Genomic DNA, 49,893 nt, shown 5'->3' on the forward strand with positions numbered 1-49,893 from the left:
AACACAACTAGCCAAAGTTTTGGCTACAGAAATGTTTGATTCTGAAGATGCTTTGATTCGTATTGACATGAGCGAATACATGGAAAAATTTGCCATCTCTAGATTGGTAGGTGCACCTCCAGGATATGTTGGATACGAAGAAGGAGGGCAGTTAACAGAAAAAGTAAGAAGAAAACCTTACTCTATAGTACTACTTGATGAGATTGAAAAAGCACATCCTGATGTATTTAACATGTTACTGCAAATCTTAGATGATGGATATGTTACCGATAGTTTGGGTCGTAAAATTGATTTTAGAAATACCATCATCATCATGACATCGAATATTGGAGCTAGACAGGTAAAGGATTTTGGATCTGGCGTAGGTTTTGGTACTGCATCTAGAAAAGCACAAGAGCACGAACATGTTAAGAGCATTATAGAAACTGCTCTAAAAAAATCGTTTGCACCCGAATTCTTAAACCGTATTGATGATGTAATTCTTTTTAACGCATTGAGCCGAGAAGATATTCATAAAATCATTGATATCGAATTATCAAAATTATACAAAAGAATTGCTGGTTTAGGTTATACCCTAACATTAAGCGATGCGGCAAAAGATTTTATAGCAAACAAGGGATTTGATGAAAAATACGGTGCAAGACCTCTAAAAAGAGCTATTCAGAAGTATATAGAAGATGCTTTAGCCGAAGAAATTGTGAATTCCAACCTTGCTGAAGGTGATGCAATTAAACTTGAATTAGACAACGACAAACAAGAAATAGTTGTTGAGATTGAACACCAAGAAAATTCTGAAATTTAATTTTAACATTTTTAAAACAAAAAGCCGTCTGATAGTTATCAGACGGCTTTTTTTAATATAAACAAATTGCCTTAACACATAAGTGCACACTATAAAATTTAGTTTCTTGTATCTTTCTTATAAATTTTAAAATCATCGTAATATACCGTAAAATCAAAATCAGATGTAGGCACAGGTTGCATTCTTACTTTTTTGTTAAAAAGGTCTGTATCTGGAGTAAATTCAGACATTACTTCTACCCAAGTATCTACCACTGGTGCTACTCCTGGAGTTTCGTACCATCTTGGTGTTACCGCAGTAGCTCCACTAGAAGAGTCAAACCAAAACTTATCTCCAGGCTGTTTGGCTTCTGTGTTAGCATCCAAAGTAACATTAGACCCAACAATATATCGTTTGTAAGTAAACACGTAAGTTGCACCATTGTCGTAAGTCAGATTAGCTCCCGACTCTAAACGTGGTTTGTCATTGGTCATTTTTACACTTTGACTTCCTGTAGCTGCTTGCTCTGTTGAAAATGCTACCGTTGCACCTGTTCCACTAGCTCCTTCTACCCAATAGGTACCCAAAGCACCTTCAAAGCTATCATTCAGTACGTACTCAAAATAAGGTTGGATGGTAGTTGCAGCAAAATCAGACAAACTTCCACCTCCTAAAGATTTTATTTCTCCTGCAGTATGAGTATATGCTACTGTAATCACATCATCTTGATACAACTTATCAACCATTTCTAATTTTAATATTTTAGGATTGGCCACATCAACAGAAACATTTTGGATTGCAAAACTATTTCCGTTTAACGTAACACTAAATCCGTCTGCAGCGTTGCTTGCACTTGTTACTGTAGCAGCATCAATCCCTTCATCAAACTCAATTAAAATAAAATCATCGCTTGATTCTGTAATTTCTCCTACTTGATTGATTGGTGTTGGCACATATACCTCTATTGGCTCGTCTGTAAAAGCTTGCAACATTCTTTCGTCTAACGAAATCAATCCTCCTGTTCCATCGTAAGATAATGTAACCGTTTTGGCAGCATCAGCGGGCTCTAAAGGTGTATCTAAAACTACTGTTAATAAGGTTTGATTTGCAGCAAGCTCTACTCGACTTATAGTTTGTGAAACACCATCAACTTTTACATCAAAACTGGTAGCCGGTATATTCTCTACTGTTTGAAGCTTAGAGGTTACAGAAAACTGAATCTCATCGGTAGCGGTTTCTTTTGCTTGATTTTTTAACGACAATTCTTCTTCCAAAGGCTCTACCTTAATAACAATAGGAGAAACATAAGTTGCAGTCTGCCCTCTTAGGGTTTCCGTTCTTTCCCTCTGAGAAACAATTTCTACATTAAAAAATCCGATAGATTTATTAAAAGTAACTGTATCTGTGTTATTCGCCTCAAAATCTTCGGGTAAATAGGTCTTTTTACTATTAAAAGCATTCACTACATCTTCTTCATTCTCTTCAATTGTTTTTACTCTAAATGTGGTAGATGTAGGCCTTGCGTTATTGTCGGGAATAATCCCTGTTAAATCTTTAATAATCAATTCGTCTTCAAACTTTACAACTAAAGTATCGTTGGCAGGTGTCAATACATTTTCTGCCATATCAATCAACTGCAAGTCTGGGGCTAAAGTATCGTAAACATCCAAAACAACCGGATAAGATGCCACCCATTTTCCATCAATATTTTCCGTCCTAATAGTATCGTTAATAATTTCTTTTAGATCTACATCCCAATAAGAGGGAATAACAAACCATGTTGAATCTGCAAATTCATTGTACAGCTCTATTACCGTATTAGAATCTCCTTTTTTAAACAATACATGCACTGTTTTATCTGTAGAAACAGTATCTCCTGGGTTGATAATAAATGCATCGTGATTGTCTAAATTGTTAGGAATAGGTCCTTTAAGAAAAAATGCAGTTTTAGGAATTCTCCACTCATGATAGGTCGCTCCTGCAGACATATCCATAAAACTAATGTATCTATTTACCTCACCTTCTCTTAAGGTAGAAGATCCAAAAGTGGTGGTAAAAGCCAAATCTGTAAAAGATGGTGGTGTATCGTATTCGTTGGCATCACAACTTATAACAAGCAGTAGTATTGCCAGTACTTTAAATATTTGTTTGATTGTTTTCATCGGTCTCTAATTTTTTAAACGCTACTTAAATGAATTATTTATCCCAATTTAAGTTGGCATTGATTTCTGTTTGTGGAATTGGAAAATAAGCATGTAGCTCTTCGTTAAAGTTTGATGATCCCAATAGAGCATCTCTTAACTGTGCATCTTTACTTCTTAATCCTCCTAAAGGAAAATAAGGTACTTCTCCCGTTGGCATAATAAAACATCTAAATCTTTTAGGGTGTTTTCCGTTTAAGTTTTTGTTGTAGTGATAAGCATCGTACTCAAAAGAAGCTATGTTTTGCAACTGTTCTTTCCAAACACCCCATCTTCTTAAATCAATCGTTCTCTCTGCTTCTAAAGCCAATTCTAATGGTTTTTCTACAAATCTTAAATGTTGTTTTAGGTTTTCTAAGGTTACCTCTTCTTCTCCATTGGTTGGATCCATGTCAATATCATCCATATAAGTAGTGCTTGCATTGGCAAACTCTACCCCAGCATCCGTAGATTTTCCTAACAAAATTAAATGAGAACGTTTTCTTATTCTGTTGATGTAACGCAAAGCTTCCGATAAGTTTCCTTCTTCAATCATACACTCTGCATACAATAGGTAAATTTCTGCCAAACGGATTACAGGTATATTAATTCCTGATTTCCCTTGTAAATCTGGACTAAATTCTTCTCCTGCTCCTCCATTATTCACATTCCAGTGTGTAAATTTTTTCCAAAGGTTTGGAAAGTTTTTAGAGTGCGCTGGTGCATTTCTATCAATTCCATACTCCCCTGATGTTACTCCGTACATAGTTGTGTTTGGATCATCTATACTAGAAATAGAATTGGCCATTCTTAAACTATATTGTCTAATGGTATCTTTTGTTCCAATAACCTCTCCGTCAGCAGGGTCGTAAACGTTTTGTGTTACAGCATTTTCTGGATCTGCCGGATCTACTTTATCCGCCCTGTACTGCAATGTTAACCAAGAAGAAGGCTGAAGTCTACCTACATGTAACCACTCTGAGATTCTCTGAGACAACAACTTTTCTCCGTCGTTTAAAGAGTTTAAATCTACTGTATAATTAACTTCAAATATAGACTCTGAGTTAAATTCTGCTATTTCTGTAAAACATTGTGCTAAATCATCTACTAAGATATACCCATAATTATTCATTACATTTTCTAAATACACTTTTGCATTGGTAAAATCGTTATCATTCATGTAACTTTTTGCCATTATAGCTTCACATGCTCCTGCTGTAATTCTTCCTAAATTGCTTCCTCCTACATCTTGCCATGCGCTGTAAGTGGCTGGTAAATTTTCTATACCATATTTTAAATCTGCTCTGTAAAAGTCTTGTATTTCTGTTGCCGACGAGAAAGGTTTTTGAAAATCTTCAAAATCTACAGGTACAGTTTCATGCAACGGTAAAGATCCTTTGTTAAACGAACTGTGTAGCACATAATAATAATACCCTCTAATCGCTCTTGCTTGCGCATAAATTCTTTCTGCAAACTCTAGTTCTGTTCCTGAAAAAGTAGGTGATAGCCTTTGAAAAGCATCAATTACTTGATTGGCTCTAAACACCCCTTCGTAACAAGCAGCCCATTTGTCTTGCACATCTCCTGTGGTTAAATCAAAAGTTTGATCGTATACAGGGTCTCCCGTCAATCGGTTCCTGTATGTATTTGGTACTGCAATGTCTGTTCTTTTGTCTTCAAACATAATTCCAGACACATTCTCATCTCTTAAAGATGCATAAACAGCATTTAATCCCGCATTCATATCCGCTGTATTCTTCCAGTAACTTGAAGTAGTTAACGCGTTGGGGTTTATTTGGTCTAACTCATCCGTACACGATTGAAAGATGATCATCAGCAGTAGTAGAGGAGTTATGATTTGTATATATTTTGCTTTCATTATAATCTATTTTTTTGATTGATGAATAAGTTAAATCAACAAGGGTTAGAACTGTAATTGCAACCCTAATTTGTATTGAGAAGACATAGGATATTTTCCTGCATCAATCCCTCGGGTGCTTAAGCTTCCTCCTATCTCTGGATCAAAACCAGTATACTTCGTAAATGTTAATGGATTTTGTGCTTGAATATATACCCTTAGTTTATTAATCCCTATACTTTGCGAAGTCGCTTTGGGCAATGTATACCCTAAGGCAACGTTTCTTAGCCTTACATAGGTTCCGTCTTCTAAAAAGTATGTAGAACCTCCTCTAAACGACCTTGTGTTGTTTCCGTTATACCAAGGAATACTTGCATTTTGATTGTATTGTGTCCAAGAGTAATACAAGTCTTTGTGCACTCCTTCCTGATAAGCATACGCTTTACTACCATTCATTACTTCACCACCAAAGGCTCCATACCATTGCATTGATAAATCGAAATCTTTGTAGCGTGCATTAAAATTAAGTCCTCCTTCAAAGTCTGGAGTTCCGCTTCCGCTATACACTCTATCATCATCTGTAATACGACCGTCTCCTGCATCAGCAATTCCATCACCATCGGTGTCTACTGTTTTTTGATCTACGTACATCAACTCTCCCATTTTTGCACTAGGATCTATCAACTTATAAGCATCTAGCTGTTCTTGTGTTTTAATAATTCCATCCGTTTGACGTAAAAAGAAAGCAGCAGCTTCGTATCCTTCGGTAATTACACTTACCAACTCTCTAGTTCCTGCATCAGAAATAAAACTTCTATCTAAGTAAATAAAAGGATTGTTAGGTGCTGTTTTGGTAACCTCATTTTTGTTTTTTGTAAAGGTTGCAGACACATCCCAACTGAATCCTTTTTTATTGTTATGTCTGTATTTAGCAGCCAACTCAATCCCTCGGTTTTCCATATTCCCTACGTTAAATACCGTATTTCTGTTTCCCCCTGAAACCCCTGTAGAGGGTGGATTTACTACTTGATACAACAAGTCTCTTTTTTCATTTTTATATATATCGGCAGTAATGGTTAATTTGTTTCTAAACAACCCTAAGTCTAGCCCTAAGTTTTGCTCTACATTGGTTTCCCACTGCAACGTTTCATTTGCATAGTCTAACTGTGTAGATCCTAAAGCAACAGATGCTGATGTATTTCCTGTTAACACATTAGATGCATAATTACTTCCAAACACATAGTCTATTCCGTTATAGATTACGGACTGATTGCTGTAAGGTGCAAAACGATCGTTTCCGTTAGTACCAATACTATATCTTAGTTTAAAAGAGTTTGCAATATCTTTTACAGGATCCCAGAAATACTCGTCAGAGATATTCCACCCTACAGAAACTGATGGGAATAACTTCCATCTGTTGTCCGATCTAAATTGTGAAGACCCATCATATCTTCCACTAGCACTTAATAAATATTTCCCAGAATAATTGTATTGCAATCTTACCAAGTTTCCAATTACTACACGTGTATAATCTCTACCTCCTGAGTTAATATCCCAGTTCAACTCGTAATTATCTAACACTTCTATTCCTTGGCTGATTGCATTTCTCTTTTCTACAGAATAGTATTCACTATGTGATTTTTCAAAAGTAGTACCTGCCAATATATTGATATTGTGTTGCCCTATTTTTTTAGTGTAATTTGCAAAAATTTCTGAAGTATATTTGGTATAGTTCGTTGAAGATGTTTGGTTTACAGAAACAGCAGATGGATTAGAAATCAACTCCCCATCTGTATTGTAGATATCAAACACTGGGGTTAAACGAATGTCTTTACGATCTCTAAAAGTAGCACCAAATCTTCCTGTGATTTTTAAGTCTTTTAAAGCATCAAATTCAATTTGTACATTTCCTGTCGTACTATTCTCTCTTCTATTATCATCTCTTTGTAAATTTCTAACAGCTCCTGCCAATCTTCTAGCTTCATTCAATTTCCAATCTTCTGTTGGGTCCGATGTAGATATTTCCGTTAAATTATCCAAAGCATCTGCATCCAAGTCAATAGCAGGTTGATACACTCGGTATCTATAAATCTGATTCATCATTCCGTTAAAAGGGACTTGTTTTTCATCTCTTTTAAACGTAATTCCCGAAGTAATTTTCCATTTCCCTTTGGTAAATTTAGTGTTAGACCTAACGTTTACTCTTTGATAATCTGAATTGTAAAAAATACCTTCTTGACCATAATAGTTTAAATTCATACTATACGTTAAATCTTTTTTACCTCCAGATACATTTAAAGAATGGTTTTGAATAGAAGCTGCATCATTTAACAAAATATCTCTTAAATTGGTATTGTTGGTAAAGTAGCTAGCGTTTCTATGTATGTCATCGTCTACACCTCCTTGTGGTTTGTTTGTGTTAATAGAAGAACGTGTCATACTTAAGTACGTGTACTCTTCTTTGTTCATTAAATGAAACTCTGATTGAATGTCTTGAATTCCATATTCTGAATTTAAACGAATATTCATCTCTCCGGCTTTTCCTTGTTTGGTGGTAATTAAAATAACCCCATTAGAACCACGAACTCCATAAATAGAAGCAGATGCTGCATCTTTTAACACATCAATGGTTTCAATTTCAGAAATACTTAACTGAGGGTCAGAATCAAAAGGAATTCCATCTACCACATATAACGGACTATTGTTTCCATCCATTAAAGATCCAAAACCACGAATAACAATATTTGCTTCTTCTCCAGGAGCTCCTGAACTTGCAGCTACATTTACTCCTGCAACCTGCCCTTGTAAGGCTTGCCCCACGTCTGATGTTGTGGTTTTTTCTAAAACCTCAGCTTTAACCTGAGTAACCGCACCTGTTACTTCTTTCTTTTTCTGAGTTCCGTACCCTACAACTACTACCTCTTCTAAGTCGGTTAAATTGGCTGTCATGACTACGTTTATAACCTTGTTGTCCGCAATAGTTACAGTTTTTGTTGTATACCCCATAGAAGTAAACTGCAATTGCTCTCCTTTTTTTGCTTTGATAGCATACATACCATCAAAATCGGTAAACTTTGCTTTCTTAGTTCCCAAAACGGTTACCGTTACTCCTAGCAAAGGTTCTCCATTTTCATCTTTTACAGAACCTGATATTCTTTCCTGTGCTTGCATAGCTATAGTGCTCATAAATAATAAAAGCATTCCTACAAACCATCGTTTTCTTAGCGATTTGCGTTTGCTTTTAACAAGCAATGATTTTAATTCATTTTGCATGAAGGTTTAAGTTTTTAGTTAGTTAATAAGTCCAAAATTGGTTTTTATCTCCTCATTTTGATGAATCATATGTGTAAAACCAAGACAATTATGATTCAATTATACGTATAAAACCGTTTTATCTATTTAAACAAACCCAATAAAACAAAGACATCAGTTAACATTCTTCAATTTACATATCTATTTTATGCAAAAGACCTAAAAAAAACACCACCATTAAACCTTTGCTTTATTATTTTATCAACTACCAAAAAATACGCACAAAAAAAACTGCTGTAAAACATAATGTTTTACAGCAGTTTTTTTTTAGCAGCTAAACCAAATAAAAAATCTTAGTCTACATGATCCGCTACATTTCCTCCAATATCATTTTCTTTGTAACCTTCTAATGAAATTTTGTACGCAATTGCATCATCAGACGGACATACTTTTGGTGCTTGGATTACCAATCCTGTATCATCACGCTTCCACACTACTTTTTCATCACTTCCTAACAGCTCTATTTTAGTTATTGGTGAATTTAACACTCCTAATTGCTTGCTCATTGTTTTAATAACAGTAGCTACCTCTGGTTTGTCTAATACAATAGCGTAAACAACTTTATCACCTTTTTTAGTAAAACGAATGTCGGTATTTCCGTATTCAATTTTCATTTTCTCTTCTACCTTATGTCCTCCTTCTGGCAAACGTGTTGGACCTTCTCCAAAAACCGTCCAGGGTCTTGTACCATAAATAGCTTCACCGTTAATTTTTAACCAAGCTCCCATATTTAACAACAAGTCTTTCATCTCTTGAGGAATTTTTCCATCAGGATTTGGGGGTACGTTTAATAACATTGCTCCGTTTTTAGATACGATATCTGCCAAAATATCAATCAACTCGTTTGCGGTTTTAAACTTGGCATTGGGTCTATAGAACCATGCTCCTGGTGATGTATCTGTTAACCAAGCATCTGCTTTGGGTTGATTTGGACGACCTCTTTCGTAATCTCTAATGGCAGTGCTTTCTGGAAAAGTAGTTTCTTTATAACAAACCGCTACCTCTTTTCCCCATTTTTTTCCTTGATTGTAGTAATATGCCAAGAATTTTTGTCTTGTTTTCTCGTCCATTTCTTCCAACCACCAGTCAAACCAAATTAAATCTGGCCGATACACATCTATAAATTCTTTTAATTTTGCCCACCATTCTTTGTAAAAACGCTTGTCTGGTGTGGTGCTATCTAATTCGTGAGGACTGGTATATAAATCGTAATCTTTAGAATCTACACCTCCATATTTATGAGCTGGTGCGTAGTACATCCAAGTAAAAGCATGGTGAAAAGATCCCATAAACTTCATTCCTCTTGCTTCTATTTCTTTTTTTAACGCTGCAGATGGATCTATTCCTCCATAGTTCATAGAATTCCAACGAGTAGATTTTGCATCCCACATAGCAAAATTGTCGTGGTGCATGGCTACAGGCCCAGCGAATTTAGCCCCAGAAGCCTGAAACAATTCTGCCCATTCTTTAGCATCAAACCCTGTAGGTTTAAAATTCTCTATCACAGTTTTGTAACCAAACTCAGCAGGATCTCCATATTTTTCTACGTGATGTAAAAAATTGTTTCCTGGTTTTCCATTTTTGGTAGGCACTTTTTTTCCATCTTCATACATTTTCATTCCGTGCCATCCACGATAACGTCTGTTAGGATTTGCTCCATTAAACGCTTCTGATACGGGTCCCCAGTGTGTATAAATTCCAAATTTTGCATCCTGAAACCAAGCTGGTTCTTTGTTTGCTTTGCTTAAAGACTCCCAGTCTGGTTGAAACTTTTTCTGTGCATGTGCACCGCTAAATGTAACCGAAAAAGCTGATACAACAGCTAGCATTCCTGCTCTCATTTTACTATTTATCATATTTCTAGTGATTATTTATTTAATTATATATGTTTTCCTGTAGGTGTTTTTTGATCTCGGTAATGGTTGTACTTATCAAACAATTCTTTTACTTTTTCTTGATATTTAGGATTATTTACCATATTTCCTGATTCTTTTTCTTGGATGTTTTCTTTTAGATTGAACAAAGCTCTTGGAGTTCTCGTTTTCCAGGTTTTGTCCTTTTTATCAAAATCCACAATCAATTTCCAATCATCTTCTATAATAATCCCTTGTTTTCCTGATCCTCCTTGTACCATTAAAAAGGAATGCACATCATTACTCTTTGGATTTTTTAATACTGGCAACAAATTGTAAGAGTCTACTGCTTGTCCTTTTAGTATTTTAGTATTGGTGATGGCTGCTAATGTTGCCATAATATCCAAACCTAATACAGGTTTGTTTATTTTAGCTGATTGTAATTCTTTAGGCCAAGACACAATAAAAGGAACCCTGTGTCCACCTTCATAAGGTTGATTTTTTGCCCCTCTGTAAATACTACTTACTTTATGTCCTGATTTTGCAGTGTTTTTATCTACCAACAAACCTCCGTTGTCTGATGTGAAAATAAATACCGTATTTTCATAAATACCTTCTTTCTTCAACTGTTTGATAAGCATTCCCATTTGCACGTCTAATTCTTTGATCATGTCCATGTGCTTAGAAGGTGTAGTTCCTGCTATTTTTATCCCATCCAACTCTTTACAAGGTGTGTGTGGTTTGTGCACCGCTTGTGAGCAGTAATACATAAAAAAAGGTTTTTCCTTTTTTGCATTTTTTTTGATGAACTCAATTCCTTTACCAACCAACAAAGGACCAATATGATGAGGATCCCAGTTGGAATCTCCATAGCCTTCATCTTTATCCAATTTCACATTCAGCTTGGCCATTTTTTCATTAGTAATCACATCTATTTTAGAGTCTTTATGCAAAGGCATCCATTTGCTATTTTCATAAACCGCATACGGTACGTCTTGTATTCCTGCAGGCAAAGTAAAGCTGTATTCAAAACCATTATAGTTAGGACCTCCTGCAACAATTTCAGAAATATCTACTCCTAACTCCATCTTTTTTCCTCTTACCTCTTTGTAAATTTTACCCGGATTGTTTTTATCTCTAAAACTCATTCCTAAATGCCATTTACCAAAAAATCCTGTATGATATCCTGCTTGTTGCATCAACTTACCTAAGGTTAATTGATTGGGTTTAAATGCTGATGGAGCATAAGAACTCCACACCCCCCAAGGCAATGGACTTTGATGACATCCGTTTCCTGTCATAATTCCATAACGAGATGTAGCACACAGGGCTGCTGGAGCATGGGCATTGGTAAATAGAACTCCTTTTTTTGCAATTTTATCTAAATTTGGAGTTTCTAAAATAATTTTGTTGGAGTGCAATCTTCTATAAGCAGATACATCTCCAGTACCAATATCATCCGCTAAAACGACAATTACATTGGGTTTTTGTTGTGCATTTATTGAGAAAGCTGTTCCCAATAACAAAACGAATGCGGTTATTTTATTCATCATCTTCTTTTATATTTTTTAATTAAAAGTGTTTTCCTGTCATACCCAATCCATCCCTAGTTTGGTTATACTTTTCTATTAATGACTTTACTTTTTTCTGATACTTTTTATGATTCACTAAATTGTATCGCTCATCTTCAGTATCGTTTGTTTTTAAATTGAATAAAGCAATTGGTTTTCTGTCTTTATTAGTCTTATCTTTTTTGTTGATTTGAATGATTAATTTCCAATCTCCTTCAATAATCATTACTTCTCTATGAGATCCTCCTTGAATCATAATGTGTTTTCTAGAAGGCTTCTCTTCTTCACCTAAGACCAAAGGCAATAAATTATAAGAATCCAAAGCCTGGTTATTCGGAATTTGATAAGCTCCAGCAGCAGCAATTGTTGCCATAATATCCATACCTATCACTAAATTCTTATTCTCTCTTACTTCTTTAATTTTCTTTGGCCAAGAAACCACAAAGGGAACTCTATGCCCACCTTCGTAAGGATCATTCTTACAGCCTCTGTAAATATCACTTGGCTCATGTCGAGCATTCCAAGTAGCTCCATCTACATGTAAGCCTCCATTATCCGATGTAAAAATGATCAATGTATTGTCATACACTCCTTGTTTTTTCAACTCTTTAACCATCATTCCTACTTGAATATCTAATTCCTTCACCATATCTAAATGTTTAGACGGTGTGGTTCTAGCTACTTTTACCCCATCTAATTTCTCAGCGGCCATATGCGGTGTATGTACTGCTTGCGAACAGTAATACATAAAGAACGGTTTTCCCTTATTCGAATTATTCGCAATGTATTTTACTGCTTTATTTGCTAAAATGGGGCCAATATCACTTGGCATCCAGTTAGAATCTCCCAAGCCTGATTTTTTATCCAAAGTAGCTCCTATAGATTCCATATATACCTCGTCAATCAACACTATTTCTGAGTTCTTTTTTAAAGGCAACCAATAATCATTTTCATAAATGGCATAAGGCTCATTCTGAATCCCAGAAGGCAACGTCACTGAATAATCAAACCCACTTTGCATAGGACCAAAATCTTTTATTTTGGTAATATCTATATTCAAACTCAACTTACCTCTAGTAGCTGAAAACACCTTATTAGGATCGCTCTTTTTAGCAAAACTTGTTCCCAAGTGCCACTTTCCAAAGAACCCAGTAGTATAACCTGCACGTTGCATTACTCTACCCAGCGTAGGTTGTTTTTTAGTGATAACAGACTGAGCATACCCAGACCAAACTCCCCACGGCAATGGACTACGGTAATTGTTATTCCCTGTCATGATAGAATAACGAGAAGTGGCACACAACGCTGCAGGAGCATGAGCCTGTGTAAAAAAAACTCCACGGTCTGTTAACTTATCTATATTAGGTGTTTCTAAAACTACCTTACCTTTATGCAACCTTCGGTAATGTGATATATCTCCTACACCAACATCATCTGCCAAAATCACTATTACGTTTGGCTTTTGGATTTGTGCATTTACTAGAGTAGAAACTCCGATAGCCAACGCTAAACATGCCAAGATTCTTTTTTTCATTTTACTTCTTAATAATTTTCTGTGTATTGCTATGAAGCTCATTCTGGATAGACAAGATGTACATTCCGTTGGTTAACTCAGAAAGGTCAATTTGGTTGTTGTAATTATTTCCATTTAAAACTTGTACTCCTTGCGCATTAAAAACCTTTACAGTATCTCCTAATTTTAAGCCATAAACATTTAATATTCCACTAGTCGGATTTGGATGGATCCCTAATTCTCTTAGCATAATTTCATCAAAAAATTCTCCTTGACAATCTTTAGCTCCTTTTACAGTAACAGTGTTTAACCCAGACTGTAATGGCAATTCTACAAATTCTTCAGAAACTGTTATACGCTGATTATTTAATTGAATAGAGTAAGTATCGCTACCCTTTAACTCTAGTAAAACGCTATGATTCGTTTTGTTTACCGAACTTGTAACAGCTATTTTTTTGGGCTCTGTAATCTTCACTTCATAGCACCTTCTATCTCTATCTTTTGGTGCAATACACAAGCTATAAGTACCGGCTTCTAGATTAGAAAACTCTATTGCATCTGTAAAGTTTTTGGTAGTTTCTGTGATTCCATTTCCAGATAAAACGGCAGAATATTCAAACGTTTTATTTGTCGTAATTTCAATGTCACCATCTGAGTTATCAGGACAAGTAACCGAAGTAGTTTTTATAGCAATATCATCTGATGAAATGACCGTTGCACTAGGATTTTCTTCTTTAGCGACATACCAACCACTTCCACGTGTGGATGCATAATAAGTTCCAGGCCTTGTATAATCTATCGCAATATCATTTACACGTTCAGATTGTCCGTTTCCTTTGTTGAATTTTACCCAAGTAGCCCCTCCATTTTTTGACAAGTACGTACCTCCATTTCTAAAATCAACTTTTGAATTTGGCAAGGTTGAAATCATGATAACTTTTGTGTTATACTTAGCTACCTCTACTCTATTTACCCACGGGTAATCAAACAATTGTGTCCATGTTTGCATGCCGTCTGTACTCATCCACAAACCACCTTGATTGACATTTACGTTTTTAAACCCTGATGTTATATAGGCATTGCCATCAACATCAAAATGAATATCGTTGATACCAGATGCTCCAGCAATCGCAGTTGTACTGGCCACTTCTGACCAATTTTCTCCTCTGTCTGTAGATTTATACAACCCTCCGTTATTATCCATAACTGCAGCATAAAGAGTATTGGTATTATTTGGATCAAAAGCAATTCTTGAAACATCTAAAGAAGCTGGCAAACCATTGTTTATTTTTTGCCAAGTTACACCGCCATCGGTAGAGCGATGCACACCCCAACTTTGTGCACTATCTCCAACCCACTCTATATCTTTAGAGGATTTTGGTACACAGAAATACATATTATCAGGATTGCTTTTATCAATCATTAAGCCCACTTGATGTACTGCTTGATCTCCACTTCCTGGAGGAGCTGGTGCCCATGGTTCTGGAATGGCAACACCATGTTCAAACCAATTTGCTCCAGCATCAATCGTCTTGTAGATCTTACCTCTTCCTGCCTGTCTAAACAAAGTAACAAACCAAGTATTCTTTTCGGTAGGATGGATGGCAATTGCACTTACAGAATGTTCTAGTCGAATACCATTGCTATTATATACAATGTGCATTACCTCTGCCCCTTGTGCATTAGGTCTTACCTTTTCTCCCTCATTATTGGTTATCCACAAACTATTTTCACCTGAGGGACAAAACACTTTTCCGGGCCACAATTCTGATTGATAAAATCCATGACCAGGTACATTACTGTTTCCTGCACCAACCCATCCATCTAAAGCAGATCCAGACTCATTTGCTTCTTCATCATCAATATCAACCCATGTATTGCCTTTATCGTATGATACTAAACCAATTTTAGCCAACTGAGTGTACAATACAGCCCCATCGGCACTAAATTTTACATAATTACATCCTTTGCGTTCGTATCCATCTCTATTCTTCCAATCAGACTTGTACTTAAGTGTTACATTGGTTCCCATAGGATTGTTTCGCGTTGTTACCCAGTAAGCATCATCGCGACCATTGTTCCAATTTTTACCATTTCTAAAAGTTACAAACCAGTGAGCTCCACCATTGGTAGAACGCCATATTTGTCCAGGTTTGAAGTTATTATCAGAAGCATTGGAATACTCATTAACCAGATACAAGTTATTAACATCACTAGGATCTACTGTAATGGTATTAAAACGGCTACATATTTTAGTTGGCAATACAGGATATGCTGCCTCTGCATCTGTCCAGCTGTTCAATCCAAAATAATATGCTACCGTTTGATAATAGCTTTTTTTAATATCATTATCGTGATTAAATTTGCTTAAATCAATAAAAACATCTCCATTAATAGCCGTCCATGATTCTCCGCCATCCGTACTTTTAAACACTCCACCTTTGTCATGCGTTACTGTATTGCCCTGAGCCGTTGTTTGGGCTTTCCAAGTAATATTACTCAACACAAAAAGAGTCACCTGTTGGGTATCCTCATCGACATGCATGTCCATCGATAAAATCATGTCATGATCGATACCGTTAGATTTTAAACTCCATGTTGCTCCTCCATCCGTACTTTTGTAAAAACCGTAATTGGTTCCCGCATAAACCACATTGCTTTGATTGGGATCTACTAATATGTGGCTGAATTCTGCACGTGCATCAATCCCCGAATTTGACAAAGTCCAAGTCTGTCCTTTGTCCGTACTTTTCCACAAGCGACCATTGGCATTTGGATCTAAATAAGCTCCTTTAGGTTGTGCTTGTGGATATAAAATTCTTCCATAATGTCTCATTCTACCTGCTCCCAAATACCAAACATTCTCATCCGTAGGATCTACTGAAACCACTGACAAGAAATTAGCTCCTACTTTATTTTGAGCTGACTCTACTCGACTCCATGTTTTTCCTTTATCAGCAGTAGTATACAATCCTCCTTTTACACTTCCAGTAGCCAAACCAAAATTTTCGTTCTGTCTAGAAAAATCTAAAGAGTAAAACGATACGGGTCCTCTAAGTCCTGTTTTGTAAGAAGGAGCATCTGGCCCCATCACTGTTTGATATGTAAAGCCCTTATCGGTAGAGCGGTAAGAATTTCCCATGTTTGGGCTGATGTAATGTGTATTAGCATCTGTAGGATGTGGGTAAAATATCTTGTTATTTCCACTCATACCAGGTCCAAACTGCACCCAAGTAAGCGTATCTACAGAAGCTACATTTTCAGTTTTTAAACGTTCAAAATATCCAGATAAATCTTCCGATTCGATAACCATCACCTCATCAACAAACACTTCACCAACATTTGCATTGTTGGGTCTAAAAGAAAACAAAACCTGTCCGTGGGTACTATTTTGGGATGGCGTAAAACTTACCGATTGCTGTGTCCATTCAGAAGCATTCAGGTTCAAATTAAAATGTCCCACTTTGTTCCCATTTCCATCAAAAACTTTGATATTGGTTTGCTGATTGTCCAAAGCATCCAAAGCTTTGTAATAGAAAGAAATTTTATAGGTTTTCCCTATTTTCCATTCCAAATTTTTAGGAGTCCACAAATTTCCTTTTTGATCAGAAGCACTAAACTTTAGCTGAAACCCATAATTCCCTTCTTTTTTTGATGCACTATTGATTTCAAAAACCGACAATCCTGTTCCGCTAGTAGCTACATCCCACTCTGAAGTCAAAGAATTTTCAAATCCACTTTGGAACACTACAGTTTGTGACCAGCCAACATTTGGCAAAAAAAGCAACAACAAAAAGTGAACTATAGATTTCATCCCTTTAGTTTGGTTTAGATTGATTTCCTATTTCGACCTAGCTAAATAAGTCATTAGGTTTCTAAAGCAGCATCTCATATGTAAAATTGTAGAATACATATGTCTTTTTTAACAGTCAAAAAAACAGTTCTGCTAAGCGTTTACCTAATGTTTCTCTACAAAACAAAAAAATCCAACTAGAAACTAGCTGGATTTTTTATAGACGAGACAATGGAAAACCTTACTTTGTCTTTACAACGATTGTTGCTGACTTTAAAGATTTCGATTTAGCCTTTAATCTTATGGTTCCTGATTCCTTAGAAGATTTTAACACCGCCAAACACATTCCACTAAATGCTTTTCTGTGATCTGCTTGAAAAGATTCAACACTAATTTGATTTCCATTATCAACAGCCACCAATTCTCCAGCACCTTTTACAGAAAAATTAACTAAATTGTCTGCATTTGGACACAAATTCCCGTTTTTATCTTCGATTCTTACAGTCACGTAAGCCAAGTCTCTTCCATCGGCATCTATTTCAGTTCTATCTACAGACAAGCTTATTTTAGCAGGTTTTCCAGCAGTAAAAATCTGTTCTTCTTTTACTACTTTACCATTTTTGTAACCAACTACTTTTATGTTTCCAGCCTTGTACGGCACCTCCCAAGACAAACGGTATTTAGAGTCGAAGGTTTTAGGTTTGTAACGTAAAAAATCAATTTTAAGCGTAGTTAAGTCTTTTCCTTTTACCTTTTTACCCATAGATTTTCCGTTCACAAACAACTCTGCTGCATCAAGGTTGGTATAGCAATATACAGGAATCGTTTGTCCTTCCATTCCTTTCCAATTCCAATGAGGCAACAAGTGAATCATTGGCTTGGTAGTCCACTGACTTTGATATAAGAAAAAACGATCTTTAGGAAATCCACACAAGTCTACTGCCCCAAAATAAGAACTATGTGATGGCCAATCTCCATTCCAATATCCATTGGTAGAATTGTCTTTACCTCCATACGGTGTAGGTTCTCCTAAATAATCAAATCCTGTCCAGATAAACTCTCCCATCACACTTGGGTTTTGTTCTTGAAAATGAAACTCAATGTCTGGTGGATATGCCCATGGTGGGCCAATCAAATCATAACTTGTAACGTGTAGAGATTCATGAGTTTTATACTTTTTTATAGGCAAATGATATACTCCTCTACTACTGGTACAGCTTGATGTTTCAGAACCATACAAAGGCATTTCAGGATACATAGAACGCAACTCACTATACATAGATGGCTTATAATTTGCTCCTGCAATTTGTACTTGTTGAGCCATATTGTTATCATACGGCCCTCGATAATTGTTAAAACCTGCTGTAGTGGGTCTGGTTGGATCGATTTCTACACAATAGTCATGTAGCATTTTAGCTACTTTCCAACCATTTTTTTTGTCTTTTTGCTCAATAATTTCGTTTCCGATACTCCACATAATAACCGAAGGATGGTTGCGATCTCTACGGACCATATCTTTGATATCACGCTCTGCCCATTCTTCAAAAAACTTATTGTATCCATTAGGCACTTTTTCCATTTTCCACACATCAAAAGCCTCGTCTAAAACAACCAACCCTAATTCATCACACACTTCTAAAAACTCTCTAGATGGAGGATTGTGACTGGTACGAATAGCATTGACTCCCATATCTTTCATTATTTGCAGCTTACGCTCGTCTGCTCTTTTGTAAACTGCAGCTCCTAACGCTCCGTTGTCGTGATGCAAACACACTCCATTGAAACGTACTTTTTTATTGTTCAAGAAAAATCCATCTTTGGTGTAAGCAATACTTCTTAAACCAATAGTATTTTCTTCTTGATCGATCACTTTACCATTCTTAGTAATGGTAGTGACCGCTTTGTACAAATTCGGTTGATAAATATCCCAACGCTTTGGGTTTTTAATTTTATGATACAGAGCCGAAGTAGCAGACTTTCCTGCTTTTACAGTAATTTGTTCAGCAACTTTCCCTACACTGCTTCCGTTTGGATCAAAGTATTCTTGAGTCACCTCTACCAAAGCATCTTGGTTACTTTTGTTGTTAATAGTTGTTTCGTTTTGAATGACTGCTATTTTTTCGGTAACAGTAGGTGTGGTAATGTAAACTCCCCATTGTTGCACATGTACTGGTTCGTCTATTTTTAACCAAACCGAACGATAAATTCCCGCTCCAGGATACCATCTAGAAGACAAATCCTCTGGGGTTAAACGCACGGCAATCACATTTTCTTGTTCACCGTAATTTAGATAATTGCTTATATCAAACTCAAAACCGATGTATCCGTAAGGTCGGTTTCCCACTAATTTTCCGTTTACCCAAACATGTGCGTTGTACATAGCTCCTTCAAAGTCTATACGTACCACTTTTCCTTTGGCTGTTGCAGGAACTTTAAACGTTTTTCTGTACCATCCTGTTCCATGAAATGGTAAACCTCCCGCACGGGCATTGTATTTTTCATCAAAAGGACCTTCAATTGCCCAATCGTGAGGAAGATTGAGTTTTCGCCAATTGGAATCATCAAAATTGGGTTGTTCGGCTCCAGGAGCTTTGTCGTTAAAAAATGTCCAAGACTCGTTAAAATTAAGATCTTGAGCATAGTTTTTTGTCCCCCCTAAGACTACAAGCACAAAGAGGCACATGGATAAAAAGCGTTTTTTCATCGTATTAAAAAATTCTTATTCAACTTATTGTTGACAAAAATAATAGGATACTGATGAGATTCTTGAAACAAATGATTTTGTTGCTAGCAGAAATGGGTTTCGTTGTCTTATTTTCCTTCATTAAAGGAACTAAACAAACTTTTGTTTAATCACAGTTTCTTTCAAGTTCAGTTTTTTCCTGCTAAAAAACTAAATCACTTATAAAATCCTATGGAGTCTTTGTGAATGGGCCTTTGTTATAGGAATGCTTAGTTGAACTAGCAGTATGTTTCAAGATACAATTACTTGTTCGCTTTTTTATAATTCGACTCATGCACGACAAAGAGTTCAAACAAACCAATCGCTTTGCTTACTTTTCTTTAGCTACATAAAAACCACTACCATAGGTGGATAGGTAATATTTTCCTGGAATACTATAATCTATAGCTATATCGTTAACTCTATCTGACTGACCATTTCCTTTGTTTATTTTCTTCCAATTTTTTTCCACCGTCTTTAGAAAGATATGTTCCAGCATTTTTACCTTCTATATTTCTGTTTGCGAGTGTGGAAATTAGTATCACATCAATATCGTATTTAGCGACTTCAACTCTATATACCCATGGATGTTTAAATACACAGGTCCATTTTTTCATAGATGCGTTTTTAAAGAACGAATTACATCCGTATCCAAGCCTTTAGTTTTTAATTTCCATTTTTTTCCTCCATTAGTACTTTTATAGAAACCATAATTAGAAGAGGCATATAAAATGTTTGTGTTATTTAGGTTCACAATAATATTCTCAATTTCGGCTTTTGGATTGATTCCTTTATTGATTAATTTCCACGTTTTACCTTTATTGGTAGTTTTCCATATTTTTCCTTGACTCTTAGGATCTTATAAGTACCATGTGGTTTGTTCTTAGTAAATAAAATTTTTCCTGTATACCTCATTCTACCTGCTCCAACATACCATATTTTATCATTAGTCGGATCTACTGTAATAACACTTAAATATGAATTTCCAAAGTATTTAGTAGACCCCTTGTGAGGAACCCAGTTTTTTCCTTTGTTGAATGTTGTGCATAAATTTTTAGCTTTTAAATCTGTACAAAAACCAAAGGATGGATTTTGTCTTGAAAAGTCTATAGAAGCAAATTCACGTGGTCCTCTTTCACCATTTCTATTATCGCTACCATCCTCGTTTAAAACAGTATTGTAAGTATGTCCTCCATCTGTTGTTATATAAGAGTTCCCCATGTTAGGCGATACGTATAAGGTTTTGGTATCTGTAGGATGCCAAAAAGCAGCTTTGTTATTTCCGCTCATTCCCGGTCCAAATTGTTGCCAAACAATGTTAAGATCAGAAGGGATGTCTTTACTAATTATATCTTTAAAAAACTTCTTTTGCGCATTGTTTTGGTTTGAAAGTAATAACAGAATAAAAACAATACTAAGTTTATATAATTTCACGAGTTTGGTTTTAAATTATTAAGTGTTATAAATAAAGGATTGATTTTTTGTTAGTACTTATATGATTTTCTAAAGAGAAATTATGTTTTATTACAGTGAGTATATTCTTATTAAACAGGGAGTAAAGTTTTTGTAGGTATACTATTTTCTCTTATTTCTTCTTTTTTAGCATTCTAGCTTTGGTTTTAGCAACTAGTTCCTTGTATTGAGCAATTCTTTTGGGTCTTGCTTTATTAAATATAGCTCCATTGCCAAACATTCTAGGATCTCCTTGTGTTTTTAACTCTTTAAAGAGTGCTGTTTTCATTTTCTTTTTCAATTTTGATAGTTTTTTATCTGCTGCCAAATTGTTCATGCAAAAAGGATCTTTTTTAATATTGTAAAGTTCTTCTTTCGGTCTTTTTCCAAAATTTAATTGATGGAACAAGTTACTTTTATCTAGTTTCATAATTTCAGCTTTGGTAGGACTATAATCAGTATCTCTGTAACCCGTTTTTTCCTCTCCACAGGGCCATCTATTAGGTTCAAAATTATGCATATACACATAATCTCCTTTGTGATAACTTCTAACAGGGTACCCCCAACCATTAGGTCTAACCATGTCGTTTCTTTCTCTACCTGTAAGAACTGTATTTCTACCTTTTACATTATTATTAAAGAAGTCGGTTAAACTTTTACCTTGAATTTTAGGCATTCCAGAATTGATTTGCTCAATACCCGAAACCTCCAAAAGAGTAGGAGCAATGTCAATGAAACTTGCAAATTCAGAACAACTCCTTCCTGGTTTTTTAATTTTTCCTGACCAACTTACTACAAATGGAATTCTGGTAGAAAATTCATGCGGATGTCCTTTGTACCTAGGAAAAGGCATAGAATTATCCGAAGTAGCAATAATAATAGTATTTTCTAATTCCCCTACTTTTTCTAAATGCTTTAGAATTTTCCCTAAATACTGGTCAAAATATTCAACTTCTACAGCATAATCTAAAATGTCGTTTTTAACACGTTCGTTTGCTGGCCAAAATGAAGGTTGAAACTTTAAGTCTTCTATTTTTTTCCCTAAACGGACACCACTTTTGTACTCATAACCTCTGTGGGGTTCTTTACATCCGTACCAGAAAAAGAAAGGTTTATTTTTAGGTCTGTCTTTAATAAAGTCTTTAAAATTCTCGGTGTAATCGTATAATGCTACTCCTTTTAAAGGCTTTTTGTCAATCTTTTTTTTGTTGTATTCTTTACCAGTTAGATTCCTTCCTACAGGATGAACTCCAGGATTCCAACCTTTTCCTGTGAATCCCGAAAAATATCCATTCTCTGTAAGTACCTCAATAAAACTCTTAAATTTTTCAGGCCATATAGGTTGGTGGTTAGCTGCAGCTTCTAATTGCCAAGGATTACGACCTGTTAGGATTACAGCTCTAGAAGGAGCACATTTACTGCTAGGAGTAAACATGTTATTAAATACCAGTCCTTGTTGCCCTATTTTATCAAAATTAGGAGTGTTTACAAATTTATGTCCATAAATACTAGTATGAGACATGTCATCTGCTATTACAAATAGAATGTTAGGCTGTTTGTTTTGGGCTACTGTTAAAACATTTGTTAATGTAAACAACATACATAGTCTTAAAAATATAATGTTCATTTTTTAGTTTGTTTTAGGAAATAAAGTCATTCTTAGATAGGTACTGCCTAATGGTACCAATTCTATGTACTCCCTATTGGGGCTTAGCTTTAATTTATCAGGAAATTTTTTAAGATGTTTAGTCCCATCAAGCCTCCAGTTCAGCACCTTTTTAGCTGGTACTTGTATTTTAACAGGACTATTTGTTACACTCCATGGATATGTATTTGAATCTAATTTATTTTCGATTACGTTTACATCTGTTATATCCTTTATATCTAAGGTATAATTCCAATTTGATGCAGGATACATTAATTTATTAGGGAAGTCTTTCAGCTTGGGATCTCCAATATAAGGAAATGTAATGATTTTATGATTCACCGGTAATGAGTACACTAGTGGACCTCTTTCAATTGCAAAACCCTCATTTTTTTCACCCCAAGCAGTCAATTTAGTTTCCATGGGCAATTGCAATTCTATAAGATCGTTGTTTTTAAACGTACGGTCTATTGTTGCCATCCCTTTCTCAATATTAATCTTTCGTATTTTCTTACCGTTAAGGTATAATTCAGGTTTTGAGCACCACTTTGGTATACGCATGGTAAAAGAGAATTTACTAACTTTTTCTATTTCAAAACGGAATTCAATCCTCTCATTAAAAGGGTATTGAGTCTTTTGTTGAATTTTTATTTCTTTTCCTTTATGATTAAAGTTAAATTCAGAACTTCCGTACAAAGCCGCAATAATACCTGAGTTATCTGCTTTTTTTAACCACATTCTGCTCGCGTATGATGGGAACATTCTTTGTATGTTACCTGTACAACATTCTGTATCATGACCAGTACGGTAACACATACGTCCTAAAGCCATACCTCCCCAATTTAATTTCACGTTGAACTGACTGGTTTCTTCAGCAGCTACAGGTTGGTTAGGTGCTGAATAGTATTGATGAGATTTAAAATCTTTATCCATTGATCCAAAACCAGCATTAAATATACAGCGTTCAACTAGGTCTCCCCAGTGTCCATTATTGGTTGCCATTAATAAATAACCAGCACTCCAAGATAAATCGATGATGTCACAGGTTTCGTGAGCTAAATCGACAGCTTTACCTTCTAAATGTTCAATAGAACTTGGGCAACCATCTACCAACATATGATGTTTTACAATTTTATTAAATTGGTTGATAGATGCATTTAAATACCTTTCTTTACCAGTGTACATATAAAGTAGCGCTGGGATTTTTACTTGTTCCATATTACTAACTCCATGTCCGTGAGGTATTTTTTCTGATAACATATTGTCTAATAATTTAGACGGTAAATTATCGTTCTTTTTAGCCTTGTCATATTCACCTCCTTCAGAAGCACTTTTGCTTTTATGAAAACTGTGAATCGCTAAGTTTAGTAGTTTTTCGTTCCCCGTTTTGTCGTATAACCAAAGAATAGGTTCAATACTAAATAAGGCTCTACCATTATTAAACAGGCGTGGTGTTTTTAGAAAATGGGATGACATTTTTTTTAAGATAGATTGATTCTTAGTAATTTCGTATTTAGCCATTAAACCTCTAAAATAGACCACTCTGGCCCAATCGTCTGCTTTGTTTTGTCCTAGAATTCCATTTTCAGTAATATGCGAAAGTGTGTGGTTAAAGTTTTGGTTTGCAAATTCAACTAATGCTTGATTTTTAATGAGTTGACCACATCTATAGGTTCCATCTAAAAAATAAGCAGTTTGCTCATAGGGCCAATAGGCTCTACCTGCATGACCTACGGGAATTTGAATATCTTCTGTCCACATACGTGTATTAAACGGATACCCAGAAACCGTTGGGTTTCCCCCTAAACCCTCGGCTTGTTTTACTAACACTTGTTGTAGCCAGCCAAAGGGCTTAGTTTGGTTTAGGGGAAGTTCCTTAGATTTTCCATAGTAGTTTTGTGCATGTAAGAAATTAGAAACAACACACATTACAAAAAGTAGAAAGCTTATAGTATATCTATTCATATTGGTTTGATTATTTTAGTAATAATCCCAAAAGTCTACTGTATATCCGTTGTGCTCTTTGTAGTCGTTTAGCTCTTTTGCTTTTTTTCGCATTTCTTTCTGCATTTTAGCTAGCAACTCTTTGTATTCGGGTAAAAAAGCAAGATTGGTTGTTTCCCAAGGATCTTTTTTATAATTGAACAACAAGGTCACTCTAGAACCAGCAACATACTCCTCGTATTTTTTTCCTTTACCTTTAGTATCAGGAGCTTTTACAAATTCAATCAACTTGTAATCCCCTTTTCTATAAGCTCTCTGATGTTGTCTGTATGCGTGGTAGGTATACTCTCTAACTTGTTCTTGTTTACCGTCTATTACAGGTTTTAAACTCTTTCCTGTTACAGATATTGGCTTTTTGATGTTGGCTAAATCACAAATAGTAGGATAGATATCATGAATATAACTCAACGCATCAAATCGTTTTCCTTGCCCTTTTACTTTTCCGGAAATAATTAACGGAACATGTATTCCATCTTCATCATATAAATTTTGTTTCCCCATCAAACCATGGTTTCCAACTGCTAAACCACTATCCCCCGAGAGTACAATAATGGTATTTTCATATTGTCCTTTTTCTTTTAAGGTTTTGATCACTCTTCCTATTTGTGCATCTACATGACTAATAATTGCGTAGTAGTCTGATAGTTCTTTTTGTGCTACAGCTTTAGTTCTTGGCCAAGGAGCTAGTTGTTCGTCTCTTAAATACAAATGCCCATTATCGAAAGGATGTTGTGGTAGGTAAGAAGGTGTTAACTTCATTTTCTTCTCAGGGTACATTTTTTTGTATTTCTTAGGTGCCTGTCTAGGATCGTGAGGAGCATGGAAAGCTAAATACATAAAGAAAGGCTTTTTACCCTCTTGTTTTGATATAAAATCTACAGCCTCATCTCCAAAAATTTCAGAAGTGTGAGGTCCGTCTTTTTCGGTTTTTACAGGTCCTTTTTTTTCTCCTTTAGCTACTTTTCTAGTTGTTCGGTTTCCTTTTTTATCATACACATAAATAAAGGCATCTTCTTTTTTGTATTTCCCATCTTTTCTCCATTTCCAAAGCGGCATTCTATAGTGATCTGTTAAATAAATTCCTCGACTCATCATAGAACCTCCACTGTCAAAAATTCGAGCCAAAGAAGAGTTGTCTTGATGCCATTTTCCTACGATATGAGAGTGGTATCCTGCATTTTGAAAAGCCTCTCCAATAGCAACGTGTTCTTTCGGTATAGTACTACCTAATCCGTTTAACTGAAAAAGGTTTCTACCTGTTAACAATTGAGCTCTACTTGGCATACAAGTAGCACCGGTATAAGCTCCCATTAAATAGGTGTTATCAAATACATATCCTTCTTTGGCCAATTCATCCATATGTGGAGTTTGCACTTCTTCTCCTGCTAGTATATGAATTCCAGAGTACCTATGGTCGTCTGTATAAATTAACAGAACATTGGGCTTTTTTGAGTTAGTTTGTGCATGCATTTGCCAGCATCCTACAAGCATCAACATGAAGTATTGAATGTAAGTTTTCATGATTTTAATTAACATTTATTTTTACTATTTCTTTTCTTTTATCTTTAGATCGCAAGGTGAAATGGCAATCCTTAACCGACAGGTTTTTTATATGTCTTGTAAACAATCCATAAGCAGTTGTAGGTCCTAACTTGGTAAATTCCGGATACTGTGTTACATTTTTCGGATACCACACGAGCAGTATCCTCATCAGTTCCACCTCCTGATGAACTCACTTTTACATTTTCTATTTGGATGGTTCCCAGTGCATAATCAGGTGTCCCAAAAAAATAAAAACCAGTGCTTACCTACACATTGATGTTTCTTATCATCACTTTGTCAATGCTTCTTGTTGGTTTTCTCGGAGCTCCTCTATACATCAATCTACATTCACACATAAGACCGTTCCCCCATCTTCTTTGTAACAAGCATTAATGTTTTTTCGAATGGTTTCGGTATTTAGGGTTTTACCGTCGGCAATGGCTCCGTTTTCATTCACATTCCATACTTTTTTTGGCGAACAAGAAAAAAGTACTCCTATCAAAATACATACACTGAACTTTAAATACATCTGCCGTGATTTCGTAAAATTGAATCAAATAATTAATCATTTGTTGTTTTAAGCACACTCATATTTCTCTCAAAACATCACAAGCAACACACTACAAATTAAACACTTAACCAACAAAAAAGACGGTCAATAAAAGGGGTAAAAAGAAGGTATATTACTAAAAATGCAACACAAATGGTTAAGAAGCAATCAGGTCTTCAAACTTGATCTTAAAATTGACGTTCAAAGTTGTTTGGTAATGATGAACAAAAGATTGATATTTAGAATAAGCTTGTTGTTTTTTATTTTGATGAAGTAAAGCAAGCACAACAAAAGTTATCGCAGCATCTGACAAAGCATCTACCGTGAGCCAAAGAGTACTCGCCTTTTGAAGATGTTGCCATTGTTGCTCTTCGTACAAACGGGTACATAAGTTTTTCAACGATACGATGTGTAGCTCATTCAATTGCATACGCATTTCGTTAAAATGGGTTTGTTTGACTTCATCACACAGCTGCAAACTTTCATAAGGATATACTAAAATACTTTCTTCTTTATCATTAAAAAAAGAGAGTAAATCCATAAAAAAAAGAGATAAATTGCTTTCTAATTTCCATGATTTATCTTGATATACCAATGCAATGCCTTCAAATTCTTTGAGCAATTTTCTAAGTCTATGGATGTTGGTTCCTCGATTGTTTTTTTGTTGGGCTACATCATCAGATGCCCATAAAATATCTGACATCTCCTTTGAACTAATGTGCCTATTGTAAAGCTTTGGAAACACAACTATTAACACCAAAAGTCGAATCAGGGTGGGCGTGAACTCGTTCGATACATCTTTCCCGTTTTTTTGCAAAGCACCAAATTTCCCTAGAATGAAGATTGCATTTCGAGTAGGAAAAGTAGGACTGACATTCGCTAATTCCTCTGGCAGGTGTTGTTTTTTAGGTTTCTTCTGTAAATACCAAAATCCAAAAACCAAGCCTCCCCCCAACACAGCTAAAAACCACCAATAGTTCTCGACTTTTAATTTATTTTCTGATTTCATAGAAGCGTTATCCATGCTCAATTTGCCTTGATAGACGCTAGCAATTTCTTGAGGATGCAAACATCTATTCCACAGGGCTACATCACAAATCAACCCTTCAAAATTGTTATTCCACAAGCTGTTTCCTATTTTTATATAGTCATCCCCTAGAGTTTTTCCTTTTACTTCTTCGCTACCAACCCACACTCCATTTAGGTAATAATTCAGCTTATGATTGTAGCTTAATGTAATGGCAATATGATTCCAGTTGTTTTGAAAATCTGTTTGCAAAGCACCGCTTTGTACTTTAAAAATCAATGGTACATTGAACCAAATTTCTTTTTTTTCAGCATTCAATCGCAGGCAAAAGCGTTTGTTCCCTACAACACCTTGCAATTCCGATGTTATCTTGGGTTTTATCCAAGCCGCAATGGTCAGTTGATGATCAAAATTAACATCGTCCACTCTCACAAAAGAATTGCCACTCATAAACTTCGCCACTTTTCCTTTGACCTCATCATTTACAAAAACCACCTCTTTTACTTCGCTAATCGTTTTTGTTTGTTTAGAAACGTCATTTATACTGCCATGCATGGGCAAATACACTTCCAATTGATGAAACAAGTTACTTTGCAAAAAAGTACTTTCATATTCATCCTCAAACTCCTGTGGTGTCAACGCAGCATTCCAAATCTTCAAATCATCCAGACCTCCTTCAGCAGCAATATTGTACATATCATTACCTATACTATAACGGGAGTTTCTTTTTTTCCACCAGTCAGCTGCAATCGTATCTTGCAAAACGAGATCTCCATTAAAATAGATAGCAAGTGCACCAGAAGCTTTTAAGGTAAAACCCACATGCTGCCAGGTGTGACTGTTCAAAATTGCAGCCGTAGTGACATCTTTTTTTAAATAATGATTGAATTGTAATTTTCGATTGGATAAATACCTAAAATTAAAAAGTCCCTTCTCCGCAAAGAGCGTCCCAGAATGTTGATCGATATTTTTTGGCAAAAACCATAAACTTACAGAGAGGTTTTTAGCACCTGCTGTAACTGGAATGTTAAAAATCGGATCTTCTTGATCAGAAAACTCAACCACCGATTTGCGTACAGGATCATTTTCCTTAGCCACTAAGTTGCTATTTGCTTTTTGGCTTAGGGAATACAATTCTTTTTTAAAAACCAGTAGCTTTGTTTTTTGTCCGTACAAGCAGCATACGCCCAAAAGCGAAATGCCTACGAGAAACCTTGTAGCTGTATGATGCATGTTACCAAACTCCAACAAAAATGAAATTATTTCGTTAAACTTCCTCGAAAATAACAAATTCCTGTTTTTAGCAGTAAAAAAGCATCATTGTTTTCTTATCGAATCATCAGGTGCAAATGTATTCAACAACGATTCAATGCGTAAACCCGCAAGATATTCTTCTGCATTTACTGCAACATCTGTAACCTTAACAGTGTACTCCTGCTCTGGCAACATGTCAAAATAATTATTAGAAAAAGTTTCATCTCCGTTGGCAACCAACTTTACATTTTTTACCAAAACATCAGATTTTAATACTAGTTCTATTTCATTTTTTTCTCGTCGGATCATTTTTTTAGTGATGGTTGGTTTTGTCAAATCCAAATCTTTGGGTTTTTCAAAATAACACAAACTCTCGTCCAATACTTGTTGGTACTTGTCTAATACCTGAGCTTGTAATACTATTTTAGAAGATTTGTATTTCATCAAAAGATCGTTCAACGAAGTTTTAAAATACACCTGACTACGATTACTTTTTATGTTGATATCCTGTTGATAAGTATAAAGCTCCTCTCCTCTAAAATCTATTAATTTTAAATGCAATTTTGCTGGTTGCTCCTGTAAAGCATCGGACACTATGTAAAACTCAAGCATCTCTTTGTTTGCATAAAACATCCCCTTTAGGGCTTTGTACAAATCTTTTACCTTAAAATGTGCCGCTTTCCATTTTCCGTAATAATCTATGGTAGACCAAGAAGCTACAGGCCAACAATCGTTAATTTGCCAATACAAAGACCCCATACAATACGGCATATTTCTTCTATGTGCTTCTATGGCCATTTGCATACCTTGTGCTTGCAAAAGTTGACTAACATACAAAAACGAATCAAAATCTTTAGGTTTTCGGTACCATGACTGCATGTAATGTGCAATGTTTTTGTTTCCAATAGGATGTCTTTGATGAGATTGCATCACCTCTGAATACACATCCCAATCTTCTTCTTTTGTAAATTTCTCGACTGAATTAAATTCTGGAAAGGATTGAAAACCATATTCTGACATAAACCTTGGAATAAATTCATCAAAAGTTTCAAATGGAGATTGCTGACCCCAAACACCCCAATAATGATAATCACCTGCTGTTAATGTTGCATCTTTTCCCATTTCAGAAGTAGGAGATGAGGCCCAATAAAAAGTATCCTCATCAAACGATTTTACGACCTTTGGTAACATATCATGAAATACATCTGTATAAGCCTTCCAAACGGTATCCATGACCTCTTTACCTTGATGATTGTAAATTTCATTTTTCCATCCCCAATTTTCCCAAGCAGTAAGGTTTTCATTATTACCACACCAAAGTGCAATACTCGGATGATTTCTCAATCGCTTCACTTGATATGTGGCTTCTTTTTTTACATTTTCTAAAAACGAATCGTTTCCAGGATACATAGCACAAGCAAACATAAAATCTTGCCATACTAAAATTCCGTGCTCATCACACAAATCATAAAAAATATCTTTCTCGTAAATTCCACCTCCCCAAACACGAATCATGTTGTAATTGGCAGCTACCATATCTTGAATGATCTTTTTATAATCATCAACAGTAACTCTATCTAAAAATACATCTTGAGGAATGTAATTGGCTCCCTTCATAAATACTGGATGTCCATTCAACTCAAAATAGAAGCTCTCTCCCGCTTTATCTTTCTTTTGAACAACTTGCAAGTTCCTTATTCCTACTCGTTCTGTTTTTTTAGCAATCGTGCCATTCCATTTTTTTAAGACCACTTTTACATCATATAATTTCTGTGTTCCCAAGCCATTTGTCCACCAGAGTTCCGGGTTTTTAATGGTTAGTGGTACATTGATTTGGTTTAGTCCTTTGGTCAATTCCAATTCTCTTTCGTTTTTTAAAACACCGTCTACAAAAACCTCAACTGTTGCCGTAAATTTTTCTAAAGCCTCTATTGCTATTTCTGCTTGAAATTCTGCTAAACTAGCTTCTACTTTTTGCTGCTTTATATAAACATCGTTAATCGAAGCTTTGTCCCAAGCCTTTAAATATACCTCTTGCCAAACACCACTGGTTACCAATCTAGGCCCCCAATCCCAACCAAAATGATAGCCAGGTTTTCTGCTAAACACGGCTACTTGTTTCTTTCCCAATCCACCATTTTCTGACTGATCGTTTACAGCGTTGGGCAGCTGATATCCTAAATTTGCTCTTTTTTGCAAACCTTTGTTAATGGGAGATTGGAACACAATCTTTAAATGGTTTTTGCCTGATTTTAAGATTTGCTTACAATCTACTTCCCAGCATAAAAACATGTTGTTTGTTGTTAACAACAATGAGTCATTTAGATAAATAGCTGCATAGGTATCTAGTCCTTTAAATTCTAATTGAACCTTGTCTTTAGAAAGAGTTTTTTTATCTACATTAAAAACAGTTTGATACTCCCAATCTTTTTTGTCAATCCATTGCAGCTCCTTTTCATTCATTCTAAAAAATGGATCTTCTATCACACCATTGGTCAACAAATTGGAATGCACTGTGCCAGGCACTTTTGCTGGTAAATATACCGTATCTTCAACTGCCTTAAACTCCCAGTTAACATCTATATTTTTAACGGTTAAATTCTCTTCTTGGCAAGAAGAAACTAAAAACAAAAGACACAAAAACTTAAAAACTTTATTCACTGTCTATAAATCTATTTATGGAAAAAGCTACTATTGACAAGATATCAACACTAGCTTTTACCTTACATTAAAAAACTGATTTGCAATACTACTTTACAAACTTTCTTGTTACTTTTTGACCTGCACTATTTTCTGCATAAAAAATATAAACACCTGAGTTTACCTCTGCTAAACTAACCTTATTTGTAAAAGATGATGCTACTTGTTTACCAGTAATATCATGTACCGTTATTTTAATTCCATCTAGAACAAATCCATCTCCTGACAATGTCAACTCTTGGGTTTGCTTGTTATAATTAACAGCAATTGCTGTTTCTTCAAAACCCTCAATGCTTAAAGTTGATGTAGAAATAGTTGAATACGCATTACTATTAACGTCTGGTAAAGATTGTAGTACAAAAGTATAGATTCCTCCTTCTGCTACAGTTATAGAATTGGTTCCATTGGTGTATGTTCCTTTAAATATGTACTCCGTACTTCCAGTGGCAATAGTGGTAATGTAAATATTGGTAGCTCCCTGAATAATGGAAATGTTTATACCTCCTGTTTCGTTAGAGTCTGCATCCCATGTAACTTTAAACTCATCCGCTGCTGGCTTGGAAACTATTAACCCTGTGGGTGCAGCTGCATCTAAAGACAAACCATTCAGTGTTATATTGTCAAAAAACCAAGATTCACCTCCCACACTATCGCCAGCATTAAAGAAAACAACAATTTTATCAAAAGTAGCTGTACTCTCGTCACCAGTTCCATTGTAGGTTAAGCTTGGGGTTAAAGTTTCCCAAGCATTAGCAGAGCTTGGTGACATCCATCCTTCTGCTACATTTCCTACACCTTCTTTTTCTAGTTTTACATACGTTGAAGCTGTTGAAGGTCCATAAACATCTAACTGCAAACTGGTTAAATCCGACCAGCTTAACACATCGTTTAATACAATAACAGATGCATTTGCCCAAGCTTTACCTGCTGGTGTAACATACTTAGCAACCGTTGCTGAAGTGTTAACTCCACTTGTATTAGGATTGGCTTCTACTGTTGCTGTTCCTTCCCAACCATTATGACTATAATAATTAGGATTTTCAAAATTAATAATTGCTTGTCCAAAAGAGCTGAAAGCTGTCATCATAAATAGAATCTGTGTAATTTTTTTCATAATATAAATAAGTATTAATTAACGTATTGATAACGATTCATAAAACTAAATACGACTTAAACAAAAAACTCCCCTTTTGATGCAAAAAACTCCCTATTTAATGAGTTTAAATAGGGAGCTATCAAAAAAGTTAAAATAAAAGTGAAACCTTATTTCTGTTGTATTTCTAAAATTTTATCGGCATAACGTTTTCCTAATTTTCTTACTCCTTCTGAATTAAAATGCAAATTATCTTCTTGTACAAGACATCCCTTAGAAGAAACCACATGAGCTGTTGGAATTACTTGGGGTAAGGTATTAATGATTTGATTCATGTACCCAAACATTCCCTTTTGATCTTCGTGAACTACCTCACCCGCAATAAGGGGAACAGATTTAGCATCTAAAGACAAATCTTTTAAAATGTTTCGGTATACGCTCTTCACATACTTGGGCCAGTTTTTATCTCCTGCATTGGCTTCTCCTTGATGCAGTAAAATTCCCTTTATCACGCCACTTTTTTGAGCTATTTTAGCCAAGTTGATCAAATGTCCATAGGGATTTCCTCTATAAGATCTTACCTTATCCACAAACCAAGATTCTTTAGTTGTAGCATTATAATCTTGATAAATATCTTTGTCAAAAATTCTAATGTCGCATCCACCTACGGCAACAGGTACCAAACCTACTTTTATTTTCTCTGGTAGTTGTTCTACTAGAGTTCTTCCAAAATAATCTGCTGGAGACAAGCCTGTACTACAATGGAATAATGGAGGAATAGCCGTGTACCATCTATTTATGTTCCTTCCTAATTTTCCACAATCTAGAGACTGTAGCACCTTAAGCCGTTCGTTTGCATACAAATCTTGTGGCTGTATTGCCGCAGAGCCTTCCATATTAGATTGTCCAATACATAAATAAATATGAAAATTAGGATCAAATTTAATTTTCTCTCCATCAGGATCTTTCATATTTACAATCGCCTCTGTATAGGCATTGCCATCCGTATCTGGTAATGACTGAAACCTTGCTACGTAAACTCCCTCTTTATCTATTGTAACATTCTTAGTAACATTCCCTTTATAAGAGAAACTATTTTCATTGGGACCTAAGGTTTTTACATAGACATTTCCCGTTTTTTTCTCAGGATCTTCGATAAAAATATTTGTTCCTTCAGAGAGTAGATCATTGTCCCAAGTAACAGTAAAGCTATCTTCATCTATCCTAGACACTTGAACATTACTAGGCTTATTAGGTTCTTTTTTAGAAATAGCAATCCCCTGTATTGAAAGCATCTGCTCTGCATAACGCTTCCCTAATTCACGTACTCCTGCCGAATTAAAATGCACTTGATCGTCACGAACAGTACACCCCTTAGAAGAAATAACATGAGCTGTAGGAATCACATTGGGTAACGTCTGAATGATAGGATTCATAGCTGCACATTTTCCTCCTTGATCAGCTCCTACCACTTCACCTGCCAATAATGGAACTTCATCAGCGTTTAGAGACAAATCAGACAACATACTTTCATAAATTTTCTTTACATATAGGGGCCATTTTTTGTCTCCTGTATTGGTTTCTCCTTGATGCAATAAAATTCCTTTAATCACTCCGTTTTTTTGGGCTTTCTTAGCTAGTTCAATAAGACGTTGATATGGATTTCCTCCATAACCGTTTATTTTATCTTGAAACCAAGATTCAGGGTAGGTATTTAAATAGTTTTGATATATTTCTTTGTCAAACAAACGAATGTCTGAACCTCCAATAGCCACATTCATCACACCTACCTTTATGGAATCTGGTAAGTGTTTTACCATGGTTTTACCAAAAGCATCAGCAGGGGACAAACCTGTGTAACATTGACTTAACGGAGGAACGGCAGGATACCAAATGCCTTGGGTTCTTAGCAAATTGTTACAGTCGGTAGTTTGCATAGCCAAAAAACGGTCGTTGACTAGTTTATCTTTAGGTTCTATACTAGCAGAACCTTCCATGTTAGATTGTCCAAAACACAAATAAATATGAAAATTTGGATCTTGAGCATGCAATTCGATCATTCCTAAAAATACAAGCAAGCTTACAAGCAGGCTCTTGTAATAATTATTGTTTTTCATCTTTTTCTTTTTAATGATACATATACAAAACCAAAAAGCAGAACAAGACTAGCACCACAGACCATACCCTAAAGTTTTTGTAAAATGGTACTCCTTTTAGCTCTTCTGTTTCTTCTCTAAACACAGCTTTGGTCCAAATAAACCCTTTAATTTGCTCCATACTATCAGGTGGACTCAACAAACTTACTCCCACAATAATAATCGCACTAAACACAAAATAAAAAGGTACTTTTAGCAAAAAGTGAATATCACCCAAAAGCTCTATACCACCTACCACTTTTAACAACACAGTTACAACGGCTGCAAAGGCACCTCCCATCAATCCCCAAAAAGCACCGTGTTTGTTAATTCTTTTCCAAAAAACACCCAAAAAGAAAACTGCTACAACGGGTGGAGCAATATACGTTAGCATTTCTTGATAATATTTTAGTAATGAATCAAACTTAGACACAAAAGGCACCCATAAAACAGCTAAAATCAACACAATCACAGAAACAATTTTTCCTACATACACCTGTTCTTTTTGTGAAGTATTGGGTTTGAACTTGGTGTAAAAATCCATTGTAAACAACGTAGCTACTGAATTTAGCAAAGCACTTAAAGAAGATGTCAATGCTGCTACCATAGCCGCTAACATCAGTCCTAACAATCCCGTAGGCATCATTTCTATAACCAACTTAGGATAAACCATGTCGTTTTTAGGCAAATCTGGGTACATTTTCTTTCCGATAATGGCTGGAAAGATGATGATAAAAATTAACGAAACTGTTAAAAAACCGACCAACAAAATACCTTTACGTCCATGATCTATAGATTTAGCGGTAAGTACACGTTGCACCAACATTTGGTTATTTCCCCAAAAGTAAAATCCTAAAATTGGAATTCCTACAATCATTCCCAACCATGGCACAGATTCGTCGTCTAGTGGTCGAATCAATTTCATCATGGTATCCTCTTGTAATAACAATTCTTTTAAATAATCCAATCCGCCATTGTTCATTGCCAAAAAGGTTAAGATAAAAGTTCCTACCAACAATAAAATTCCCTGAATCAAATCTACTTTAATAGCGGCAGACAAACCTCCTGGTATGGTATAAGCAGCAACAATTAATGCAAAAATTACCGACAAATTTAGAATGCTTAACGAAGGAAAAACCAATTTCATCAACAAAGAAGCTGCGTACAAAGCACCTGCAGCATCTAAAAAAGTAGCTCCTATAAGGGTGATGAATGAAAAATAATAACGAGAGCGTTTGTCAAATCTTTTTTCTAAAAATTCAGGGATGGTAAAAATTCCCGATTTGATGTAAAAAGGCAAAAAGAAAAGGGCAAAAAACACCATGACCAATACTGAAACCAAATCGTAATTAAACACGGCAATACCCGTTGCATAAGCATCTCCACTTTTACCAATAAGTGTGGTACTAGAAATACTGGCTGCAAACAATGAAAAACCAATTACAGGCCATGTCATGTTTCTTCCAGCTAAAAAATAATCTTTGGTAGAACTACTTCCTTTTTTAGAAGAACGTATTCCAAACCAAACGATAAATATAAAGTACAGTACTAAGACTGTAATGTCTGTAATTCCTAAATTGTATTCCATTTTTTTGTTCTATAAATTTTAGGTCGTTCTTATTCTAACAAACGTGTGCTTAAAAAAACCACACTCTTTGCTTTAAGATCAACCTTTATGTTTTCTGAAGACCCCTTTGTTATTTTCTGACTTGATACTGGAAAACCCTGACTGTTTACTGGACGATGATTTTCTGAATATTCGTACAAATACAAAGGTTGATTGCTCTGAAAAACATCGGATGCTAATTGAAGACATTCTGCTTTTGATGATTGATTGACCAAGGCAATGGTATGTCCCTTATCAAACGTTGCGGCTACTGCCCTAATACTGTCGTTTTGCTGGGTATAACTAGGCACAATAACGGTAGATTTAGGTGGAAACAACTGACACAACAAGGTCCAAGAATAAGCCCAAGGCCTAGGGGTTTTGTCTTTTTCTAAATCACCAAATTCTTCTGCCAAAATGTTCCACATTCCCCATTTTTTTAGCTGATCTTTTTCTCCTAAGTCATTCACCGTATGCATGGCATCGTCCAAATCCCAAGCAATAGCTCCGCCAACTCCTGCAATCATACTTTGTAGGGCTGCATCCGCCATGTCTATTCCGTAAAAATAATCATACACAAACATTGAAGAGTCATCAGGGCCTGCGTAAGGGTCTTCTTGCCCTCTTTTTTTATTTTCTTCCCCTAAGGCTCCTGTATACTTCATCCCCAATTCACCTAAAACCAATGGTTTACCTGTGGGGATAATTTTAGCTGTAAAAGGCTCTAAATAGTTTACAAAACTACCATCACGTATCATGTGTTGATCTGCATAGATATGAAAATCGTACAAACCAGTAATCTCATTCAAATCGTCCACGGTTTGCAATACCCAATCTTTGGCTTTTATAGGCGATTTTGGATTTTCCCATTGGGTGACTGCATCTGGACCAGACATAGAAACATACTTATCTAAACCTGCTTTTTTTAATGCCGAGTTTAAATTTTGATAGCCTTTTTTCCACTGCTCCCAATCGCCATCTGTAGATGCCCAATATCCATTCGGCTCGTTTACCAAATTGTAATATTGAATACAAGTATAGCCTTTTTCTAAAATCAAATGTTTTAAATATGCAACAATCATCTTTGTCCATCGTTCATCATCAGCACGTTGTATTTCTTTATTTTTCTTATCTAAATGCCACAAACCAGGAGCTCCCCATTCGCCAAAAAGCACAGGAATATTTCTTGTCTGGCAGTAATCCAGCAACTTGTACAAACTTTTTACTTCTTGTGTATCAAAATTTAACATAGGTTGTTGTTGCTTATCCAAACCTTGATAATATCGCCAAGAGGCAATATCCATCACCCTAATAATATGAGGATTGATAAAATCTAATCTTTTATACAACTCTTCCCATTTTTCATCGGTCATCAACGCTCCCCATTCTGCTTTGTCAGAATCGGCATGCGGATAAGCTGACCATTGCACTCCATGTCCTACAAACGGACTTTTTACTTCATTTTTTTGTAAAAAAGAGATTTCATTGGTTACCGTTGGGGTTGATTTTTTTTGAACACAACTGGCAAACAAAAGTGTTGTTACTACTATTATTAGGGTGATGATTTTTTGCATATTTATTTTTTTAATTCTTCTAACAAATCATGAATATTACAAGTAGCCAAACCAATGTATTTGTCTGCTGCACCATAATATACATACAAAGTATCCTCAATAATCATGTTTCCTGTAGGGAATACACAACCTTTGTAGTAACCTTCAATTTCATAATCGTGTTCTGGCTCCATGATCCAGTTTTCTAAACGCCCGATCACTTTGGTTGGGTCTTCTAAGTCTAACAAAGCAGCTCCGGCACGGTAATAGCCCAAACCTCCATTTTCTACTCCGTGGTATATAACCAACCAACCGTCTTTGGTTTTTAGCGGTGGTGTGCTACCTCCTATTTTTTCCTCCCAAGTTCCTTCAATTCCAGACAATAAAAGTGTACTTTCCTCTTCCCACACCATCAAATCGTCAGAAAAACGAATCCAAATAGCAGGTCTTTTAGGCCCATATTCTTCTCCAATCCACTCCTTAGGTCTGTGCAACATGGCAAATTTTCCATTAATTTTTTCTGGAAAAAGAATCACATCTCTATCATCTAAATTAGACGTTGTAATACGTCCTAATCTTTTAAAAGTTCTTAAATCTTTAGACAAAGCCAAGCCTGAATTTGCTACATTTTTTTTGATGACATGTGGTGTATCTTCTCCTGACTCAGGCAATAAAATAACATCGTGAGCAAATTTCCAATATTGCCCTGGAGGATAAGGTCTGTAAGCATAGGTGATATAAAATTCGTCTCCAAATTTGGCAATTCTAGGATCTTCTACTCCTCCCATATCAGGGCCGTCTGCACTTGGTGAAAACACAGGCTGATCAGAAACTCTGGTAAAATTGATTCCGTCTGTGCTTTCTGCCAATCCAAATCTTATATAATGCTCTTTATCGTCTCCTGCAGCTCTATACAACATAGAGAATTTACCATCCTCGTACCAAACTCCTGGATTACATACCACCAAACTTTCCCAATCGTTATTAGGGTTTGGACTAAAAATAGGGTTGTTTTCGTGTTTTTTTAATCGGATAAGATCCGTTTTCTTTTCTACAATACTACTCATTGTTTTGTTTTTTGATATTAATTTTGGTTGATTTTGTTTTAATCCATGTTGGTAAACAACACAAAAGATTCTCCCTCTAATGTTATTTTCTCTCCTTTATTAAAGTCTATTTGTACGTCTGTTTCTATAGGACTTGCAAACCCTTTTTCGTTTACTGGACCTATAAAATCTACTCCTTCTTTTGACTTGTACACGTATTTATCTAGAGTTAGTTTTGAAAAATCATCAGATTTTAAAACTAAATCGTAAGAACTATAGTGTGAATTGACCAAAGCAAGTGTATGTTTGCCATTGTGCACTCCTAACACAGCTCTTAAGCCTTTTTTATCAGGAAGATTGACTTGATAAATATCGCTACCCGCAGGAAAATAGCGAGTTAACAAAGAAACAGGGTAAAAGAAAGGTCTGATGTTTTCGTCAGCAGCGTTGGAGGTAAGTTCTTCTCCTAAAATATTCCAAAATCCCCAACGTTTCAATTTGGTTGTATTCCAATCCCCATTATCTGGGCTGTTGTACATAGCATCGTCCATAGACCAAACTAAAGAGCCTGAGTATCCTTCTCTCATGGCCTGAATTAAAGCATCAGCCATATCTATTCCATAAAAAGATTTGTAAATCATCATGTTAGAATCGTTCCCTGCAAAAGGATCGTTGGCTATGGCTTCTTCGTTTTCTTGCTTTAACTCTGCATCAACCTCAGTATATTTAAATCCTATTTCACCCAAAACCAATCGTTTCCCCTCAGGAGTAACTTTTTTATAAGCACTTAGCATGTCTGCAAACTCTCCTCTACGAATCAATTGCTGCTCAGGATAAACATGAATGTCATACAAACCAATATTTTCACCTAAATCGTTTTGTGTGTTTGTAAACCAGTCTGTTTGACTCGCTGTGTTAAAAATAGCGATGTCTGGCCCCATTAAATGAATATTGCTTAGGTTGTACTTTTGCATTTCATCCAAATAAGCTAATTGTACATCTCTCCAAATAGTATAACTTCCTTGGGTAGAAGACCAATCTCCATTGGGTTCATTAATCATATTCACCGTTTTGATATTGGTGTACCCTTTTTCGTTGATTAAATGATTTAAAAATTTGACTGAGTTGGCAATCCAATTCATATCTATTTGATCTATTTCCCCCACAGAATGATGTCCCCATTCTCCAAAAGATACTTCTATATTTCTACTTTTTGCATAGTCTAACATTTTAAACAAAGATTGTGTCTTTGCATTTTCATCATACACACCTCCATTGTCATAAGACCAGCTTGCTGTGGTTATAATTCTTAAAAAAGGTGGTCTCATAAAATCTATTCTCTCAAAAAGCTTTTCCCAGTCGGCATTGCTTAATGTTTCTGTTCCTAGCCAAGTAGGAACCATATCATAGCCTCCCCATTGTGCACCATTTCCTACAAAATCGGTAGAGACTACTTGTTGCGTAACTACCACTTCTCTATTTTTTTGCACGGTAGAGTCTATAGACACCTCGGTATCTTCACAGCTGACAAACAAGAGAGACAGCGATAGTAAAAATGTAAACATGTTGTTTGTTTTTATTCTTTTCATCTTGATGTTGTTATAAAAGCTCCTTACCAAAACAGTAAGGAAGCTTGATTATTTAGTTAATTTGTACCACATTTTATTAGACATATGAGCCAACTCTTCGTAGCTATAATCCGTATCTGTCCAACTGAACAAGTCCGATTGGTACGCTAATTCTGAACTCAGAGAAATTTCATTTGCCGTTGCACCTGCTTCTACATTTAGTTGGTAATCTTTACCGTTTGCACTAATGATAACCACACCTTCTTTAAGCACCCAAGTTCCAGATCCTGTTGGCACAGTTCTAAAGCGTTCATTAAAATCCCATGCTTTAGAAGTTTCTATAAATTCTCCGTTAAGTCCATCGGTTCCTGTTTGATTTTCATAAGTTCCGTATTGATTTCCTTCTCCGTCAATTCCCTCGTAAGTAAAAACAATTTTGTTATCTAACTCTGGGGTCACACTACTCATATAATTGTTTAAATGTTCGGTTTTGTCCCATCCCCAAGACTCCCAAGTAAATAAATCTGCGTATAATTTAATTTCGTCAATAGACCAAGTACCCGCCAAAACAGATTCAGGTTCTTCGGTTTCTACTTTCAAAATAAGTGTCCACGTACTGGCTTCACCAGACTCAGAAGTAATGGTAATTGTTGTTTTGTTATCCACAGAAAAGTCTAACATTTTACCGACAGACACCTCTGTAGTAGCTCCATAAGAAATGGAAAAATCAGTCAATTCAATAGCAGATAAATCTGCACCATTATCCGCAATCACAAAAGATACTTCTTTAGCTGCCTCGTCTATTTCTGTAGTTCCTACTTGGTCTTTTACCGATAAGCTTGTAATGCTATTCCCTGTTTGTAACACTTTGTTTTGTGTTAATGTGTACCAAACTTTTTTAGACATATGATTCAACTCTTCGTAAGCCCAATCTGTATTGTCCCAATCGAATAGCTCTGACTTATACTCTAAAGATGCGGATAAATTTACTTGGTTTGTTTCTGTCAACACTTCCAAATCCAGTTCATACTCCACGTTGTTTTCATCGGTAATGATGACTTTATTTCTTTCAAAATCACGCAACCAAGTACCTGTAGTTACAGGAATTTTTCTTAATCGATCGTTAAAGTCCCATCCTTTTTCGGCATCTCCAAAATTTCCTACGACCTCATCAGCCCCAGCAGAAAATTCAAATGCACCAAACGGATTTCCGTTTTCATCTGCACCTTCTACAGTAAACGTAAATACGTTGTCCCACTCAGGAGCAAGCTCTGGTAAATAGGTAAATACACTTTCATTTTTTTCCCATCCCCAAGATTCCCAAGTAAACATATCGGCAAAAATACGCACATCGCCTACATACCAAGTTCCTTCTAAATCTGACTTAAATGGAGCTAAGTTTACGGTCCAGTCTAACGGTTTGTTTGCTCCAGACACCACAGTAATGGTAGTGCTACCTGTAGAAAAATCTAACGTAGTGCCCGCTTTGTTTTGTGTGGTAGCCCCATATGCAAGGTCGATGGATTTTACTTTTACCTTAGAAATGTCTTCTATGTTTTCTGTTTTGGCATAGATGGTGATTTCTGCAAGATCTCCTTCTCTTTTAATAACAGGAGTTCCTATTTGCCCTTCTATTAACAGGGCTTTGATATTGCGTTCTTTTTGCCAACTTTTCCCTTCAATATCACTTAGTGGATCTTCTGTACAAGCTACTACAACAGCTGCCAGTACAAACGTGTATAAAATTTTATATAATTTTTTCATGATGGTATTTTTAGTTGATGTTAGGGTTCAAATCAATCTCTCTTTGTGGAATAGGATAAAAAGCTACTGCTTCTGGCGACAAACCTGCAGCCTGTGTTACATTGGCTTGTACGGTATTGGTTCTACGCAAATCCCACAATCGGTCTCCCTCAAAAGCCAACTCTCTTTGACGTTCTTCGATAACCAATGCTCTAAAATCGGCTTTTGACAAACCTGCTAAATCGGGTAATGTACTTACACCTGCTCTGGATCTTACTTGGTTGTATTCTGCCAATCCATCCAAATCTGCTTTGGCTTCTGCATAGACCAACTGAATGTCTGAATATCGAATTAAAAAAGGTCTGGTACTTGTTTTGTCTCCCACAAATTCTGGATCTACGTACTTACGGGTAAATGGATAAATTAATGAACCATCTGAAGTTTTTGCCACCGAAACCGTATCTTGATTGTAAACCTCAGAAACTATCAAATCGGTTCTTCTTTTGTCTGTAGGCTCATAGCTATTGTACAAGTCTGAGGTGGTTTGAAATACACTCCAACCATCGTGTGTTTTTAACAAAGAATTGTCATTATTCTTTAAGTACACATTAGCTCCACTGATGTAAGGAATAAAATATTTAGACAATTTAGAGTAATCTCCTTCGGCTATACCAGAACGATCCATCGACAAAATAAAAATATGTTCAGGTCCGTTAGGTAGATTTACATCATATATGTTTTGCAAATCCGTATCATGTGCATATTCCGATTGATCGTTAATTACTGCTGCTGCATAGGTTGCTGCATTTGTATAAAGATCTTCAACACTTGCTGTGATACTATTGTATTTTGGCACACCGCTTTCTTTTGCCGATGCAGCATACAAATACACTTTGGCCAATAAGGCTTGAGCAGCCACTTTATCTGCTCTACCAACCACTCTATTAACTTCTAAATTTTCGATAGCCTTATTTAAATCATCAATTAAAAATGTATAGACTTCGTTCATGTCTATAGGTAAAGAAGCTGTAGTTTCATCCAACCGGTCTATTAAAGAGCTTTGCAAAGGAACCAAACCAAAAGCTTTTACAGCATTAAAGTGATTGTAGGCTCTTAAGAAATAAGCTTCTCCTAAAATTCTTTTTTCATCAGCCTCATTAAACCCTTTTCCAGGCACATTTTCTATCACGGCATTGGCACGATTGATTGCTATGTAAATAGATTTGTAGTAGTCTAGCAACAAATTGTTCTGTGAGCTTACTTCCCAGTTGGTGAATTGCTGTGCATCAGCTCCTTCATCTGGTTTTACAACACAATTGTCTGAAGCCAACTCGGCAAAATAATAACTCACTGGTGCATAACTTACCAAAGTAATAGCATCGTAAGCATACAGCACCGCAGCTTCTGCATCTGCTACCGTTTGGTAAAAGTTTTGATCTGAATAAAAACCAGTTGGTTCTACATCTAGGTCTTGACAAGAAACCACGCCTAAAGACAAGCTGATTCCTAATATGATATGTTTTATGTTTTTCATGGTAAATCTTTTAAGGTGTTAAACAAATACGAGGTACACAGAAAGATTAAAAAGTAAGCTCTAAACCTAAGGTCCAGTTTCTTAATCTTGGATAACCTCCCCAATAAATACCGTCTGTTCCCACTTCTGGATCGTATCCTTCAAAACTTGTTAGGGTAAACAAGTTGGTCGCATTTACAAATACACGACCTCGTTCTAAGCCTATGTTTTTAAACGAATTTATTTTGTATCCCACCGATAAGTTTTGCAAACGCAAGTAACTTCCGTCTTGTATAAACCAATCAGACATACGCAAATTACGTCCGTCTCTTAAGCTAGGATAGTTATTCGTTGGGTTGTCTAAAGTCCATCTTAACGGAGTGTTGCTTGGTTCACTAAATGCTTTGGTATTAAAAATATCTTGTCCAAAACTTCCGTTAAAAAATAATGATACGTCAAAGTTTTTGTAACGAGCATTTACATTCATACTTGCTTGAAAATCTGGGTTCGGATTTCCGATAATGGTACGGTCTTTTTCATCAATCACTCCGTCTTCATTTAAATCTACATACTTAAACTCGCCTGGTTGAGCCAAATCTCCGGTAAGACCAGCGGCTAAACCTTCTGCTTCGGATTGAATAATTCCATCCACTCGGTAACCGTAGTATACATTTACAGGTTGCCCAACGGCCAAAATATTCGGAATGGCTCTAAAGGCTTCTACATTACTTCCTGCAAACTCATATTTAAATCCAGCCAAAGCATCGGTATTTAAGCCAGAAGCTATGGCATTTCCTAGGCTAACAATTTTGTTTCTGTTTCTAGTAAACATCAAATTACCAGTCAGTCCCCAATCTTTTTTGTTAACAAGAACACCATCTACCGTAATTTCAATTCCTTGATTTTCTAGTTCACCATCGTTTACCCACATTCTATCGTACGAAGAAGAAGGAGATACCAACCGTTCACGTAACAAGTCAGTAGTATATTTGTTGTAGTAATCAAAGGTTACTTTTAATTTTCTTTTAAAGAAAGCCAAATCGACCCCTAGGTTGAATTGTGACGTGGTTTCCCATTTTAAATCTGGATTAGGAATACCACCCCATTCAAACTTACCTGTTTGTGCATCTTGTGCTACTGGATATCCTGGACCAATGGTGGTTTGAAAACTTCCGTTAACAAAATATTTGTCTTGTCCGTATCTACTATTAATCAAGTAAGGCGAAATAGCTTGATTTCCTGAAACACCATAACTAGAACGTACTTTTAACTCATCAAACACATTTAAATCATCAATAAACTTTTCTTTGTGTGCTTTCCAAGCCAGTGCTCCTGAAGGGAATGTTGCCCATTTGTTGTTGGCTCCAAATTTTGAAGATCCATCGGCACGCATTGTAAACGTAGCCAAATACTTACTATCAAAGCTATAATTTAAACGTCCTAACCAAGAATACATAATGGTTTCTGTTAGTCCATTTGCTACAGACTGTTGCTCTGGATTTCCTACGGATAAGTTTCCACTACCCAACGATTCATTAAAAAAGTCAACCGCTTTTAAGTCTGATGTTTTGGCCTCGTAAAACTGAGAAGAAAAACCTCCCATAGCAATAACATTGTGTTTTTCTGCAAAAGTCTGATCGTAGGTAACAAAGGTTTCAGAAATGGTTTCTGTACTTTCCCAATTATTAATTCCTGCAGATCCATTGTTAAATGTTCCGTCTTGTGTGTATAATTTTGGATTGTAATAGTTCGTAACCGAGTTTCCAAACTTGTGATTTAACTGTGTTCTTATTTTTAACACAGGCAACAGTTGTACATCTAAAAAAGCAGAGGAAATAAAATCTTTAAACTCGTTTTTATTGGTTCTATTTTCTGTTAACGCTATGGGATGAGAAAAATCTTGAATTCCCACCAAATTGTAAGTTCCCTGATCGTTGTATACTGGAAAAATGGGATTTCTCCAATAGGCCAAACCTCCGTTGTTATTTCTATTTCCTTTAGAATAGATAACATTGGTACCAACGGTAGCCTTGTCGTCAAAAATTTTATGAGCTACATTTAGGTTGATGTTTAACTTTTCAAAATCATCTTCTATATAAACTCCTTCATTAGTATAATAGGTAGCACTTAAACTAAACTGTGTTTTGTCGTTCTGGCTTCTAACAGCCAAATTGGTATTGTTAGAAATTGGATTGCGAAACACTAAGTCGTCCCAACGTACATTGGTTGACCAAGTACCATCTTTTAACTCGGCAACCGAAGGATAATAAACTCCATTAGGATCATTAGCTCCAATATACAAAGGTGTAAAACCACCATTCAAACGAGATTCATTACTCAACTCAGCCATCAATACTGGGTCACGCCACAAGTTTAACTCGGACGTAAAGCTAGAAAAGGTATTTTGTTGAGAAACGGTAACTTCTGTTTTTCCTTTTTCCCTTTTTTTGTGGTAATCATAATCACCCCATTAGCACCTCTAGATCCATAAATAGCAGATGCCGATGCATCTTTTAGCACCTCCATAGACTCGATGTCTTGAGGAGAAATTTGCTTTAAATCTCCAGCAGTACCAATAGGAAACCCATCTACCACTACCAAAGGATCGTTTCCTCCTCTTAGTGAGCTTCCACCTCGAATACGAATTGTAGCCCCAGCCCCAGGATCGTCTGACGAAGCAGTTACCTGAACACCGGCTACTTGCCCTTGTAACAAACCATCAACAGAGTTGGAAGGTTTTGCAGGTAAATCTTCCATTTTTACAGAAGCAACAGACCCTGTAAGATCACTTTTTTTAACCGAACCATATCCTACTACAACAACTTCATCTAACTGAGCAACATCTTCTTCTAATGTGATTTCAAAAATGCGTTGATCCCCTACGAGAATCGTTTTCTTTTTGTACCCGATAGACGAAACTTCTATAATTGCATTGGCATCTTTTACCTGCATTTCAAAATTTCCATCAAAATCGGAATTGGTTCCATTGCTTGTATTCTGTTCTAAAATAGTTACAATAGGCAAACCTAGTCCGTTCTGATCTTTAATTACACCTTTAATGGTAATTTGTCCCTTCATAGAGCTTGCTGTAAGCACTATAAGAAACAGCGACAAAAACCATGTTAATTTATTTATATTCATTCGTTAAGGTTTTTATGTTATTAGTATTTCAAAATTAGAGAACAACAAATCTTACAGATTCCTCTTTACTGCTCAATACTATGCATTTTTTGAATTATTACCGATAAAAAGAATAATTTTACAAAATAAGTTAATATTTTAACCGAATAATTACCATATTCATCTTTTTACCCATCAAAGATTACTACATACACAAACTAAAGTATTCCAACGATTTAAGAAGAAACTAAACCATGAAATCCATCAAAGAAATAACTCCAATTAAGTCTGATGATCCATTTGTTATACTAAAGCATCAGAATGCATTATTTGATTACCCGTTGCATTTTCATAACGAATATGAGCTGAATTTAATTACCAATTTTAAAGGAAAGCGTACTGTTGGTGATTCTGTAGAGGTGTGTGAACCTACGGATTTAACCTTATTAGGTCCTGAATTGAAGCATTTATGGAAATCTGAAGAACTTATCAGTCATGCCAACGTGGTAACCATTCAGTTTCAAGAGCATTTTTTACATTCAAAAATAATGAGTTACTCCGTTTCTAAAGACATTAAAAAACTATTGGAATTGTCTAAACGTGGAATTTCATTTTCAAATCCTACCAAAAGTATTGTCATCAATTTAATCGCATCTATTGATAACAACAAAAACTTTAAAGACTTTTTAACCTTTTTAGAAATTTTACATCTCTTATCAACTTCTAAAGACATGAAGGTTTTAAGCAGTCCTCCTAGCGCAAATTATAGCGAACAACGAGAAAGCAGAAGAATTTCTTTAATTACCAACTACATTAAAAACCATTATCAAGAAGAAATTAAACTGGCCAAGGTAGCTCAGATGGTCAACATGTCCGAGTCGGCATTTAGTCATTATTTTAAAAAACGTACCAGCCAAAGTTTTACAAGTTACTTACAAGAATACAGGTTGGGAGTTGTTACCAAATTGTTGACAGAAACAAATATGCCCATCAGTGAAATTTCGTTTGCAGCTGGTTTTAATTCACTTTCTAATTTTAATAGGGCTTTTAAGAAAAAACACAGCATGTCTCCCAAAGAGTTCAAGAGTAATTTTATATCAAAATAGTTTTTTATAAATCCAATTCTTTTGCAATTGTTGATCCCATATGTTGGTAGCCAATGGCATTGGGATGAATAGGGTCCTTGCCATAACAATCAGCAGATTTATTTTTTAAAGCAGCATACATATCTATTTTTTTTACGATAGATGGATGTTGTATTTGCAACACAATATCTCTAAAAACCTGTATCACCTCTTCATCGTACTTTTCGTATGGATTTCTCCAAGAATAATGATCCGACGGTTCTCTTTTCCAACCATTTTGTTTTGCTACTTCCAAACTGAAAGGCGGAGGTGTCATTAAAATTACTTTGATATTTTCCTGTTCCATTCTATCCAAAAAACGGGTCAATCCATTTTGGTATTTCTCAAACAACTCTTTGGATGGAACTCCAGAATTCCCACAGTTTATTCCGTAACAAAAAGTAGCAATATCTGGTTTTTGTTTTGCTTTGGTTAAGTTAGCATCCAAACGATCAAACAAATAAGGACGTTTTCTTTTGTACTCAACTTCGTATTGTTTCTCTGTAAGTCCTGTAATAGTTTCCGCTCCTCTACCCCAATTCAGAAAAGTGAGATTTAAGTCAGGATGATTTGTATCTACATATTGTTGTAAAAACTCTACATACCCCTTTTTCTTTCCATGAGTCGTGCTATCCCCAATACAAGCTATTACTTGATTTTTAGTCAGCTTAAACTCTTCTTTAGACTCACAACTATTAAAAACGGTTGCCATCAATAACAACCAAAAAAATCTTTTGAATTGTTTCATAAATTATAATAGAATATCTCTTAATTTCACATTGGCTTCTTCTAAAAACGGAAGCGCTACAATTTCTAAATCGATATCTGAAATAGCAGCTCTTTGCTTTTCAGTAAACAAGTTGTAAGCAGTTTGTAAAATCACCAAACGACCATCTTCCAATAGTTTTGCGTTGAATGCATTTTGTTCCACTTGTTCTTTGGTGAATGCAATCAATTCAACACCACTATTTTTTAACAAGCCAATCAGCTGTTTTTTTAACTTTTTATCTTTGATATAATCCAGACACATCAATAATTTATTTCCGACAAATAAAGCAATATCACTTGTAAAAACTCCTTTCAGCAAATCAAAAGAAAAAGGATTGAGTTCAAAATCCTCACAGTATTCTTCAAACAAAGATTCATCTGTATTTTCATTTACTCCACAAATTCCTAATTCAACTTTGTGATTCACTACCAAACTGCTACTCCCATAAAAATACACTTCTTCTTCAGCTGCTTCGGTATAATCCATTACCTCTTTATCTTCAACCTCTAAAACACTATCCAACGTTTCATAAAAACGTTCTATATCTTTTACTGAAGACACGGCAATGGTATTCTCATTTTTTAAAAATAAATCTGAAAGAGAAACTGGAATGGTTGTTTTTAGAATAGAAAAATCTTGTAATTCGGAAAGAATATTAAAATCTGATTGCACCAATTCTTTTTGAGCATTGGGCAAATACTTTTTCTGGGTAGTAAATTCCCAATTTCTAAAATCTAGTAATATCATTTTTAGTATTGTGTAGAGTCTAAAGTAGTGAAATTTTAAATGTAAAATTGCTACTTTAAAAGGATAGATAAATCAAAAAGACTAACAATATACAGAAGAGTAAACCTATAAAGTGATTT

The 49,893-nt window shown here is 35.6% G+C and carries 29 protein-coding genes and 1 pseudogene (1 of these 30 running past the window's edge); 2 read left to right on the forward strand and 28 right to left on the reverse strand.

What is annotated here, in order from left to right:
- A protein-coding gene (locus FS85_RS0114635) for an ATP-dependent Clp protease ATP-binding subunit (RefSeq protein WP_010137132.1) crosses the window boundary here: on the forward strand, positions 1–802 show its 3' end. It extends 1,763 nt beyond the left edge of the window; the window shows 802 of its 2,565 coding nt (coding positions 1,764–2,565); its start codon lies beyond the left edge, outside the window; the stop codon is at positions 800–802.
- 98 nt (positions 803–900) lie between these two features.
- Here the strand turns inward: FS85_RS0114635 and FS85_RS0114640 are convergent, their stop codons facing one another.
- The 26 genes and pseudogenes from FS85_RS0114640 to FS85_RS16910 all read right to left on the reverse strand — a co-directional run bounded on the left by FS85_RS0114640 (position 901) and on the right by FS85_RS16910 (position 47,155).
- Positions 901–2,943 carry a SwmB domain-containing protein gene (locus tag FS85_RS0114640; protein WP_010137133.1) on the reverse strand — a complete coding sequence of 681 codons (2,043 nt, stop codon included), beginning with the start codon at positions 2,941–2,943 and terminating at the stop codon, positions 901–903.
- A 34-nt stretch (positions 2,944–2,977) separates the two neighbouring features.
- On the reverse strand, positions 2,978–4,840 hold the full coding sequence (locus FS85_RS0114645) for a RagB/SusD family nutrient uptake outer membrane protein (RefSeq protein WP_083823652.1): 1,863 nt from the start codon (positions 4,838–4,840) through the stop codon (positions 2,978–2,980).
- Between the two features lie 45 nt (positions 4,841–4,885).
- Positions 4,886–8,092 (reverse strand): SusC/RagA family TonB-linked outer membrane protein, encoded by a 3,207-nt coding sequence (locus tag FS85_RS0114650; RefSeq protein WP_010137135.1) that lies wholly within the window; start codon positions 8,090–8,092, stop codon positions 4,886–4,888.
- 332 nt (positions 8,093–8,424) lie between these two features.
- A complete protein-coding gene (locus FS85_RS0114655) occupies positions 8,425–9,987 on the reverse strand; it encodes an alpha-L-fucosidase (RefSeq protein ID WP_010137136.1) in 1,563 nt (520 codons plus the stop codon).
- A 23-nt stretch (positions 9,988–10,010) separates the two neighbouring features.
- A complete protein-coding gene (locus tag FS85_RS0114660; RefSeq protein WP_237706971.1) occupies positions 10,011–11,537 on the reverse strand; it encodes a sulfatase family protein in 1,527 nt (508 codons plus the stop codon).
- 19 nt (positions 11,538–11,556) lie between these two features.
- Positions 11,557–13,089, reverse strand: a complete 1,533-nt coding sequence (locus FS85_RS0114665; RefSeq protein ID WP_010137138.1) for a sulfatase family protein — start codon at positions 13,087–13,089, stop codon at positions 11,557–11,559.
- Between the two features lies 1 nt (position 13,090).
- On the reverse strand, positions 13,091–16,882 hold the full coding sequence (locus FS85_RS0114670) for a VPS10 domain-containing protein (protein ID WP_010137139.1): 3,792 nt from the start codon (positions 16,880–16,882) through the stop codon (positions 13,091–13,093).
- 220 nt (positions 16,883–17,102) lie between these two features.
- Positions 17,103–19,565 carry a beta-galactosidase GalB gene (gene galB, locus FS85_RS0114675; RefSeq protein ID WP_029489509.1) on the reverse strand — a complete coding sequence of 821 codons (2,463 nt, stop codon included), beginning with the start codon at positions 19,563–19,565 and terminating at the stop codon, positions 17,103–17,105.
- A 440-nt stretch (positions 19,566–20,005) separates the two neighbouring features.
- On the reverse strand, positions 20,006–20,200 hold the full coding sequence (locus FS85_RS0114680; RefSeq protein WP_010137142.1) for a hypothetical protein: 195 nt from the start codon (positions 20,198–20,200) through the stop codon (positions 20,006–20,008).
- Positions 20,201–20,381: 181 nt separating this feature from the next.
- Positions 20,382–21,017 (reverse strand): beta propeller repeat protein, encoded by a 636-nt coding sequence (locus FS85_RS0114690; protein ID WP_010137144.1) that lies wholly within the window; start codon positions 21,015–21,017, stop codon positions 20,382–20,384.
- 151 nt (positions 21,018–21,168) lie between these two features.
- Positions 21,169–22,662 (reverse strand): sulfatase family protein, encoded by a 1,494-nt coding sequence (locus FS85_RS0114695; protein ID WP_010137145.1) that lies wholly within the window; start codon positions 22,660–22,662, stop codon positions 21,169–21,171.
- A 3-nt stretch (positions 22,663–22,665) separates the two neighbouring features.
- Entirely contained in the window at positions 22,666–24,645 is a 1,980-nt protein-coding gene (locus FS85_RS0114700) for a beta-L-arabinofuranosidase domain-containing protein (RefSeq protein WP_010137146.1), read from the reverse strand.
- A gap of 15 nt (positions 24,646–24,660) precedes the next feature.
- Positions 24,661–26,205 (reverse strand): sulfatase-like hydrolase/transferase, encoded by a 1,545-nt coding sequence (locus FS85_RS0114705; RefSeq protein ID WP_237706972.1) that lies wholly within the window; start codon positions 26,203–26,205, stop codon positions 24,661–24,663.
- A gap of 358 nt (positions 26,206–26,563) precedes the next feature.
- Positions 26,564–26,755 (reverse strand): hypothetical protein, encoded by a 192-nt coding sequence (locus FS85_RS0114710; RefSeq protein WP_010137148.1) that lies wholly within the window; start codon positions 26,753–26,755, stop codon positions 26,564–26,566.
- A gap of 178 nt (positions 26,756–26,933) precedes the next feature.
- Positions 26,934–28,901 carry a LamG domain-containing protein gene (locus tag FS85_RS0114715; RefSeq protein ID WP_160162404.1) on the reverse strand — a complete coding sequence of 656 codons (1,968 nt, stop codon included), beginning with the start codon at positions 28,899–28,901 and terminating at the stop codon, positions 26,934–26,936.
- 219 nt (positions 28,902–29,120) lie between these two features.
- The gene (locus FS85_RS0114720; RefSeq protein WP_160162405.1) at positions 29,121–31,718 is read right to left on the reverse strand and encodes a beta-mannosidase; all 2,598 of its coding nucleotides are present in this window, start codon (positions 31,716–31,718) and stop codon (positions 29,121–29,123) included.
- Positions 31,719–31,806: 88 nt separating this feature from the next.
- The gene (locus FS85_RS0114725; protein ID WP_139062234.1) at positions 31,807–32,871 is read right to left on the reverse strand and encodes a T9SS type A sorting domain-containing protein; all 1,065 of its coding nucleotides are present in this window, start codon (positions 32,869–32,871) and stop codon (positions 31,807–31,809) included.
- 149 nt (positions 32,872–33,020) lie between these two features.
- Positions 33,021–34,967, reverse strand: a complete 1,947-nt coding sequence (locus tag FS85_RS16905; RefSeq protein WP_010137152.1) for an acetylxylan esterase — start codon at positions 34,965–34,967, stop codon at positions 33,021–33,023.
- A gap of 10 nt (positions 34,968–34,977) precedes the next feature.
- A complete protein-coding gene (locus tag FS85_RS0114740) occupies positions 34,978–36,573 on the reverse strand; it encodes a sodium:solute symporter (RefSeq protein ID WP_010137154.1) in 1,596 nt (531 codons plus the stop codon).
- A 29-nt stretch (positions 36,574–36,602) separates the two neighbouring features.
- Positions 36,603–38,165 (reverse strand): cellulase family glycosylhydrolase, encoded by a 1,563-nt coding sequence (locus tag FS85_RS0114745; RefSeq protein WP_010137155.1) that lies wholly within the window; start codon positions 38,163–38,165, stop codon positions 36,603–36,605.
- Positions 38,166–38,167: 2 nt separating this feature from the next.
- The gene (locus FS85_RS0114750) at positions 38,168–39,211 is read right to left on the reverse strand and encodes a glycoside hydrolase family 130 protein (protein WP_010137156.1); all 1,044 of its coding nucleotides are present in this window, start codon (positions 39,209–39,211) and stop codon (positions 38,168–38,170) included.
- Positions 39,212–39,249: 38 nt separating this feature from the next.
- The gene (locus FS85_RS0114755; RefSeq protein WP_010137157.1) at positions 39,250–40,779 is read right to left on the reverse strand and encodes a glycosyl hydrolase; all 1,530 of its coding nucleotides are present in this window, start codon (positions 40,777–40,779) and stop codon (positions 39,250–39,252) included.
- Positions 40,780–40,827: 48 nt separating this feature from the next.
- Positions 40,828–42,522, reverse strand: a complete 1,695-nt coding sequence (locus FS85_RS0114760; RefSeq protein WP_010137158.1) for a hypothetical protein — start codon at positions 42,520–42,522, stop codon at positions 40,828–40,830.
- A gap of 10 nt (positions 42,523–42,532) precedes the next feature.
- The gene (locus FS85_RS0114765; protein WP_010137159.1) at positions 42,533–44,035 is read right to left on the reverse strand and encodes a RagB/SusD family nutrient uptake outer membrane protein; all 1,503 of its coding nucleotides are present in this window, start codon (positions 44,033–44,035) and stop codon (positions 42,533–42,535) included.
- 46 nt (positions 44,036–44,081) lie between these two features.
- Positions 44,082–46,403 (reverse strand): annotated as a pseudogene (locus FS85_RS15990) (SusC/RagA family TonB-linked outer membrane protein); the annotation flags it as partial.
- On the reverse strand, positions 46,388–47,155 hold the full coding sequence (locus tag FS85_RS16910; RefSeq protein WP_316927750.1) for a TonB-dependent receptor plug domain-containing protein: 768 nt from the start codon (positions 47,153–47,155) through the stop codon (positions 46,388–46,390). The gene FS85_RS16910 and the pseudogene FS85_RS15990, both read right to left, overlap by 16 nt.
- A 233-nt stretch (positions 47,156–47,388) precedes the next feature.
- On the opposite strand from FS85_RS16910, the gene FS85_RS0114775 reads away from it, so the two are divergent.
- Positions 47,389–48,240, forward strand: coding sequence for an AraC family transcriptional regulator (locus tag FS85_RS0114775; protein ID WP_010137160.1), 852 nt, complete (start codon positions 47,389–47,391; stop codon positions 48,238–48,240).
- A gap of 4 nt (positions 48,241–48,244) precedes the next feature.
- On the opposite strand, the gene FS85_RS0114780 is transcribed toward FS85_RS0114775, so the two are convergent.
- Positions 48,245–49,006, reverse strand: coding sequence for a GDSL-type esterase/lipase family protein (locus FS85_RS0114780; protein WP_010137161.1), 762 nt, complete (start codon positions 49,004–49,006; stop codon positions 48,245–48,247).
- Between the two features lie 3 nt (positions 49,007–49,009).
- Positions 49,010–49,774, reverse strand: a complete 765-nt coding sequence (locus tag FS85_RS0114785; RefSeq protein WP_010137162.1) for an arginine deiminase-related protein — start codon at positions 49,772–49,774, stop codon at positions 49,010–49,012.
- Positions 49,775–49,893 lie beyond the last annotated feature (119 nt).

The sequence above is a fragment of the Ochrovirga pacifica genome (assembly GCF_000220525.1).
Classification (GTDB): Bacteria; Bacteroidota; Bacteroidia; order Flavobacteriales; family Flavobacteriaceae; genus Ochrovirga; species Ochrovirga pacifica.

Coding starts and splice junctions, on each gene's coding strand:
- FS85_RS0114665 (WP_010137138.1), bottom strand. CDS start 13,089: ATGAAAAAAAGAATCTTGGCATGTTTAGCGTTGGCTATCGGAGTTTCT.
- FS85_RS0114705 (WP_237706972.1), bottom strand. CDS start 26,205: ATGAAAACTTACATTCAATACTTCATGTTGATGCTTGTAGGATGCTGG.
- FS85_RS0114740 (WP_010137154.1), bottom strand. CDS start 36,573: ATGGAATACAATTTAGGAATTACAGACATTACAGTCTTAGTACTGTAC.
- FS85_RS0114645 (WP_083823652.1), bottom strand. CDS start 4,840: ATGAAAGCAAAATATATACAAATCATAACTCCTCTACTACTGCTGATG.
- FS85_RS0114655 (WP_010137136.1), bottom strand. CDS start 9,987: ATGATAAATAGTAAAATGAGAGCAGGAATGCTAGCTGTTGTATCAGCT.
- FS85_RS0114750 (WP_010137156.1), bottom strand. CDS start 39,211: ATGAGTAGTATTGTAGAAAAGAAAACGGATCTTATCCGATTAAAAAAA.
- FS85_RS0114695 (WP_010137145.1), bottom strand. CDS start 22,662: ATGAACATTATATTTTTAAGACTATGTATGTTGTTTACATTAACAAAT.
- FS85_RS0114745 (WP_010137155.1), bottom strand. CDS start 38,165: ATGCAAAAAATCATCACCCTAATAATAGTAGTAACAACACTTTTGTTT.
- FS85_RS0114765 (WP_010137159.1), bottom strand. CDS start 44,035: ATGAAAAACATAAAACATATCATATTAGGAATCAGCTTGTCTTTAGGC.
- FS85_RS0114680 (WP_010137142.1), bottom strand. CDS start 20,200: ATGAAAAAATGGACCTGTGTATTTAAACATCCATGGGTATATAGAGTT.
- FS85_RS0114670 (WP_010137139.1), bottom strand. CDS start 16,882: ATGAAATCTATAGTTCACTTTTTGTTGTTGCTTTTTTTGCCAAATGTT.
- FS85_RS0114760 (WP_010137158.1), bottom strand. CDS start 42,522: ATGAAAAAATTATATAAAATTTTATACACGTTTGTACTGGCAGCTGTT.
- FS85_RS0114725 (WP_139062234.1), bottom strand. CDS start 32,871: ATGAAAAAAATTACACAGATTCTATTTATGATGACAGCTTTCAGCTCT.
- FS85_RS0114755 (WP_010137157.1), bottom strand. CDS start 40,779: ATGAAAAGAATAAAAACAAACAACATGTTTACATTTTTACTATCGCTG.
- galB (WP_029489509.1), bottom strand. CDS start 19,565: ATGAAAAAACGCTTTTTATCCATGTGCCTCTTTGTGCTTGTAGTCTTA.
- FS85_RS0114650 (WP_010137135.1), bottom strand. CDS start 8,092: ATGCAAAATGAATTAAAATCATTGCTTGTTAAAAGCAAACGCAAATCG.
- FS85_RS0114785 (WP_010137162.1), bottom strand. CDS start 49,774: ATGATATTACTAGATTTTAGAAATTGGGAATTTACTACCCAGAAAAAG.
- FS85_RS0114660 (WP_237706971.1), bottom strand. CDS start 11,537: ATGATGAATAAAATAACCGCATTCGTTTTGTTATTGGGAACAGCTTTC.
- FS85_RS0114775 (WP_010137160.1), top strand. CDS start 47,389: ATGAAATCCATCAAAGAAATAACTCCAATTAAGTCTGATGATCCATTT.
- FS85_RS0114710 (WP_010137148.1), bottom strand. CDS start 26,755: ATGTATTTAAAGTTCAGTGTATGTATTTTGATAGGAGTACTTTTTTCT.
- FS85_RS16905 (WP_010137152.1), bottom strand. CDS start 34,967: ATGAAAAACAATAATTATTACAAGAGCCTGCTTGTAAGCTTGCTTGTA.
- FS85_RS0114780 (WP_010137161.1), bottom strand. CDS start 49,006: ATGAAACAATTCAAAAGATTTTTTTGGTTGTTATTGATGGCAACCGTT.
- FS85_RS0114700 (WP_010137146.1), bottom strand. CDS start 24,645: ATGAATAGATATACTATAAGCTTTCTACTTTTTGTAATGTGTGTTGTT.
- FS85_RS0114640 (WP_010137133.1), bottom strand. CDS start 2,943: ATGAAAACAATCAAACAAATATTTAAAGTACTGGCAATACTACTGCTT.
- FS85_RS16910 (WP_316927750.1), bottom strand. CDS start 47,155: ATGAATATAAATAAATTAACATGGTTTTTGTCGCTGTTTCTTATAGTG.